The sequence below is a fragment of the Cupriavidus sp. Agwp_2 genome, from assembly GCF_040784895.1.
Taxonomy (GTDB): domain Bacteria; phylum Pseudomonadota; class Gammaproteobacteria; order Burkholderiales; family Burkholderiaceae; genus Cupriavidus.
The window spans coordinates 2090700-2145142 of sequence record NZ_CP088083.1; the positions used below are offsets into that span (position 1 = coordinate 2090700).

61 protein-coding genes and 1 pseudogene (2 of these 62 cut by a window edge) are annotated in these 54443 nt (G+C 65.6%); 17 read left to right on the forward strand and 45 right to left on the reverse strand.

Annotated features, from left to right (window positions below; genetic code table 11):
- The 5 genes in view from cyoB to LPA45_RS09685 are tightly spaced (at most 59 nt apart) and all read left to right on the forward strand, a layout consistent with a single transcriptional unit that may run on beyond the window.
- Positions 1-1006 carry the 3' portion of a cytochrome o ubiquinol oxidase subunit I gene (gene cyoB / locus LPA45_RS09665; RefSeq protein WP_317924539.1) on the forward strand. Its footprint begins 971 nt before the window's first position, so the window shows 1006 of its 1977 coding nt (coding positions 972-1977); its start codon lies beyond the left edge, outside the window; its stop codon occupies positions 1004-1006.
- 3 nt (positions 1007-1009) lie between these two features.
- The gene (gene cyoC / locus LPA45_RS09670; RefSeq protein WP_317924541.1) at positions 1010-1666 is read left to right on the forward strand and encodes a cytochrome o ubiquinol oxidase subunit III; all 657 of its coding nucleotides are present in this window, start codon (positions 1010-1012) and stop codon (positions 1664-1666) included.
- A complete protein-coding gene (gene cyoD, locus LPA45_RS09675; RefSeq protein WP_317924542.1) occupies positions 1663-2040 on the forward strand; it encodes a cytochrome o ubiquinol oxidase subunit IV in 378 nt (125 codons plus the stop codon). The genes cyoC and cyoD overlap by 4 nt, the downstream gene beginning before the upstream one ends.
- Positions 2041-2066: 26 nt before the next feature.
- A complete protein-coding gene (locus LPA45_RS09680) occupies positions 2067-3812 on the forward strand; it encodes a nitrite/sulfite reductase (protein ID WP_317924544.1) in 1746 nt (581 codons plus the stop codon).
- 59 nt (positions 3813-3871) lie between these two features.
- Positions 3872-4105: a hypothetical protein gene (locus tag LPA45_RS09685; RefSeq protein WP_116320519.1), complete on the forward strand. Its 234-nt coding sequence runs from the start codon at positions 3872-3874 to the stop codon at positions 4103-4105.
- Positions 4106-4180: 75 nt separating this feature from the next.
- Here LPA45_RS09685 and LPA45_RS09690 read toward each other — a convergent pair whose 3' ends face one another.
- The 6 genes from LPA45_RS09690 to LPA45_RS09715 form a co-directional block, all read right to left on the reverse strand.
- Entirely contained in the window at positions 4181-5683 is a 1503-nt protein-coding gene (locus LPA45_RS09690) for a tripartite tricarboxylate transporter permease (RefSeq protein ID WP_116320518.1), read from the reverse strand.
- Positions 5684-5693: 10 nt separating this feature from the next.
- The gene (locus tag LPA45_RS09695) at positions 5694-6200 is read right to left on the reverse strand and encodes a tripartite tricarboxylate transporter TctB family protein (protein WP_116320517.1); all 507 of its coding nucleotides are present in this window, start codon (positions 6198-6200) and stop codon (positions 5694-5696) included.
- 74 nt (positions 6201-6274) lie between these two features.
- A complete protein-coding gene (locus LPA45_RS09700; protein ID WP_116320516.1) occupies positions 6275-7276 on the reverse strand; it encodes a tripartite tricarboxylate transporter substrate binding protein in 1002 nt (333 codons plus the stop codon).
- A 94-nt stretch (positions 7277-7370) separates the two neighbouring features.
- Positions 7371-8525, reverse strand: coding sequence for a DSD1 family PLP-dependent enzyme (locus LPA45_RS09705; RefSeq protein WP_199414613.1), 1155 nt, complete (start codon positions 8523-8525; stop codon positions 7371-7373).
- Positions 8518-11577 (reverse strand): FAD-binding and (Fe-S)-binding domain-containing protein, encoded by a 3060-nt coding sequence (locus LPA45_RS09710; protein WP_367395015.1) that lies wholly within the window; start codon positions 11575-11577, stop codon positions 8518-8520. The genes LPA45_RS09705 and LPA45_RS09710 overlap by 8 nt, the downstream gene beginning before the upstream one ends.
- Before the next feature lie 180 nt (positions 11578-11757).
- Entirely contained in the window at positions 11758-12978 is a 1221-nt protein-coding gene (locus LPA45_RS09715) for an alanine--glyoxylate aminotransferase family protein (protein ID WP_317925631.1), read from the reverse strand.
- Between the two features lie 166 nt (positions 12979-13144).
- Here LPA45_RS09715 and LPA45_RS09720 point away from each other — a divergent pair, with 166 nt between their 5' ends.
- Positions 13145-13870: a GntR family transcriptional regulator gene (locus tag LPA45_RS09720; RefSeq protein WP_317925632.1), complete on the forward strand. Its 726-nt coding sequence runs from the start codon at positions 13145-13147 to the stop codon at positions 13868-13870.
- Positions 13871-13892: 22 nt separating this feature from the next.
- On the opposite strand, the gene LPA45_RS09725 is transcribed toward LPA45_RS09720, so the two are convergent.
- Positions 13893-14078: an SMP-30/gluconolactonase/LRE family protein gene (locus LPA45_RS09725; RefSeq protein ID WP_367395016.1), complete on the reverse strand. Its 186-nt coding sequence runs from the start codon at positions 14076-14078 to the stop codon at positions 13893-13895.
- Between the two features lie 343 nt (positions 14079-14421).
- Between LPA45_RS09725 and LPA45_RS09730 the strand changes: the two genes are divergently transcribed.
- A complete protein-coding gene (locus LPA45_RS09730) occupies positions 14422-15408 on the forward strand; it encodes a tripartite tricarboxylate transporter substrate binding protein (protein ID WP_116320512.1) in 987 nt (328 codons plus the stop codon).
- 60 nt (positions 15409-15468) lie between these two features.
- Here the strand turns inward: LPA45_RS09730 and LPA45_RS09735 are convergent, their stop codons facing one another.
- The 4 genes from LPA45_RS09735 to LPA45_RS09750 form a co-directional block, all read right to left on the reverse strand.
- Positions 15469-16836 carry a DUF3526 domain-containing protein gene (locus LPA45_RS09735; RefSeq protein WP_317925636.1) on the reverse strand — a complete coding sequence of 456 codons (1368 nt, stop codon included), beginning with the start codon at positions 16834-16836 and terminating at the stop codon, positions 15469-15471.
- Positions 16833-18275, reverse strand: coding sequence for a DUF3526 domain-containing protein (locus LPA45_RS09740; RefSeq protein ID WP_317925637.1), 1443 nt, complete (start codon positions 18273-18275; stop codon positions 16833-16835). The genes LPA45_RS09735 and LPA45_RS09740 overlap by 4 nt, the downstream gene beginning before the upstream one ends.
- The gene (locus tag LPA45_RS09745; RefSeq protein ID WP_116320510.1) at positions 18272-19027 is read right to left on the reverse strand and encodes an ABC transporter ATP-binding protein; all 756 of its coding nucleotides are present in this window, start codon (positions 19025-19027) and stop codon (positions 18272-18274) included. The genes LPA45_RS09740 and LPA45_RS09745 overlap by 4 nt, the downstream gene beginning before the upstream one ends.
- Before the next feature lie 105 nt (positions 19028-19132).
- Positions 19133-20050: a LysR family transcriptional regulator gene (locus tag LPA45_RS09750; RefSeq protein ID WP_317925638.1), complete on the reverse strand. Its 918-nt coding sequence runs from the start codon at positions 20048-20050 to the stop codon at positions 19133-19135.
- A 310-nt stretch (positions 20051-20360) separates the two neighbouring features.
- On the opposite strand from LPA45_RS09750, the gene LPA45_RS09755 reads away from it, so the two are divergent.
- Both LPA45_RS09755 and LPA45_RS09760 read left to right on the forward strand, forming a co-directional pair.
- Entirely contained in the window at positions 20361-22118 is a 1758-nt protein-coding gene (locus LPA45_RS09755) for an ABC transporter ATP-binding protein/permease (protein WP_116320508.1), read from the forward strand.
- 260 nt (positions 22119-22378) lie between these two features.
- Positions 22379-22804, forward strand: a pseudogene (locus LPA45_RS09760) (MmgE/PrpD family protein); the annotation flags it as partial.
- Here LPA45_RS09760 and LPA45_RS09765 read toward each other — a convergent pair.
- Entirely contained in the window at positions 22735-23004 is a 270-nt protein-coding gene (locus tag LPA45_RS09765; RefSeq protein WP_271815686.1) for a tripartite tricarboxylate transporter substrate-binding protein, read from the reverse strand. The pseudogene LPA45_RS09760 and the gene LPA45_RS09765 overlap by 70 nt on opposite strands.
- Between LPA45_RS09765 and LPA45_RS09770 the strand changes: the two genes are divergently transcribed.
- The gene (locus LPA45_RS09770; RefSeq protein ID WP_233528182.1) at positions 22931-23089 is read left to right on the forward strand and encodes a hypothetical protein; all 159 of its coding nucleotides are present in this window, start codon (positions 22931-22933) and stop codon (positions 23087-23089) included. The two genes, LPA45_RS09765 and LPA45_RS09770, sit on opposite strands and share 74 nt — an antisense overlap.
- Before the next feature lie 18 nt (positions 23090-23107).
- Here LPA45_RS09770 and LPA45_RS09775 read toward each other — a convergent pair whose 3' ends face one another.
- Positions 23108-23539 carry a universal stress protein gene (locus tag LPA45_RS09775; RefSeq protein WP_116320555.1) on the reverse strand — a complete coding sequence of 144 codons (432 nt, stop codon included), beginning with the start codon at positions 23537-23539 and terminating at the stop codon, positions 23108-23110.
- A gap of 124 nt (positions 23540-23663) precedes the next feature.
- Complete coding sequence (locus LPA45_RS09780) at positions 23664-24647, reverse strand: tripartite tricarboxylate transporter substrate binding protein (protein WP_116320506.1); 984 nt, start codon at positions 24645-24647, stop codon at positions 23664-23666.
- A gap of 240 nt (positions 24648-24887) precedes the next feature.
- Between LPA45_RS09780 and LPA45_RS09785 the strand changes: the two genes are divergently transcribed.
- On the forward strand, positions 24888-25211 hold the full coding sequence (locus tag LPA45_RS09785; RefSeq protein WP_317925640.1) for a hypothetical protein: 324 nt from the start codon (positions 24888-24890) through the stop codon (positions 25209-25211).
- A 73-nt stretch (positions 25212-25284) separates the two neighbouring features.
- Here LPA45_RS09785 and aceB read toward each other — a convergent pair whose 3' ends face one another.
- Entirely contained in the window at positions 25285-26871 is a 1587-nt protein-coding gene (gene aceB, locus LPA45_RS09790) for a malate synthase A (protein WP_116320504.1), read from the reverse strand.
- 49 nt (positions 26872-26920) lie between these two features.
- Positions 26921-27622, reverse strand: a complete 702-nt coding sequence (locus LPA45_RS09795; protein ID WP_116320503.1) for a haloacid dehalogenase type II — start codon at positions 27620-27622, stop codon at positions 26921-26923.
- Positions 27623-27905: 283 nt separating this feature from the next.
- Between LPA45_RS09795 and LPA45_RS09800 the strand changes: the two genes are divergently transcribed.
- Positions 27906-28856, forward strand: coding sequence for a LysR family transcriptional regulator (locus LPA45_RS09800; RefSeq protein ID WP_317925644.1), 951 nt, complete (start codon positions 27906-27908; stop codon positions 28854-28856).
- A gap of 175 nt (positions 28857-29031) precedes the next feature.
- Entirely contained in the window at positions 29032-29466 is a 435-nt protein-coding gene (locus LPA45_RS09805; protein ID WP_092308857.1) for a universal stress protein, read from the forward strand.
- Between the two features lie 81 nt (positions 29467-29547).
- Here the strand turns inward: LPA45_RS09805 and LPA45_RS09810 are convergent, their stop codons facing one another.
- A complete protein-coding gene (locus LPA45_RS09810) occupies positions 29548-30309 on the reverse strand; it encodes a M48 family metalloprotease (protein WP_317925647.1) in 762 nt (253 codons plus the stop codon).
- 273 nt (positions 30310-30582) lie between these two features.
- Here LPA45_RS09810 and LPA45_RS09815 point away from each other — a divergent pair, with 273 nt between their 5' ends.
- The 4 genes from LPA45_RS09815 to LPA45_RS09830 all read left to right on the forward strand — a co-directional run bounded on the left by LPA45_RS09815 (position 30583) and on the right by LPA45_RS09830 (position 32177).
- Complete coding sequence (locus tag LPA45_RS09815; RefSeq protein ID WP_233528176.1) at positions 30583-30921, forward strand: penicillin-binding protein; 339 nt, start codon at positions 30583-30585, stop codon at positions 30919-30921.
- 404 nt (positions 30922-31325) lie between these two features.
- Positions 31326-31616 (forward strand): DUF2471 family protein, encoded by a 291-nt coding sequence (locus tag LPA45_RS09820; protein ID WP_367394506.1) that lies wholly within the window; start codon positions 31326-31328, stop codon positions 31614-31616.
- A 13-nt stretch (positions 31617-31629) separates the two neighbouring features.
- Entirely contained in the window at positions 31630-31920 is a 291-nt protein-coding gene (locus LPA45_RS09825; RefSeq protein WP_367394507.1) for a hypothetical protein, read from the forward strand.
- Between the two features lie 5 nt (positions 31921-31925).
- A complete protein-coding gene (locus tag LPA45_RS09830) occupies positions 31926-32177 on the forward strand; it encodes a hypothetical protein (RefSeq protein WP_367394508.1) in 252 nt (83 codons plus the stop codon).
- Between the two features lie 1331 nt (positions 32178-33508).
- Here LPA45_RS09830 and LPA45_RS09835 read toward each other — a convergent pair.
- From LPA45_RS09835 to LPA45_RS09970, 28 genes are all read right to left on the reverse strand, one after another.
- Positions 33509-33886, reverse strand: a complete 378-nt coding sequence (locus tag LPA45_RS09835) for a hypothetical protein (RefSeq protein WP_367395017.1) — start codon at positions 33884-33886, stop codon at positions 33509-33511.
- The gene (locus tag LPA45_RS09840; protein WP_367394509.1) at positions 33886-34272 is read right to left on the reverse strand and encodes a DUF6527 family protein; all 387 of its coding nucleotides are present in this window, start codon (positions 34270-34272) and stop codon (positions 33886-33888) included. The genes LPA45_RS09835 and LPA45_RS09840 overlap by 1 nt, the downstream gene beginning before the upstream one ends.
- Positions 34269-34454 (reverse strand): hypothetical protein, encoded by a 186-nt coding sequence (locus LPA45_RS09845; RefSeq protein ID WP_367394510.1) that lies wholly within the window; start codon positions 34452-34454, stop codon positions 34269-34271. Before LPA45_RS09845 ends, LPA45_RS09840 begins: the two co-directional genes overlap by 4 nt.
- A complete protein-coding gene (locus tag LPA45_RS09850; RefSeq protein WP_367394511.1) occupies positions 34451-34891 on the reverse strand; it encodes a hypothetical protein in 441 nt (146 codons plus the stop codon). The genes LPA45_RS09845 and LPA45_RS09850 overlap by 4 nt, the downstream gene beginning before the upstream one ends.
- Positions 34875-35213, reverse strand: coding sequence for a hypothetical protein (locus LPA45_RS09855; RefSeq protein ID WP_367394512.1), 339 nt, complete (start codon positions 35211-35213; stop codon positions 34875-34877). The genes LPA45_RS09850 and LPA45_RS09855 overlap by 17 nt, the downstream gene beginning before the upstream one ends.
- Positions 35214-35248: 35 nt before the next feature.
- Entirely contained in the window at positions 35249-35482 is a 234-nt protein-coding gene (locus LPA45_RS09860; protein ID WP_367394513.1) for a hypothetical protein, read from the reverse strand.
- A 3-nt stretch (positions 35483-35485) separates the two neighbouring features.
- On the reverse strand, positions 35486-35995 hold the full coding sequence (locus LPA45_RS09865) for a glycoside hydrolase family 104 protein (RefSeq protein WP_367394514.1): 510 nt from the start codon (positions 35993-35995) through the stop codon (positions 35486-35488).
- Positions 35996-36057: 62 nt separating this feature from the next.
- Positions 36058-38100: a hypothetical protein gene (locus tag LPA45_RS09870; RefSeq protein ID WP_367394515.1), complete on the reverse strand. Its 2043-nt coding sequence runs from the start codon at positions 38098-38100 to the stop codon at positions 36058-36060.
- A 21-nt stretch (positions 38101-38121) separates the two neighbouring features.
- Positions 38122-38514, reverse strand: coding sequence for a hypothetical protein (locus LPA45_RS09875; RefSeq protein ID WP_367394516.1), 393 nt, complete (start codon positions 38512-38514; stop codon positions 38122-38124).
- Positions 38515-38575: 61 nt separating this feature from the next.
- Positions 38576-39178 (reverse strand): tail fiber assembly protein, encoded by a 603-nt coding sequence (locus LPA45_RS09880; protein WP_367394517.1) that lies wholly within the window; start codon positions 39176-39178, stop codon positions 38576-38578.
- A 13-nt stretch (positions 39179-39191) separates the two neighbouring features.
- Complete coding sequence (locus LPA45_RS09885) at positions 39192-39842, reverse strand: phage tail protein (RefSeq protein WP_367394518.1); 651 nt, start codon at positions 39840-39842, stop codon at positions 39192-39194.
- Positions 39843-39857: 15 nt separating this feature from the next.
- Positions 39858-43031 (reverse strand): phage tail protein, encoded by a 3174-nt coding sequence (locus LPA45_RS09890; RefSeq protein WP_367394519.1) that lies wholly within the window; start codon positions 43029-43031, stop codon positions 39858-39860.
- A gap of 10 nt (positions 43032-43041) precedes the next feature.
- Positions 43042-43443 (reverse strand): DUF6950 family protein, encoded by a 402-nt coding sequence (locus LPA45_RS09895; protein ID WP_367394520.1) that lies wholly within the window; start codon positions 43441-43443, stop codon positions 43042-43044.
- Positions 43443-43994 (reverse strand): hypothetical protein, encoded by a 552-nt coding sequence (locus tag LPA45_RS09900; RefSeq protein WP_367394521.1) that lies wholly within the window; start codon positions 43992-43994, stop codon positions 43443-43445. Before LPA45_RS09900 ends, LPA45_RS09895 begins: the two co-directional genes overlap by 1 nt.
- The gene (locus tag LPA45_RS09905; RefSeq protein WP_367394522.1) at positions 43994-44584 is read right to left on the reverse strand and encodes a hypothetical protein; all 591 of its coding nucleotides are present in this window, start codon (positions 44582-44584) and stop codon (positions 43994-43996) included. Before LPA45_RS09905 ends, LPA45_RS09900 begins: the two co-directional genes overlap by 1 nt.
- A gap of 2 nt (positions 44585-44586) precedes the next feature.
- Complete coding sequence (locus LPA45_RS09910) at positions 44587-47358, reverse strand: phage tail tape measure protein (protein ID WP_367394523.1); 2772 nt, start codon at positions 47356-47358, stop codon at positions 44587-44589.
- Positions 47348-47794 (reverse strand): HK97-gp10 family putative phage morphogenesis protein, encoded by a 447-nt coding sequence (locus LPA45_RS09915; protein ID WP_367394524.1) that lies wholly within the window; start codon positions 47792-47794, stop codon positions 47348-47350. The genes LPA45_RS09910 and LPA45_RS09915 overlap by 11 nt, the downstream gene beginning before the upstream one ends.
- Positions 47791-48036 (reverse strand): hypothetical protein, encoded by a 246-nt coding sequence (locus LPA45_RS09920; RefSeq protein WP_367394525.1) that lies wholly within the window; start codon positions 48034-48036, stop codon positions 47791-47793. Before LPA45_RS09920 ends, LPA45_RS09915 begins: the two co-directional genes overlap by 4 nt.
- Positions 48037-48080: 44 nt before the next feature.
- The gene (locus tag LPA45_RS09925) at positions 48081-48482 is read right to left on the reverse strand and encodes a hypothetical protein (RefSeq protein ID WP_317921059.1); all 402 of its coding nucleotides are present in this window, start codon (positions 48480-48482) and stop codon (positions 48081-48083) included.
- 3 nt (positions 48483-48485) lie between these two features.
- Positions 48486-49127, reverse strand: a complete 642-nt coding sequence (locus LPA45_RS09930) for a phage tail tube protein (protein WP_317921061.1) — start codon at positions 49125-49127, stop codon at positions 48486-48488.
- Between the two features lie 57 nt (positions 49128-49184).
- Positions 49185-49532 (reverse strand): DUF3168 domain-containing protein, encoded by a 348-nt coding sequence (locus LPA45_RS09935; RefSeq protein WP_317921063.1) that lies wholly within the window; start codon positions 49530-49532, stop codon positions 49185-49187.
- Positions 49525-49863, reverse strand: coding sequence for a phage head closure protein (locus LPA45_RS09940; protein ID WP_317921065.1), 339 nt, complete (start codon positions 49861-49863; stop codon positions 49525-49527). The genes LPA45_RS09935 and LPA45_RS09940 overlap by 8 nt, the downstream gene beginning before the upstream one ends.
- On the reverse strand, positions 49860-50186 hold the full coding sequence (locus LPA45_RS09945) for a head-tail connector protein (RefSeq protein WP_317921067.1): 327 nt from the start codon (positions 50184-50186) through the stop codon (positions 49860-49862). The genes LPA45_RS09940 and LPA45_RS09945 overlap by 4 nt, the downstream gene beginning before the upstream one ends.
- 1 nt (position 50187) lies before the next feature.
- Positions 50188-50607 (reverse strand): hypothetical protein, encoded by a 420-nt coding sequence (locus LPA45_RS09950; RefSeq protein ID WP_317921069.1) that lies wholly within the window; start codon positions 50605-50607, stop codon positions 50188-50190.
- 63 nt (positions 50608-50670) lie between these two features.
- A complete protein-coding gene (locus LPA45_RS09955) occupies positions 50671-51984 on the reverse strand; it encodes a phage major capsid protein (protein WP_317921071.1) in 1314 nt (437 codons plus the stop codon).
- Between the two features lie 32 nt (positions 51985-52016).
- Positions 52017-52883 carry a head maturation protease, ClpP-related gene (locus tag LPA45_RS09960; RefSeq protein ID WP_317921072.1) on the reverse strand — a complete coding sequence of 289 codons (867 nt, stop codon included), beginning with the start codon at positions 52881-52883 and terminating at the stop codon, positions 52017-52019.
- Positions 52880-54184 (reverse strand): phage portal protein, encoded by a 1305-nt coding sequence (locus LPA45_RS09965; RefSeq protein WP_317921074.1) that lies wholly within the window; start codon positions 54182-54184, stop codon positions 52880-52882. Before LPA45_RS09965 ends, LPA45_RS09960 begins: the two co-directional genes overlap by 4 nt.
- On the reverse strand, positions 54181-54443 hold the final stretch of the coding sequence (locus LPA45_RS09970) for a terminase large subunit (protein ID WP_367394526.1). It continues 1423 nt past the right edge of the window; 263 of the gene's 1686 nt are visible here — the last part of the coding sequence; its start codon lies off the right edge, out of view — the gene reads right to left on this strand; its stop codon occupies positions 54181-54183. Before LPA45_RS09970 ends, LPA45_RS09965 begins: the two co-directional genes overlap by 4 nt.

Sequence of the window (54443 nt, forward strand, 5' to 3'; positions counted from 1 at the left end):
CGTGCTGTCGTTCTTCGTCTGGCTGCACCACTTCTTCACCATGGGCTCGGGCGCCAACGTCAATGCCTTCTTCGGCATCATGACGTCGATCATCTCGATCCCCACCGGCGTGAAGCTGTTCAACTGGCTGTTCACCATGTACCGGGGGCGGATCCGCTTCCATACCTCGACCATGTGGACCATCGGCTTCATGGTGACGTTCGCGGTCGGCGGCATGACCGGCGTGCTGCTGGCGGTGCCGGGCGCCGACTTCGTGCTGCACAACAGCCTGTTCCTGGTTGCCCACTTCCATAACGTGATCATCGGCGGCGTGCTGTTCGGCTGCCTGGCGGCAATCAGCTTCTGGTTCCCGAAGGTGTTCGGCTTCAAGCTCGACGAGTTCTGGGGCAAGGTGTCGTTCTGGTGCTGGCTGACCGGCTTCTTCCTGGCCTTCATGCCGCTCTACGTGCTGGGCTTCAAGGGCATGACCCGCCGGATGAACCACTACGCCAATGTCGACTGGCATCCCTACCTGGTGGTGGCGATGATCGGCGCCTTCGTCATCGGCGCCGGCATCCTGGCCATGATCGTGCAACTGGCCGTCAGCATCCGCGACCGCAAGCAGAACCAGGACCTGACCGGCGACCCGTGGGACGGCCGCAGCCTGGAATGGTCGACGGCATCGCCGGCGCCGTTCTACAACTTCGCCAGGGTGCCGCACATCACCTCGCTGGAACAGCACTGGGACGACAAGGAAGCCGGACGGGCATGGCGCCAGCCGGCCCACTACGAGGACATCCACATGCCACGTCCCACCGCGGCCGGCTTCCTCGTGTCCGTATTCGGGCTGGTGTCCTGCTTCGCGCTGGTCTGGCACATGTGGCTGGTCGCCGTCGCCGGGCTGGTTGGCGCGATCGCAACCTTCGTTCTGCGCAGCTACGACCGCAACGTGGACTACTACGTCCCGGCCGCCGAAGTCGAGCGCATCGAGCGCGCCCGCTACGCCCAACTGCAGCAAGCTGCCTGAACCATGAACCCGACGCTATCCCCTACCCTGCACCACCCGGGCAACGACGCCACACACGCGGCGGCACATACTGCGGCACACGCCGCCGACCACGGCCATCACGAAACCGGCGCGCATACCACGCTGGGCTTCTGGCTCTACCTGATGAGCGACTGCCTGATCTTCGCGGTGCTGTTCGCCACCTTTGGCGTCCTGTCCGGCAATACCGCGGGCGGGCCTGGCGGGCGGCAACTGTTCGAGCTGCCGTTCGTGTTCGCCGAAACCATGGTGCTGCTGCTCAGCAGCTACACCTTCGGCCTGGCCATGCTGCGGCAGGATGCGAATGCCGCGCCGCGCATGATCCGCTGGCTCGCGGCCACCTTCGTGCTGGGCGCAGTGTTTGTCGCCATGGAGGTCTACGAGTTCGCCCACCTGCTGCACCAGGGCGCCGGCCCCGGCGTAAGCGCCTACCTGTCGGCCTTCTTCACGCTGGTCGGCACCCACGGCCTGCACGTCACCTCGGGCCTGTGCTGGCTGGCGGTGATGATCCACCAGATCCGGCGTTTCGGCCTCGACGACATCGTGCGCCGCCGGCTGGCGTGCCTGAGCCTGTTCTGGCACTTCCTGGACCTGGTCTGGATCTGCGTCTTCACCTTCGTCTACCTGCGGGAGTTCGCATGAAGCCGTCCCATCTTCATTCCGTCCATCCGGGCGAGCACGCCGCCCACGGCAGCGTGCGCAGCTACACCATCGGCCTGCTGCTGTCGGTCGCGCTTACCGTGGCATCGTTTGCCGCGGTCATGAACGGCGCATTGTCAAGCCACGCCGCGATCGCGCTGGTCGTGGGCCTCTGCGTCGCGCAGCTGCTGGTGCAGCTGGTGTATTTCCTGCACCTGGGCACCGGTCCCGGCCAGCGCGGCAATACCGCCATCTTCGCCTGCACCGGCTTCCTGATCGTCATCGTCGTCGCCGGCTCGTTGTGGGTGATGCACAACGCCGACCTCAACATGATGCCGACCGACATGTCCATCGAACGGGCACGGGCAAAAGACTAGCGCGCGGGCGCGAGGAGACCTTCACCATGTATGTCTATGACGAGATCGACCAGAGGCTGGTCGACGAACGGGTCGTGCAGTTCACCGGCCAGACCCGCCGCTTCCTGGACGGCGAGCTCGACGAGGAAGAGTTCCGCGTGCTGCGGCTGCAGAACGGCCTGTATATCCAGCGCCATGCGCCGATGCTGCGCGTGGCCATCCCCTACGGCATGCTGGCGTCGCGGCAGTTGCGCAAGCTGGCGGAGATCGCGCGCCGCTGGGATCGCGGCTACGGGCACTTCAGCACGCGGCAGAACCTGCAGTTCAACTGGCCGCGACTGGAAGACGCCCCTGCCATCCTCGCGGAACTCGCCACCGTGCAGATGCACGCCATCCAGACCAGCGGCAACTGCATCCGCAATACCACCACCGACCACTTTGCCGGCATCGCGCCCGACGAACTGGTGAACCCGCTGGTGTGGTGCGAGATCGTGCGGCAATGGTCGATGCTGCATCCCGAGTTCGCCTACCTGCCGCGCAAGTTCAAGATCGCGATCAGCGGCGCCACCACCGACCGGGCCGCGGTCGGCGTCCACGACATCGGGCTGCAGGCGGTCGAGGAAGGCGGCCAGGTCGGCTTTCGCGTGTGGGTCGGCGGCGGCATGGGGCGCACGCCCATGGTCGGCAAGCTGATCAATCCCTTCGTGGCCTGGCAGGACCTGCTGACCTACCTGCAGGCCACGCTGCGCGTCTACAACCTGCATGGCCGGCGCGACAACAAGTACAAGGCGCGCATCAAGATCCTGGTGAAGGACCTCACGCCGGAGGCCTTCCGCGAACAGGTCGCGGAGCAGTGGCAGCGCATCCGGGGTGGCCCGGATACCGTCACCGAAGATTTTGTCGCGTCGGTGACGGCGCGCTTCACGGTGCCGCCTTATGACCCCGCCGCGGCGCAGGATGCCGATGAATGCGCCGATGAAAGCGCCGAACTCGCCCGCACCGACCGCGCGTTCCGGCTCTGGCTGCGCAGCAACGTCCATTCGCACCGCGTTCCGGGCTACGCCGCGGTGACCGCATCGCTCAAGGCAACCGGCCCCGCGCCGGGCGACATTACCGCCGACCAGATGGAGCTGATGGCCGACCTCGCCGAACGCCACGGCTTTGGCGAGTTGCGTGTCTCGCACGAGCAGAACCTGATCCTGGCCGACGTGCGGCGCAGCAGCCTGCCCGCGCTGTGGCGCGCGCTGGATGCGGCGGGCCTCGCCACGCCCAACGTCGGCAGGATCACCAACATCATCGCCTGCCCCGGCGGCGACTTCTGCTCGCTCGCCAACGCGGTATCGATTCCGCTGGCGCAGGCGATCCAGGAACGGTTCGAAGACCTCGACCACGTGCACGACATCGGCGAGCTAGACCTGAACATCTCGGGCTGCATCAACTCGTGCGGGCACCACCATGTCGGCCATATCGGCATCCTCGGCGTCGACAAGGCCGGAGAAGCCTGGTACCAGGTCACCATCGGCGGGCGCCAGAACGGCGCGGACAGCCGGGACGGCCACGCCGGCGGCGGCGCGGCGATCGGCCGCATCATCGGCCCGTCGTTCGCGCAGGAGCAGGTTCCGGACGTGGTCGAGCGGCTGATCGGCACCTACCTCGCGCACCGCGACAGCGACGCCGAGCGCTTCGTCGACGTGGTCGCGCGGATCGGGCTAGAACCGTTCCAGGCGGCCGTGTACCCGGACGGAAACAAGCGCAGCGCGGTGAACCGTCAGCCATCCATTGATGCACGTTGATCCACGTTGATTCACGCAGATCCACGCACATCCACGCAGATCCACGATTAGGACGCCCGATGTACGCCCTGTCCTGCGCCAGCCCTGACGACCTGTGGTCCGCGATTGCCGGCCTCTCCGCCGAGCAACTGCATACGATCATCGATATCGCAAGTGCCTCGCCTGAACCGACGACCGACCTCGATGCCTTCAGGCGCCGCATTGTCGGGATGTTCGGCAACGTCGCAGGCTTTGCATCGGCGCCACCGCCGGAGTCGATCCTGCGTCAGCTGTGGGAACGGTATCGGGCCTGAAAGGAAAAAAAAACCGCGCATCGTGACGATGCGCGGTCTGCTGCAACAGCACCGATGCTCACGGCGTGCCGAATGTCAGGCGATTCCCTTGGCCCGTGCCCTGGTACGCAGGTCGCTCACCAGCGGCCACACCAGCACGAAAACCGCCAGGCCCATGATCGTGCCGACCAGCCCGTTCGACCAGAACACATCCAGTTCGCCGGACGACACCAGCATGGTCTGCCGGAAGGCGTCTTCCGCGCGGTCGCCCAGCACCAGCGCCAGCACCATCGGCGCCAGCGGATAGTCCAGCTTCTTCAGCACGTAGCCGATCACGCCAAAGATCAGCATCAGCCAGACATCGAACAGCGCACCGTTCACCGTGTAGGCGCCGATCGCGCAGATCACCAGGATCAGCGGCGCGATGATCGAGAACGGGATGCGCAGGATCGCGGCAAAGAGCGGCACGGTCGACAGCACCACGATCAGGCCGACGATATTGCCCAGGTACATGCTGGCGATCAGCCCCCAGACGAACGGCCCCTGCTCGGCGAACAGCAGCGGTCCCGGCTGCAGGCCCCAGATCATCAGGCCGCCCAGCAGCACCGCGGCGGTCGCCGAACCCGGGATGCCTAGCGCCAGCATCGGCAGCAACGCGCTGGTGCCGGCGGCGTGCGCGGCGGTTTCCGGAGCCACCACGCCTTCGACATTGCCCTTGCCGAACGAGTCCGGATCCTTGGCCATGCGCTTGGCGACACCGTAGCCCATGAACGAGGCCGCGGTGGCGCCGCCCGGGGTGATGCCAAGCCAGCAGCCGATCACGGATGAACGGACTACGGTCATCCAGTAGCGCGGCAGCTCGGCCCAGGTCTTGAGGACCACCTTCAGGTCGATGCGCGCCTGCTTGCCGCGGAACGCCACGCCCTCCTCCATCGTCATCAGGATCTCGCTGATGCCGAACAGGCCGATCACGGCGACCAGGAAGTCAAAGCCGCGCAGCAGCTCGTGCGAGCCGAAGGTCATGCGCAGCGTGCCCGAGACCGTGTCCATGCCGACCGCCGCCAAGATAAAGCCCAGGCACATCGCGATCAGGATCTTCGGCTTGGATTCCTTGCCCATGCCGACGAAACTGCAGAACGTCAGCAGGTACACCGCGAAGAACTCCGGCGGGCCGAAGCGCAGCGCGAACTTCGCCACCATCGGCGCCAGGAAGGTGATCAGCAGCACCCCGGCCAGCGCGCCAAGGCAGGAGCCGGTGAAGGCGGAGGTCAGCGCCTTGCCGGCCTCGCCCCGCTGGGCCATCGGATAGCCGTCGAAGGTCGTCGCCACCGACCACGCCTCGCCCGGGATGTTGAACAGGATCGAGGTGATCGCGCCGCCGAACAAGGCTCCCCAGTAGATGCAGGACAGCATGATGATGGCGGATACCGGATCCATCGAAAACGTCAGCGGCAGCAGGATCGCCACGCCGTTCGGGCCGCCCAGGCCCGGCAGCACGCCGACCACGATACCCAGCAGGATGCCGGCGAACATCAGGCCGACGTTCTGCCAGGACAGGGCGACCGCGAAGCCGCCCATCAATGCGTTCATTTCTTCCATTGCCACCTCCTCAGTAGCCCAGCGCAGCTTCCAGCGGCCCCTTGGGCAGCGGCACACGGAACTGGATCTCGAAGATCCAGAAGAGCATCAGGTTGATGCCGACGCCAATCAGCATCGCCTTGGGCCAGCCCGACTTGCCGACCCACACCATGAAGCCGACGATAAAGACCGTCGACGCCACGTAGATGCCCAGCACGCCGATCAGGCCGACATACACCGTCAGCGGCAGCACGATCACGCTGACCTGCCGCAGTTGCTGCCAGGTCGCAAAGACCGCCTTGCCGTCGCTGCGCAGCGCCTGCATTGCCACCAGCGCGGCGCAGGCCAGCACGATGATGCCGACGCGCATCGGGAAATAGCCAGCTTCGGGCCCGTCCGGCGCCCAGCCCGCGCCAATGCTGTAGTTGCTCCAGATCACGACGAGCGCGCCTGCCAGCAGGCATAGCGCGACCATCAGCTCCACTGTCTTGACCGAGAGCCCGGCGCCCGCCGGCTCTCCCCCGTGATGTGAATCCATGTCTGCCCCCAGATATCCTTCAGCCATCGGCCCCGGCGCATGCACCGGAGCCTCGCGAATGCGGCCCGCCTGCGTCAGCGCGCGGCGACGAAGCCGGCCTCCTTGATGATGTCGCGATGCGCGGCCTCGTCCTTCGCCAGGAAGTCGGTCAGCGCCCTGGCGGTCAGGAACTCGTTCTTGAGCGCGTTCTTTTCCAGGTATTCCTTCCACTCGGGCGTGGCCACGATCTTCTGCATCAGGTCGACGTAGTACTTCTGCTGGTCGGGCGTGACGCCGCCGGGCAGCATGAAGACACGCAGCATCTGGTATTGCACGTCCAGGCCCTGCTCCTTGCAGGTCGGCACGTCGTTCCAGCTCTGGGCTTGCGTGACCCTGGCCTTGTAGCTCATACGCTCCGGCGCGAACACGCACAGCGCCTTGTGCTCGCCGGCGCGCCACTGGCCGATCGACTCGGAGGGATTGTTGACGTTGGCGTCGATATGCTGGCCCGACAGCTGCGTGGCCGCCTCGCCGCCGCCCTTGTACGGCACGTAGATAAACTTCGTGCCGGTCTTCTTCTGGACCAGCGAGGTGATGATCTGGTCTTCGCGCTTGGAACTGGTGCCGCCGATCTTGACCTTGCCGGCACTCGCTTTCGAGCCGTCGATAAACTCCGTCACCGACTTGTATGGCCCGGCGGCATTGGTCCACAGCACGAACTCGTCCTGGGCGATCATGGCCACCGGGGTCAGGTCGCGCCAGCTGAACGGCAGGTGGCTGACCATCGGCACGGTATAGAGCGCCGACGACGCGACCAGCAGCTTGTGCGGATTGCCCTGCGACGCCTTGGTGTCCATCAGCCCCTCGGCCCCGCTGGCGCCGGCCTTGTTCAGCACGATGACCGGCTGGCTCATCAGCTTGTGCCTGGCGATGATGCCCTGGATGGCGCGCGCCATCTGGTCCGACGCACCACCGGCGCTGAACGGCACGACGATCTCGACCGGCTTTGCCGGCTCCCAGGCCCATGCATTGGCGCCGAGGCAGGCGGTGGCGCAGGCCACGGCCGTGAGGGTGCTCCTGACGATCTTGCGTTGCATCTCTTGTCTCCTTTGGCTTTGGTATTCAGATCCGCCTTGATTGCGGCTTGTTTTGTTTATCCGCGCCGGCGATGCGCCGGCCGTCCTCCGCGCGTCATCGGCTCAGGCCGCGCGCTTCCACCTCCCATACATCGACGACGCGCTCGCCGCGGAAGCACACGAACTGCGCGTGCAAGTTCGCCGTGGGGTCGCAATGGCCCGGCACCAGCAGCAGCTTGTCGCCGAGCAGTTCCTGGCTGTCCGCGTTCAGCACTTCGAGCACGCCGTGTTCGTCGTTGGCCGCCACGTAGCGCAGCCAGCCGCTGCGGTCGCGGGACCACAGGTGCGGCAGGCCGGAATCGACCGCGACCGATTTCAGCCCGGCATCGCAGACCGCCACGCCCGGCCTTGCCGTGCTCATGACCGTGGCCGACAGGAACAGGCTGTGCCGCGGGTCAAACGCGCCGTGCCATTCGTTGGCGCCGTAGTGGCCGTCCAGGAACAGGTAGGTGCCCGGCTGGACTTCGGTATAGACACCGCTCTGGCAGTCGAACTCGGCCGTGCCGGTGCCACCGCCGGTGACGACCGGGCAGGCAATGCCCCGCGCTTCCAGGTGGCGGACATAGCCGGCGGCGGCTTGCGCCGCGCGCTGCGCAGCCTGCCGGCGTTGCACCCAGACCGGGATGTGCTGCGCGCCGCCGTGGTAAGCCTGCAGGCCGCCAAAGCGCAACGACGGCGCTTCGCCGATGGCATCGGCCAGCCGGCTCAAGGCATCGTGGGTGTTGACGCCGCAGCGCCCGTGCCCCACGTCCACCTCCGGCAGCACGCTGATGCGCACGCCGCCCGCCTCGGCCGCGGCGCCAATCGCGCTGACCTGGCGCACGTCGTCCACGCACAGGCTCAGCGCCGTGTGCCGCGCCAGCTCCACCGCCATGGCAAGCTTGTCCGCGCCGACGATCTCGTTGCTGATGTGGATGCTTGCGATCCCCGCGGCGGCGAACGGATAGGCTTCGCTCAGCTTCTGGCAGCAGACGCCGTTCGCCCCGGCAGCGATCTGGCGCCGGGCGACGGCGACCGACTTGTGCGCCTTGGCGTGCGGCCTCAAGGCCACGCCACCCGCATCGGCAAGGGCCTGCATCTGCGCAAGGTTGTGGTCGAAGGCCTCCAGGTCGACCAGCAGCGCCGGCGAGCCCACGTCCTCCACGCGATCGCCGATCCTGGCCGCTGCCGGGGGCCGCAGCGGCAGGCTGCCGCGCCGCGCCTCAGCCATGGCGGCTTCCTGCCAGCGCCATTTCCAGCACGCGTGCCACGTGGAGGGCCTGCGCATCGGCGCCGTCCAGGATCTGGTGCCGGCAACTGGTGCCGTCGGCGACCACGATGGCATCGGCGGCGCGCTTGCGCACCGCGGGCAGCAGCGACAGCTCGGCCATGGCTTTCGATGCCTCGAAGTGCTCGGCTTCGTAGCCAAAGCTGCCGGCCATGCCGCAGCACGACGATTCCACCGGCGCGACCTTCAGCCCGGGGATCCAGCCCAGCACGGTCTGCACCGGCGTGAAGGCATCGAACGCCTTCTGGTGGCAATGTCCGTGCACCACCGCTTCCGCTGCCTGCAGGGGCTGCAACGGCAATGCCAGCCGGCCTTCGCGCTGCTCGCGGACCAGGAACTCCTCGAACAGGAACGACAGGCTCGCAAGCTGCCTGGCCTCGTCGCCATAGCCGTAGCCGAGGAATTCGTCGCGCAGCGACAGCAGGCAGGACGGCTCCAGCCCCACCACCGGGACACCGCGCGCCACATAGGGACGGAATGCGTCCAGCATGCGCCGGGCCTCTTCCTTCGCCTGGTCGACCAGCCCCGCGGCGAGGAAGGTCCGGCCGCAGCACAGCGGACGCTCGCCCGCGCGGGTGTTGAAATGCACGGTATAGCCGGCCGCTTCGAGCACTGCCCGCGCGGCGCGCGCGTTTTCGGGCTCCAGGTAGTTGCTGAAGGTGTCGACGAACAGCAGCACCTCGCGGGTGCCAGCCGGCTCGCCGGCGTCCATGCCCGCTGTGCCCGCTGTGCCCGTTGTGCCCGTTGTCAGGAATGGCTTGCGGAAGCGGGGCAGCGACCGTTCCGGCGCAAACCCCAGCGCGCGCTTCACCCAGCCCGAGACCAGCGGGATGCTGTCCGCCAGCGCCAGCAGTCCCGACACCCGGCTTGCCACCGGCGCATAGCGCGGCATGTACGCCACCATGCGCTCGCGCAGGCTGGTGCCGTGCCGCCGGGTCCACGCATGGCGCGCCTCGATCTTCAGCCGGGCCATGTCGACGCCGGTCGGGCAGTCACGCTTGCAGCCCTTGCACGACACGCACAGGTCCAGCACTTCCTTCACCTCGGGACTCGCCAGCCCTTCGCTGCCGAGCTGGCCGGAGACGGCCAGCCGCAGCGTATTGGCGCGGCCGCGCGTGGCGTGCTGCTCATCCTTGGTCACGCGATAGCTCGGGCACATGGTGCCGGCGTCGAACTTGCGGCAGTGGCCGTTGTTGTTGCACATCTCCACCGCCGAGGCCAGCCCGTGCGTGGCCGTGTCGGCGCCGGTGCCGGGCGCGGTCTCCTCGCCGGTCATCGGGTCGCGGCGCACGTTCCAGGCCGACCAGTCGAGCGCGGGCGTCAGCGGCAGCGCCGCGTAGCCGGGCGCGAAGCGGAAGTTCTCGCGCGCGTCCATCCTGGGCGGCCGCACGATCTTGTCGGGATTGAAGCGGTTGTCGGGGTCGAACAGCGCCTTGATCTCGCCGAACGCGGCATTGATGCGCGGGCCATACTGCCATGCCACCCATTCACCCCGGCACAGCCCGTCGCCATGCTCGCCGGAATAGGCGCCCTTGTACTCGCGCACCAGCTCGGCCGCTTCCCCGGCGATCTCGCGCATGCGCACCGCGCCGTCGCGGCGCATGTCCAGGATCGGGCGCACGTGCAGCGTGCCGACACTGGCGTGCGCGTACCACGTGCCCTCGGTCTCGTGCTTGTGGAAGACCTCGGTCAGCCGGCGCGTGTACTCGGCCAGGTGCTCCAGCGGTACGGCGCAATCTTCGATGAAGGACACCGGCTTGCCATCGCCCTTCATGCTCATCATGATGTTGAGCCCGGCCTTGCGCACGTCCCACAGCGCCTTCTGCGCCTTCTCTTCAGGCATCTGCACCACGGAACCCGGCAGGCCCAGGTCGCCCATCAGCTCGACCAGCTGTTCCAGTTGCGCCAGCAGCGCCTGGCGGTCTTCCCCGGCGAACTCGACCAGCAGGATGGCCTGCGGGTCGCCGGTCAGCGCGCGCTCGACGACCGGGCGGAAAGCCGGGTTCTCCATCGACAGGTCGATCATGGTCCGGTCGACCAGTTCCACCGCGACCGGGCGCAGCCTGACGATATGCTGCGTCATGTCCATGGCCTGGTAGAAGGTGGGAAAGTTCACCACGCCCAGCACCTTGTGCGCGGGCAGCGGCGAAAGCTTCAGCGTGACCTGCCTGCTGTAGGCCAGCGTTCCCTCGGACCCCACCAGGATGTGCGCCAGGTTGGCGTGGCCATCGTCGGTATAGGCCATCGGGTTCTGGCAATCGAACAGGTCGATGTTGTAGCCGGCCACGCGGCGCAGCACCTTCGGCATGCGTTCGGCGATCTCGCCGCGCTCGCGCGTGGCGATGCGCTCCAGCCCGCGCAGGATGCCTTCGGCGCGCCCCGCCGCCAGCGGGTTGGCCAGCGAGCCGAAATGGCATTCGCTGCCGTCGGCCAGCACGGCGTCGATGGCCAGCACGTTATGCACCATGTTGCCGTAGGCAATCGAGCGCGAACCGCACGAGTTGTTGCCGGTCATGCCGCCGATGGTGCATTGCGCGCCGGTCGACACGTCCACCGGGAACCAGAGCCCGTGGGGCTTGAGCCAGGCATTGAGATGGTCGAGCACAATGCCCGGCTCCACCGTCACCGTGCGCGCCGCCGCGTCGAAGGCCACCACGTTGTTGAGCCACTTGCTGTTGTCGATCACCAGCGCCTCGCCCACGGTCTGCCCGCACTGGCTGGTACCGGCGCCGCGCGCCAGCACCGGCACCCGCTGGTCGCGGGCGATGTCGAGCGCGCGCAGCAGGTCGGCCTGGTCGCGCGGCACGACCACGCCGATCGGCATGATCTGGTAGATCGACGCATCGGTCGCATAGCGCCCACGGCCGGCCCGGTCGAACAGCACGTCGCCGCGCAGTTCCTTGCGCAGCAGCGCGGACAGCGGCGAAACGGCGCGATGCTGCGACGGCACCAGGTGGATCGGCTTGACCAGCGTGGGGGAAGTAAGGGTATTCATGGCAATCGGCAGGCTTGTGTTCGGCTGGACGAACATCGGTGGATGCATGCGGAAATCCGCAGGCAACAGGCAACAGGCGCCCCTGCCGATCACCCCGACGTGACGGCATGGACTTGAGACGCGTGGAGACGACCTTCAGGCCGGTCCGGACCTTTCCGGCGCCGGCCTATGCCGCAGGGTTCAGGCGGCCACCTTCAGCACCGGCGTATCCGCGTGCGCGGCCAGGTATTCCATGGCCGCCGCGACACCGCTCGCGGCGACGGGGACGCCGGCCAGCTTCAGCCCCATTTCGCAGCCAGCCAGCGTAGCCATCAGCGTCAGGTCATTGCAGTCGCCCAGATGGCCGATGCGGAACATGCGGCCGCGCATCTTGCCGAGCGCCTGGCCCAGCGACATGTTGAAGCGCTCATAGATGAGCTTGCGCACGGCGTCGGCGTCCACGCCCTCCGGCATCATCACGCCCGTCAGCACGGGGCTGTACACGGCCGGATCGGCACACTGGATTTCCAGGCCCCAGGCGCGCACGGCGCGGCGCGTGGCTTCCGCCAGGCGCTGGTGGCGGGCGAAGACGTTGTCCAGCCCCTCGCCCAGGATCATGTCGAGCGCCTCGGACAGGCCGTAGAGCAGGTTGGTGTTCGGGGTGTACGGCCAGTAGCCGTTCTGGTTGGCTTCGATGATTTCCGTCCAGCCCCAGAACGCGCGCGGCAGCCTGGCCTTCTGGCTGGCCGCGATCGCCTTCGGCGAGACCGCGTTGAAGCTGATGCCGGGCGGCAGCATCAAACCCTTCTGCGAACCCGACACCGTGACATCGACGCCCCACTCGTCATGCCGGTAGTCGGCCGAGGCCAGCCCCGAGATCGTGTCCACCAGCAGCAAGGCCGGGTGGCCGGCCGCGTCGATGGCCTTGCGCACCGCGGCGATGTTCGAGGTCACGCCGGTCGACGTCTCGTTATGCACCACGCATACCGCCTTGATCGAGTGCGCCGTGTCCTGGCGCAGCCGCGCCTCGATCATGTCGGCCTGCACCCCGCGACGCCATCCTTCGATGCCCTGCAGGCCCAGGAACTCCGGCTTGAGGCCCAGCGCTTCGGCCATCTTCTTCCACAACGTGGCGAAGTGACCCGTCTCAAACATCAGCACATGGTCGCCCGGGCTCAGCGTGTTGGTCAGCGCGGCCTCCCAGGCGCCGGTACCCGACGCCGGGTAAATGATCACGGGTTGTTCGGTCTTGAAGATCTTCCTGATATCGGCCAGCACATTGCGCCCCAGCGCGCCGAACTCGGGGCCGCGGTGGTCGATGGTCGGGTAGCTCATGGCGCGCAGGATGCGATCAGGCACCGGGCTCGGGCCGGGGATCTGCAGGAAATGGCGGCCAGCCGGATGGAAATCGAGGTGGATCATGGGAGGTCGTCTCCTTGGTTGAATTTTGAATTTTGAATGCAATCTACTGTAGCACCAGCTGCGGCGGCGCTTCAAGGCGAACTTTTTCCGCGTAAACCCTTAGCAACACTGGAGTTTTCGGCCTTGAGATACAATCGAGGCAAGTTTCCGAAGATGGGAAAATTGAATGCAAAATCCTCTGGACGACGAGAACAGACAATCCGAAGGGCTCATGCCCAAGGTCGAGCGCAAGCGCCTGCACGACATCGTGGTCGAGCACCTGCGCCGGTTCATCGTTGAAGGCGTGCTGTCGCCGGGCATGAAGCTGAACGAGCGCGAACTGTGCGAGACACTTGGCATCTCCCGCACGCCGCTGCGCGAGGCGCTCAAGGTGCTGGCCGCGGAAGGCCTGATCGACATCTGGCCGAACCGTGGCGCGAGCGTGTCGCGCATGAGCGAGACCGAAGTGTGGGAAATGTTCGAACTGATGAGCGGCCTGGAGGCCTTCGCGGGCGAGCTGGCATGCGAGCGCATCACGCCGGCGGAGCTCTCCGAGATCAAGGCGCTGCACTACTCCATGCTCGCCTGCCGCGTACAGAAGGACTTGCCCGGCTACTACGCCCGCAACCAGGAGATCCACAACCTGATCGTGGCCTCTGCGCGCAACTCGGCGCTAAGCCAGACCTACCTGGCGCTGAACCGCCGCATCCAGGCGCTGCGTTTCCGCTCCAACTACCTGTCGGACAAGTGGGACCGTGCCGTCGACGAGCACGAAGGCATGATGAGCGCCCTCGAGGCGCGCGATGGCAAGAAGCTGGCCGGCATCCTGCGGCACCACTTGCTGGACAAGCGGGATGCGGTCATGCAGATTCATCCCGATCCGGTGAAGGACAAGCCTGCGCAGAACGCGTGACGCCAGCGCGGCGTCCGGCGCCTCAGATCGATAGCTCGAAAAGCCTGCCCGAAAGGCCTGCCTTCGCCAGCACCTCCAGCGAAACCTGCTGGCGCGATGAGGTAATGAACAGGCTGCCAGAACCGGCCCCTCCGATGCAGACATCGGAGGGGCACGGCACCGGCATGCCCACGACCCGGTCCAGGGTCCCGTCCGCCAGGAAGCGCATCACGCTCCATCCCTCGCACATCGCGGTCCAGATGCCACCGCTGGCATCCAGCGCAACGCCTGCACGGTCTCGCCGAGGCTCCACTGCGTCACCAGTGCGCCGCCCGGCTTCAGCAGGCCGATATTGCAGCCCTCGCCTGCCGCCGGCACCGCCACCCACAAATCGCGGTCCGCGCCTTCACAGTGCCCCGACCGCTTATCGCACACTGACTTCACGGAATGCGTTCCGGGGCAGCCTCATGGCAAGTACCCGCTTCGTCCGCTCCGGCATAATCGATCGGCGGATTCACCGCTGGAACCCGCCGCAAAGGCGGGGACAAAAATTGCCAAAGCAGGAGACGTAGTTGAGTATTTCGAATCACGCTGCGCGCAGCGCACGACTGGTAACGCTCGCCATCACGAGCCTGGTGATCGGTCATACCGCCTTCGCGGCCGACGCCTGGCCCACCAGGCCGATCAAGGTCATCGTTCCCTATACCCCCGGCGGGTCCACCGACACGGTAGCCCGGGTCGTGTTCGAAAGGGTCTCGCAAAGCCTCGGCCAGCCCATCATCATCGAGAACAAGCCTGGCGCGAACAGTACGCTTGGCGTTGGCGTTGCCGCACGCTCGGCGCCGGACGGCTATACCTTTGTCTCGGTGCTCGCGGCCTACAGCGCCAACATGTCGCTGTATTCCAAGCTGAGCTACAAGCCTTCGGACCTCGTGCCGGTGGCGCAGATGGCGGAACTGCCGCTGTTCCTGTTCGCCAGCAAGAAGGTACCGGCAAAGACCGTTGCCGAACTGGTCGACTATGGCAAGAAGCATCCCGATACGCTGACATTCGGCTCTAGCGGCGTGGGCAGCTCGGCGCATTTGACGGGCGAACGGCTGGCCATGGAGTCCAAGGTCAGGATGACCCATGTGCCGTACAACGGCAGCGCACCGATCCTGCCGGCACTTGTTTCCGGCGAGGTGTCGGTGGCATTCGATCCCCTGCTGGTGCCGATGCCGCACGTGAAGTCGGGCAAGATCAATGTGCTGGCCGTGGCCTCGGCCAAGCGCTGGCCGGGCGAGCCGAATATCCCGACCATGGAAGAATCGGGCTTCCCGGGCTTCGTGATGAGTTCCTGGACCGGCCTGCTGGCGCCTGCCGGCACGCCCGCGCCCGTGGTTGAGCGCATGGCCAAGGAGATCGCCGCGGCGACGCGCAGCCCGGACGTGGCAAAGAAGCTGACCGAACTGGGATTCGTGCCGGTAGGCAGCTCCTCCGAAGAGTTCCGCAAGGTGATCGAGCGCGACATCACTCGATACGGTCAGATCGTCAAGGCGGGAAAGATCACCCTCGACTGAGACAGGCGCTGCGGCCCCAATACGCGATAGGCGATAGGCGATAAGCGACCACGCCCTGCCTCAAGGCCGCAGCCGCACCGTACACATCGCCCACAGGCCCAGCGCGCCCAGCAGCCATGGCAGCCCGATTGCCGCCAGCAGGTAAGCGCTGGCGACATGTGGCCGCGGTGTGGTCGCGGCAAAGGCCGGCCTGCCGGCGAAGTCCTCCGCACCGAAGGCAAGCCGGCCGAACAGGTAGGGATAGTGGAAGGTCCTGACCGACTGGTGGAATGCGCCAATACGGTCCTGGAAGGCCAGCTGGGCTTCCAGGTCGGTGTGCGCCAGCCGGTGCAGGAAGGCCTGCGCGGCCACGCCGGGCAGCAGCCAGCCGAGCCGGCCGGTCCACTGTTGCCGCGCATCGAGCCCGTCACGGTAGGCCTGCACCTGGCCCGCCACGCTGTCGTCGCCGACCTGGTGCAGCGCGTAGTACCAGGCCCAGTTGAATCCCGTGCGCGGCGGCGCGATGCCGGCCCATTGCGGGTGGCTGCGCACGAACTGGCGCATGGTGACTTCGCGCGGCACTTCCCAGCCCGCGTGGACGGCCTGCCGCTGCGCCAGCATCAGGTCGATACCCTGGTTGACGGGGATGGCGCGGGCCAGCCCGATATTGGCGACCACCGGCAACACCACGGTCAGCCCCACCCAGGTCCCCATCAGCACCGTGGCGTTGGTGCGCGAGCGCCAGCCGCGCGTGACCACCAGCAGCGCGGCGCCGAACCAGAAAGCGAGGTAGCTGGCCACCACCGCCACGGCGGCCGCGATCGCGGGCCATGGCATGCCGGCAACGGCTGCGCCCGCCAGCATCGGCAGCGCGACGCAAGCCAGCACCAGGCCATAGCGCAGCGCCACGCGCCGCAGCCACAGTTGCCGCAGCGACCCCGGCATCGACAATAGCAGCCGCAGCCGCCCGGCCTGGCGCTCGCCCGAGACCAGGTCATGCAACAAGGCAATGACGAACAGCGGCGCCAGGTAGACCAGCACGAAGGCAAAGTCGAAGCGCCCCGGCAGCGCCAGCTCGGGATTGAAATGCTCGCCGTCATAGGCCTGCGACTGCAGGCCGAGCATGCGCACGCGCTGGATGAACGGCGCCACGTCGCGCAGCCCCAGCGCCAGGAACGCCGCGTCGGAAGGCGGATCCGCAGTGAAGTAGAAGCTGTAGTAGGCCACCATGCCGACGTCACCCACATGGCGTTCGTACACGTCCGCGGCGCGCTGTTCGTGCAATGCCGCCGCGCGCGCGATGGTGTGCTGCTGCCGCGACACTTCGTGCAGCCCCGCCCCGACCGCCAGACAGGTCAGCAGGCACAGCAGCACCAGTGCGGCCACGGTCAGCCGCGCGCGCACGATCAGGCGCCATTCCTCGCGCATGCCCATTCGCCATCCGCTCATCGCGCCATGCCCTCCAGCCGGCGCGCCGCCACGCGCGCCAGCCACAGCCACGCCGCCAGCCATGCCAGCAGCACCAGTGCCGGCGCCAGCGCGCGCTGCACGGTGCCGGCAAGGGACGGCGGCACGTAGGCAAACGCCGGCAGGTCCTGCCAATGGTGATGGTCGATGCGGTTCTCCCTGGCCGGATCGACCGCATCGGCATAGCGGATCTGCTCGGCTTCCAGCCGGTTCAGAGCCTGCACCAGGCCGTAGCGATAGCGTTCGCCCTGCTGCAGGAAGTCGCGATAGCCATGCAGGTCGGTAGCGGCAACGGTCATCGACAGCCGGCGCAGCGCAAAGGCAGGACTGAGCCATCCGAGCATATCGGTGAGCCGGCCTTGCCGGAACTGCAGCGCGAAGGCCGCCTCGGCGTGCCGGTCGAACAAGGCGCTGGTAAGGCGTTCGCCTTCGGTCTTGAGCAGGCCCTTGTAGTTCACCGGCAGGTCCTCGACGCGGCGCACGCCGTACTGTGCCAGGACCTGCTGCCGGAAGCCGTTGTAGTAGGGATCGTCGGGGTCATGGCTGTCGCCGATCGCCGCAAGCTCGCGCTCCACCGCGATGGTGCTTTCCAGCCGCGTCGGCAGCGCCACCACGGCGTTGACCAGGTCCGGCACCGCGCGCGGCAGCATGACCACCAGCACGGCCCACAGCGCCAGCAGCACCAGCAGCGCATCGCGGCTGCGCCGGCACCACGCCGACACCACGGTGACGAGCAGCGACCACAGCAGCAGCCAGCCGGCATATGCCGCCACCAGCAGCGCCGCCAGCAGCGCGGACAGCGGCGCATCGCCCGGCCGCGCCAGCGCCATCCAGGCCAGCACCGCCGCTGCAGGCAGCAGCACGGCCAGCGCCACGCCGGCGACGGCCAGCACCTTGCCCCGCACCAGTTCGCCGCCCCGCACGCCCTGCGCCAGCAACACGCGCAGCACGCCGCTCTCGCGCTCGCGCGCCAGCACGCCGTGGCCGGCAAAGATCAGCAGCAGTGGCGCCAGCACCTGCAGCACGAAGGCCGGCGACAACTGCCCGAAGCGCACCAGCAGCGACGACTGCCGCACCTCGCCGAAGTTGGCGCTGTTTTGCCGGTGCGCTTCGAGGTAGAGCGAGCGGCCGGTATAGAGATCGATGCCCGGATCGAACACCGCCAGCGGGCCCAGCGGCCGGAACAGGTAGTGGCCGTAGTGCGCCATCCGGTGCGGGTGCCGGTCGGGCTGGCTGGCGAATTCCCGGTCGGCCTGCTGCTGGTAGCGCGCCTGCTGCGCGCTGACATCGCGATGGTGCTCCCATGCGCTCAGGATGGCGGCGAAGGCAAGCAACAGCACCAGTGCCAGGCTGGCCACCGCCACTTTGTCGCGCCGCATCAGGCGCCATTCCTCGCGCGCGATCAGCCAGGATCTGCTCATGCCGCACCTTGCGCGTAGCGCTGGTGCAAGGCGCGCACGTCGAAGCCTTCCGGCCCCTGCGCGGCATACTCCACGGCGAGTCGGCCGGACTGGATAAAGCCAATGCGGTCGGCGATGCCGGCCGCGGACAGCAGGTCGTGCGTCACCATCAGCGTGGCCACGCCCCGCCCGCGCAGCAGGCCAAGCAAGCGGTTGAACTCGGCGGTCGCCTGCGGATCCAGGCCCGAGGTGGGCTCGTCCAGCAGCAGCGCCGCGACCTCGCGCCGCAGCGCCAGCGCGATCGCCACCTTCTGCCGCATGCCCTTGGAGAAGCCTGCCACGCGCCGCCCGAACGCAGCGGGGTCCAGTCCCGCGGCCTGCAACGCCTCGTCGATGGCCTGCGGGGTTTCCTTCTGCCCTGCCAGGCTCAGCAGGTAGGCGACGTTCTCGCGCGCGCTCAGGTGCTCGTAAAGGGCTACGTTTTCCGGGATATAGGCGATCTGCCGGCGCGCGCCGGCCGGGTCCCGCACCGGGTCGACGCGGTTGACCCGCACCTGCCCGCCACTGGGCCCGATGAAGCCCAGGAACAGGCTCAGCGTGGTGGTCTTGCCGGCGCCGTTGGCGCCCAGCAGCGCATAGATCTCGCCGGGCCAGACGCGCAACGTCAGCGCGGTCAGCACAGGCGCGGCGCCATAGCCGGCCTGGACGCCGTCGGCCTCGAGGATGGGAGCCGGGTGCGGCGAGGTTTCGATGAATGGCTGCGTGAGCGTCATGCCAGGTCGCCCGTGGGCGGGAAAGTGTCGTTGGCGATGTCCGGCGATGCTACGCGAGCTTTAATGATAATGCAATATCATTAGCAAGAGCCGCCGGCACGCCCTTCACGAGGCGCCACGCAGCGGCCCGAAGCGCTCGGCATAGACGGACGCCACCCAGTCGACGAAGACCCGCACGCGCGGCGCCAGCTGCCGGTGGAACGGATACAGGACCGACACCGGCAGCGTCGGGCATGGCCAGGCTTCCAGCACCGGCACCAGCCGCCCCGCGCGCAGGTGCTCTTCAACGCGGAAGCGCGGCACCTGGATCAGGCCGCAGCCGGCGAGCGCGGCACTGGTATAGCACTCGGCGTCGCTGACCGCGATCCATCCGCGCGCCTTGACCTCCACCACCTCGCCATCGACCGTCAGCGTGAACGGGTAGCGGTAGTCATGGTTGCGCGAGAAAAAGCCCACGGCGGCATGGCCTTCGAGTTCGGACGGGTGTTGCGGCGTGCCATGCACAGCGAGGTAGGCGGGACTGGCGCACAGCACTTCCGGCATGTCGGCCAGCCGCCGCGCCACCAGCGACGAGTCGCGCGGACGGCCGGCGCGCACGACGCAGTCGATGCCCTCGCCCACCAGGTCGACCAGGCGGTCGCCGCTGCTGATCGCCAGTTCGATATTGGGGTAGCGGGCGCGGAACTCGCCGATGCGCGGCAGGATGACCTGCGTCGCGTGGGTGCCGTGCAGGTCCAGCCGCAGCGTCCCGCGCGGATTGGCCGCCTGCGTGCTGAGCGAGGTCTCGGCGTCTTCCAGCTCCAGCAACACGCGTTTGCTGCGCTCGTAAAACGCCTGGCCGTCCAGTGTCGGGCGCACCTGGCGCGTGGTGCGCTCGAGCAGCCGCGCGCCGACGCGGGCCTCCAGTTCCTTAATGGCGTGCGTGGCGGTAGCGCGCGGCATGTCGAGCGCACTGGCGGCGCCGGTGAACGAGCCGAGCTCCACGATCCGGGTGAAAAGTTGCAGCGCGTCGAAGCGGTCCATGGCGGTACGGTTGGAAGGCGGTTGCAGCGGTTGTAGCAGTTGCAGCGGTTGGAGGGTTCGTTTGTAGCCTTGGCTGCTTGTGCCAGCTTGTAGCGGGTTGGTCACCCCGCATTGAAAGCAGGTTCGGCGTTGCCGTCAACTCCGCACACCGCGCGCCGGCGCGAAAAAATTCGCGTGCCAGGGGAATGAAATCTGGACGGGCGTGGATTTTGCTGTCCTATATTTCATCCAGATTCTCCTGCTGGTCCGCTTTCGTTGCGGCGTCACGGATGCGCGCGGCAGCAGGGAATCCGTCAGCGCGGAGAATCAGATGAGCGTTGTTCCCGAGCCGAGGGTCGCCGGCACCACTTCGGGCCGCAGGAAACGTCCGGGCGCCCCCACCCGCCATGTGTGGACCCGTTACTGGGCCATTGCCCGACCCTACTGGTTCTCGCAGGAGCGATGGAAGGCGTCCGGCCTGCTGCTCCTTTTGATCCTGCTGCTGCTCGGACAGACGCAGGCCGAGGTCTGGATCAACGAACAAACCGGCGAATTCACGTCGGCCCTGGCGGCGCAAGATGCCGACCGCTTCTGGGACTCGATCCAAAAGTGCCTCTACATCCTGCTCGCCGCCGTTCCCATCTACTCCTCCTACTACTACCTGCGCAACAAACTCAGCCTGCTGTGGCGACGATGGCTCACCCGTCACTACCTCGACGGGTACTTCAAGGACCGGACTTACTACAAGCTCAACGCCAACGCGGCGATCGACAATCCGGACCAGCGGATCACCGAAGACATCAACACCTTCACCAAGCAATCGCTGTACTTCCTGTCTATCGGCATCGGCGCGCTGCTGCAGCTGATCGCCTTCAGCGCCGTCCTGTGGTCGATTTCCCAGATGCTGGTCTACTTCCTGGTGGTCTATGCCATCGCCGGCAGCTTTATCTCCATCTACTGCTTCGGGCGCGTGCTGATCGGGCTGAACTTCTTCCAGCTCAAGCGCGAGGCGGACTTCCGCTTCAGCCTGATCCGGGTGCGCGAGAACGCCGAATCGATCGCCTTCTACCGCGGCGAGGCGCTGGAGTCGTCGCACGTCAGCGGCCGCTTCGAGCATGCCTTCCGCAACTTCGACAAGCTCATCAAGTGGCAGTTGAGCCTGAATACGTTCCAGTACGGCTACGGCTTCCTCACCATCATGCTGCCAAGCGCCATCGTCGCCTCGCATGTGCTGTCCGGGGAAATGGAAGTCGGGCGCGCGATCCAGGCCGCGGGGGCGTTTGCCGCGGTGCTGAATGCGCTGACGGTAATCGTCGACAACTTCGAAGACCTGGCCCGCTTCGTCGCCGGGCTGGACCGGCTCGATACCTTCGCCGGCACGCTCGCGGCCACGCCGGCGAAAACCGCCGAACCGGCGCCGACGATCGAGTCGGTGCAGGATTCGCGCCTGTCCCTGCTGCACGTGACGCTGCGCACGCCCAACCTGGAACGCACGCTGGTGCGTGACCTGACGGTGTCGGCCAATCCCGGCGAAGGGCTGCTGATCGTCGGTGCCAGCGGCGGCGGCAAGAGCTCGCTGATGCGCGCCATGGCCGGCTTGTGGACCAGCGGCAGCGGCTGCATCGTGCGGCCCAGGCCGCAGGACATGCTGTTCCTGCCGCAGCACCCGTACATGGTGGTCGGCAGCCTGCGCGGCCAGTTGCTGTATCCCAATCACATCGGGCAGCACATCCCCGACGACGAACTGATCCGGTTGCTTGAGCTTGTCAATCTGGGCAGCATCGTCGAGCGCTTCGGCGGGCTCGATACCGAAGTGGACTGGGGCAAGGTACTGTCGCTGGGCGAGCAGCAGCGGCTGACGATGGGGCGCGTGCTGCTGTCGCGGCCGCGCTATGTGATGCTCGACGAGGCCACCAGCGCGCTCGATATCGGCAACGAGGAAGGCATGTACCAGTTGCTGGCCGGCATGGATGCGACGCTGGTCAGCGTCAGCCACCGTCCCTCGCTGCTCAAGTACCACCACCAGGTGCTGGAGCTCGATGGCACTGGCGGCTGGAAGGTGCATCCGAGCCAGGGCTTCCGCTTCTGACGGCCCGGCGTGGGCGTGTTCGGCATTCCGGCAACCGCCGGCTCGCGAATCGGCATTTGAGCCGCACGGCGGCTGCCCCAACCATCAGACCCGGTGGTATGGAAAACGCAGCGCACGCCCACGAGCTCCGATGACAAGTCCCGCGCTGACCTTGGAACGCGTCCTGCACGTGCTGCGGGCCTTCCGTTCCGAACGCACGTCTCAACGTGTCGGTCTCGCTGTCGGTGCCCGACCAGCTCGATATCCTTCGGAGAACTCGGCCAGTTCGCGGCGCCACGGTCTGGCTCAAGGCGTACTGCGCCTGTTATTGCACGCATGCGTATATCGACGCTGTGCGCCCGTTCGCGGCGCGCCGCGCCGAGATCGCCGGCATCCAGGCACGCATCCATCCGGCCTTCAACGTGGTGGTCGGCACCGCCAATGCCAATGCGTACGAGCCGAAGAACATCGAGCATGTCCAGTTCAGCCTGCCGACGCAGATGGCCTTCGCCGTGCTTGGCATGGGCAATGGCTGCAAGGTGCATCGCGACTACCTCGACGGCAAGCTCGACATGGCCCCGGTGCTGGACGTCGCGCGCGGCATCGCCATCACCGAGGCGCCCGAACTGGAGGCGCGCTATCCGGGCAAGTTCGTCGCCGACGTGACCGTGACCTTCCGCGATGGCAGCACCGAGCATGTGTTAGTGGAGGCTGGCGCGGCATGCCAGGTTCGTGCGTTCCTGACCAGTTCGTCGGACAAGCGTTCGACCACCGGCGCGGGCGTTGACACCGGTGCCAGCGCGCCGATCCACGAGGCCACCAGGTAGTCGGCGATGCCCGCCTGCGCCGTGGTCGGAACGTCCGGGATCTCGCCCCAGCGCCCGGCGCTGGCGATGTACGTCGATATCGCCGACCGCCGCCAGTTCCTCAGCCAGTTGCCGAAAGAAGATGCGCACTGGAAGCGCATCGCGCAACTGTCGAAGGAATCCTGACTGGCGGATTGCGCAAGCTCAGCGGTAGACGAGCACGGGGATCCTGCAGTGCGTCAGCACCTTCTGCGTTTCGCTGCCGACCAGCAGCCCCTCCAGCCCGCGCCGGCCGTGCGACGCCATGAAGATCACGTCACAGCCGTGCTTGGCGGCGGCATCGATGATGCCCTTGTACGGCACCGACACGCTCATGTCGGTCTGGCAGGTCACGCCCGCCGCGGTGGCCGCCGCGACAACCTCGGCGAGTAGCGCGTTGGCCCGCTCGGCCTCATGTTCCTCATACGCCTTTCGCCGCGGATGACCGGCATCGCCCGAGGACAGGTAGGGATACTCCTCCATGCACGTATACGCCGTCAGCTTCGCATCGCCCGCCTTGACGAAATTGAGCGCCGCCGCCATGGCGACCTTGGAAAGCTCCGAGCCATCGGTGGCCAGCAAGATGTGCTTGAACACGATTCCCTCCATAGGCTGCTGATTCTTGCTTGCCGCGGCAGGGGCACCGCGGCAAGGTTCAGTATGGACAATAAATCGCCCCGCGGCAGAGCCCGTCGCTGGAGATCGGATGTCCGTGGCGGTTTCAATTCTCGATCTTGAACCCGATGTCCTTGATGAACTGGCCCCAACGCGCATGATCGGTCCGGATCTGCGCGGCAAACGCCTCGGGCGTGACCGCCTGCGCCGGCAGCACGCCAATGCCGGCCAGCCGCTTCTGGTACGCCGGATCCGCCAACACCTTGCGCACGGCCTCCGAGACGGTATCGACAGTGGCCTTGGACATGCCCTTCGGCCCGAACAGCGCGAAATAGCCGCTAAGTTGCTCCATCTCCTGGAAACCCAGCTCGCGGAATGTCGGCGCACCGGGCGCCATGTCCGAGCGTTCCGGCATGGTGGTCGCCAGCACCTTGGTCTTGCCGGCCTGGTACAGCGGCACGCCGGTGGTCAGGCCGTCGATCATCAGCGGCACCACGCCACCCACCAGGTCTTGCGTGGCAGGCGCCGAGCCCTTGTACAGCACCGGCTCCAGGTTGGTGCCTGCCAGCCGGTTGAACAGCAGCGGGCCAAAGTGCGACGACGTGCCCGGGCCGTATGAGGCCGAGTGGATCGGCTTGCCCGGGTTGGCCCTGGAATACGCGATCAGTTCCTTCAGCGTGGAATATGGTGCGTCCTTGTTGGCGGCAAGCAGCACCGGGGCACGGCCGAGTTCGGCGAGCGCGGTGAGGTCGGTCAGCGGATCGTAGGGCACGCGGTTGATATGCGCGCCCGAGGTGGCGGACGAACCCAGCGTCACCAGCAGCGTCTGGCCGTCGTTCCTGGCACGGATGACGTCCTGGGTGGCGGGAATGGTAGCGCCGCCCGGCTTGTTCTCCACCACCACGGACTGGCCCGTCACGCGGGCCAGATAGTCGGCAAACAGCCGCGCCACCACGTCAGTACCGCCGCCGGGCGGATATGCCACCACCAGCCGGATCGGCCGCGCTGGCCACTGCTGCGCCATGGCGCAGGGCGCGATGCCGGCGGTTGCGGCAAGCACTGCGGTGCCCAGGAACTGTCGACGGTCCATGTCTGAAGTCTCCGCTTTGATGTTGTCGGGCCGCGCTGGCGGCGGGTACTACATATTAGGAAGTGTTGGGGCGCGGGACATGAGGGGTTTTCCATCATGCCGCGGACCGGGATTGCGCCCGCGCTGGGCTGTCCCCGTGACTTCTTGCTACGCTGCTATGTAAGCCGGCTGTCGTCCTCGCATGCGTGCGCGCGTGTGAACTCTGCGCACCACCGGCTCGGCGCGGCCAAAGGAGTGATCATGCAAGAGCTGGCTTTTCGCACCCTGCTGTACCGCTACTTTTTCTTCAACTGGCTGTTCCGTGACGCCAGCCAGGGTAGCCGGGCCGAACGAGCCCACGCCTGGCATTTCAACAAGGCGCGTGCGCACTGGCTGCCGACGTATATGCGGCGCTGGCTGTGGTGCGGGGTCTTTTTCTATGCGCTGGGCAGCGTGGTGGAAGGCGTGCTGTGCGCGCCGGTGCTGTCGGCGCTGTTCTACGTGCCGGGCGCGCTCAGCGTGCCGGTCAATGTGATCATCATGGTGCTCTGGGTCGGGCTGAAGACGCTGCCCGGGCCGCTGTGAAGCGAGGCCGGAAACAAAAAAACCGCAGCCATCAGGCTGCGGTTCCTGGTCATGCCGGAGCAGTGCGGCCCGCTCAGACTTCTTCGTACAGCGGCAGCGTCAGGAACTCGGCGAAATCCTCCGAGGTCGACATCTGCTCGAAGATCTCGGCAGCGCGGTCATAGGTCTTGGTGTCGCCACCAACCAGTTCCTTCACCTTGGCCAGTTCTTCCGGAATCAGCTTGCGCACCAGCTCGGCCGTGACCTTGGTGCCGTCTTCCAGCTTGCCCTTCGGCGAACGGATCCACTGCCACACCTGCGAGCGCGAGATCTCGGCGGTGGCGGCGTCTTCCATCAGGTTGTGGATCGGCACGCAGCCGTTGCCATCCAGCCAGGCGCCCAGGTAGTGGATGCCGACGTTGATGTTCATGCGCAGGCCGTGCTCGGTGATCGGCGTTTCCGGCTTGAAGTCCAGCAGGTCGGCGCCCTTCACTTGCACGTCCGGACGTTGCTTCTCGAACTGGTTCGGCTTGTCGCCCAGCACCGCGACGAATTCCTTCATCGCCGGCTCGACCAGGCCCGGGTGCGCCACCCAGCCGCCGTCGTAGCCGTCGGTGGCATCGCGGCGCTTGTCGCTGATGATGCCTTCCATGGCGATGGCGTTCTTCTCCGGATCGTTCTTGATCGGGATCAGCGCGCTCATGCCGCCGATGGCGGGGGCGCCGCGGGAGTGGCAGGTCTTGAGCAGCAGCAGGGCGTAGGCGCGCATGAACGGCGCGGTCATGGTGACCTTGGCGCGGTCGGCCAGGCAGAAGTCCTTGTCGTTCTTGAACTTCTTGATGCACGAGAAGATGTAGTCCCAGCGGCCGGCGTTCAGGCCGGCGCTGTGCTCGCGCAGCTCATACAGGATCTCTTCCATCTCGAACGCGGCGAGGATGGTCTCGATCAGCACGGTGGCCTTGATGGTGCCTTGCGGCAGGCCGACTTCCTTCTGCGCCATCACGAAGATGTCGTTCCACAGGCGCGCTTCCAGATGGCTTTCCATCTTGGGCAGGTAGAAGAACGGGCCGGCGCCGCGGGCGATCTGCTCCTTCGCGTTGTGGAACAGGAACAGCGCGAAGTCGAAGATGCCGCCCGAGACGCGCTTGCCGTCGATGGTGACGTGCTTTTCGTCCAGGTGCCAGCCGCGCGGACGCACCTGCAGCGTGGCGATCTTGTCGTTCAGCTTGTATTGCTTGCCCTTCGACTCCAGGGTCAGCGTGCGGCGCACGGCGGCCTTCAGGTTGACCTGGCCCTGCAGCTGGTTGTGCCAGTTGGGGGTGTTGGAGTCCTCGAAGTCGGTCATATAGCTGTCAGCGCCCGAGTTGAAGGCGTTGATCACCATCTTGGCTTCGACCGGGCCGGTGATTTCCACGCGGCGCAGTTCCAGTGCCTTGGGCACCGGGGCAACCTTCCAGTCGCCTTCGCGGATGTTCTTGGTTTCCGGCAGGAAATCGGGGACTTCGCCGGCGTCCAGGCGCTTGGCGCGCTCGACGCGCGCGGCCAGCAGTTCCTGACGGCGCGGCTCGAAGGCGCGGTGCAGCTTGTCTACCAGGGCCAGGGCTTCCGGCGTGAGGATATCTTCGTAGGCCGGCAGGATTTCGCCGGTAATCTTCATGCCCGCGGGCAGCGTGATAGCCATCAGTGTTCTCCTGTAAACGATAGCGATAGCTTGGTTATTGGGACGCCTGCTACACGGCCACGCCATGGGCGCGGACGAATTCGAGCAGGTCGTTCATGTCGTGCCCGGTGCCGGAGGGGGCTACATCGAGCCGCTCCGCCGGGTGGCCGGCACGGTTGATCCAGAAGGTGGTGTAGCCAAACCAGGTGGCGCCGCAGGCGTCCCAGCCGTTGGACGAGACGAACAGCATCTCCTGCGCGTCCAGCCCGAAGGCCAGCGGCCCCAATGCATAGGCAGCCGGCGCGGTCTTGTACTGGCGCACCGCGTCGACCGACAGCACATGGTCGAACAGGCCGTTCATGCCGGCGCTCTTGACCGAGATGTCAAGCATCTCGGCATTGCCGTTGGACAGGATGCCCAGCGGCAGCCCCGCCTTGCGCAGGCGCTTGAGCGCGCCCAGGTTTTCCGGGAAGGCCGACAGGCAGGCGTATTCCTTGAGCAGCTGGGCTTCGGTGGCCTCGTCCAGCGGCAGGCCCAGGCGCTCGGCGGCGTATCGCAGCGCGTCCACGGTGATGGCCCAGAACGGCTTGTAGTGCGCGCCGTCGTGCCCGGCCATGGTGCGGATGCGCGTGTAGTCGATCTGGCGGTCGCGCCACAGCAGCGCCAACGCCTCGCCGCGGCCCGGGAACAATTGTTCCGCGCGCGCGGTGACGGAATACACGTCGAACAGCGTGCCGTAGGCATCGAAGACGACTGCGCGGATCTTGTTCATGGGGCGCTGGCAACCTGTATCTAGCAACGTGTGCCGGTGTCGGACCACAACTGCGTGGCCGTGTACACCGATGAATGCATCGCATTGTAGGGAGACGCTGCACTGCGGCAAAGGTGCCCCGGGTCACTTGATCTTTTACTTTTAGACCACTAATCTTGGCTGACTAAAACGATACTCCGCACTAAATCCTCGCGCATTGGACGCCAAGCAGCACGCCACCACGCATCGGGCGTGACCGCGCCGGCACAAAACGCGCGGGCTGGGCGTTACTCGGCGAACATTTGTGGACCATTTCAAACAGTTGGAGACTTTTGTATCCGTCGCGTCGCGCGGCAGCCTGTCGGCGGCAGCAGCGGCGGAGGGCGTGGCGCCGGCCATCATCGGGCGCCGCATCGATGCGCTGGAAGAGCGGCTGGGCGTGAAGTTACTGGTACGCACCACGCGCAAGATCAGCCTGACCTTCGAAGGCTCGGCCTTCCTGGAGGATTGCCAGCGCATCCTGAACGACCTGCACAACGCCGAGGCCAGCGTCTCGGCCGGCGGCGTCAAGGCCAGCGGCCACCTGCGCGTGACTGCGCCGGCCGGCTATGGCCGCAAGCACGTGGCGCCGCTGGTGCCGCTGTTCACTGAATCGCACCCGGACGTATCGATCACGCTCGACCTGTCCGATCGCGTGGTCGACCTGGTCAACGAAGGCTTCGACTGCGCGATCCGGCTGGGCGACCTGCCCGACTCCAGCCTGGTCTCGATCCGGCTGGCCGAGACCCGGCGCGTGGTGGTGGCCTCGCCTGACTACCTGGCCCGCGCCGGCCGCCCCAACACGCCGGAAGACCTGCAGCGGCACAACTGCCTGGCTTTCGGCGCCAGCGCCAACGTACAGCGCGGCTGGGTATTCACGGAAGACGGCCGCTCGGTGACGGTCAAGGTCGGCGGCACCATGGAATGCACCGACGGCGCGGTGCTGCATGAGTGGTGCCTGCAGGGCCACGGACTGGCGTGGCGCTCGTGGTGGGAGGTCGGCAACGAAATCGCCAGCGGCCGGCTGGTCACGGTGCTGGACGACTTCCAGGCGCCGCCGATCGGCATCCATGCGGTGTTCCCGCAGCGCAAGCACCTGCCGCTGCGGGTGCGGCTGTTTATCGACCACCTGAAGAACACCTACGGCAACCCGGCCTACTGGCGCCGGGCAGAGCAGGCTGCCGCCATGCCGGCGGCAGCGGCGCTGGCGGGCTGACGGCCAGCGCAAGGGCTCCGGCTGAGACGGTTTTGTTGCATTTGATTTTGCACAATGCCGTACTCGGCACACTGACTACAATGGATTCAGACAGACGCTTTCCACCGCCCCGGCATCGCCCCACCGGCGCAGGGCGGCCGCCCTGCCCCTTCCCTAGTCAGCAAAGGAGCCCCGCATGTTCCAACATATCCTGCTACCCACCGACGGCTCGGAACTCTCCAAGAAGGCCATCAACGGCGGGCTGGAACTCGCCAAGGCCATCGGCGCGCGCGTCACGGCCTATGTCTGCCTGGAGGAGTATCCCTACACCCCGTTCAGCGAAATCGTGGTCGAGGCGCCGCAGGCCTTCAAGGACCGCATCGAGAACCAGGCCAAGCTCTACCTGAAGGAAATCGAGAACCTGGCGACCGCGGCCGGCGTCACCTTCGACGCCGACATGTCGACCTTCGCCGTGCCCTACCTCGGCATCATCGACGCCGCCGAGCGCCATGGGTGCGACGTGATCTTCATGGCGTCGCATGGCCGGCGCGGGCTGTCCGGCCTGCTGCTCGGCAGCGAAACGCAGAAGGTGCTGACGCATACCGATATCCCGGTCATCGTGTATCGCTGACCCCCGGCCTGCTTCGGCAGAAAGCACAACGCCCGCACCGGGCTGTCCGGTGCGGGCGTTGTCATGGGTGCGCCCGGTAGCTTACGAAGCCTTGCGAATCCGCTCCTCCATATGCCTGGCGCGGTCATCCGACCCCGGGTGCGACGAGAACATGCCCGACTTGCCGCCATCGAGCTTGGCCAGCTTCTGGAACGCCGTCACCAGGCCGCGCGTGTTGGCCTTGTTTTTGGTCAGCAGGTCAAACGAGTAGTCATCGGCCGCGCTTTCCTGCGACTGCGAGAACTGCGCGTTGATCAGCTTCTCGCCCAGCTCGCCCAGTTGCGACGACGACAGCGCGGCAACCGCGTTGTTGCCTGCCGCCGCGGCCGCGCCACGCGCGGCCGTCGCCGTGTAGGCGACCTGCATGGCCTTCCTGGTGTGGCCCAGCGCCACATGACCCAGCTCGTGGCCCAGCACGCCACGCACTTCATCGTCGGTCATCATGTCCATCAGGCCGCTGTAGACACGCACGCAGCCGTTGGCCATGGCCCAGGCGTTGACGTCCTTGGTCATGTACACCTTGGCGTTGACGTTGGGCACGTTGCTGCCATTCAGGCCGCTCATGATCTTGGCCAGGCGCTTGCCGTAGGTGGTATTAGCGCCGGCGATCTTGTTGGTCTTGTCCGACTCGGCGCAGGCCTGGTCGGACAGGCTCTTGATGTCCGCGTCGCTCAGCGTCGCGGCCTTGGCCAGCGAGGAGCCGGCGGACACCATGCCGTCGATATTGGTGGGCATGCCGCCGGAGCAGCCGGCCAGCAGTGCGGCCACGACGGCGCAGGTAGCGAGAGAGAGTGATGCTTTCATGATGTTGTTCTTGGGAGTGGCTCGGAAGGTGCCGACAAAGGCCGGGGCACTTTATGGCATCCACTTGCCGCCTGCATCACCCAAATGCAATAAATCGTCAGATATGACAATTTATTGCATTTCGCACTTCCGGCATGCCCTAACGCTCCGCTGCGCTTCGCATGGAATCTTCGTCAATGTCGCCTAATCTTGTGGCAGGGCGATCAGCGAGTGGAAATTCGCACAAAGTCGCAACGCGTACATGTTCGGCCGGGGCTGACGGAAGGTGTCATCATGATGCGACTTTCACTACTAGCCAGCGGCGGCATCCTGGCGCTTTCGGCATGCACGACCCCGGCCGGAACAGGCGCCTTTACGGTCATGACGCCGGCCAGCTTCGATCGCACCTTCACCGCGGCAGCAGGGGCAATGCAGGACCAGGGACTGGCGATCAGCGTCGCGGACCCGGTTAGTGGCGTAGTGGTCGGCAGCCTGGAAAGCAGCACGGTGATGGCCGGTGTGGATCAGATGGCAGACGGCCACGTGCAGGTGTCGTTCGACAGCATGGGTGCAAGCGACCCAGCGTTGATGGCGCGCATTTCGCGCAGCTACAACCGCCGCATGGGGCGTTAAACGCATGGGGCAACACCTCTGTTTAGAGGGATGCAAGACCCGGGCGCGTGTACGACCATGGTTATGGGCGGTTTCGTCGACTCGCCCACTCTTCAAGCCCTTCATGCCCTCGCCCCCCCCGGCCGAGGGCTTTTCTCTTTTTGTACGCCAACATCTCTGCCCGGAGCCGATCAAGGTGAGCATCGCATTGGAAACAAAAAAAGCGCGCCGTCCCTGAGAGAGCAGGCAACGCTCACAGGGATTTTTCTCAATCGATTCAAGGCTTTAAATCGCGTTTCGCCCCCGAAATGACGGGGCAAAAACCCGCCAATACGTCCTATTAGAATCAAGAACTTACCGGACGTTTTGAACAATGTGGGCAGTCGCAGCTATACTGTATATCCATACAGTAACCCGACCCCACCATGCACTCGCTCGCAGCCACAGAATCGTCCATCGTCGAGGCCACCCCGGCCATCGTCGCTAAGCACCGCGCCGCCGGAATCCTCACATGGAAGCTCATTCACCAGATCGAGGACGAGGTCATGCATGAGCTGGCCCAGTCCGGCAAGCATTCGTCCAACATGCTCCGCATGCTCAAGTCGTCGCCGTATCTGGGCTACCCGAAGGACGACACGCCTGCCGACTTCACGGGTAGCGACGTTATACCGGTGGCCTTCAGCGCGATCCGCGACGCCTGGAATCGCGTCAACTGAACCGCTGACGACCATGGGCAACAGCAAGCTTGCCGCCGGCTGCCACCTCTCATCCGATCCTTCGGACACCGTGCCAGCCGGCGCTGAGAACGGCATTCTCGGGCAGATCCACGGCCAGTACATTGCGGCCGCCATCGGGACGCTCGGCAGAGCCACACGCGAGGCGCCAGAGCGCCACGAGGTGGTGGTCGAGGCCGGGCACGCTGGAACGATCCGCTTGTTCATCGAGAAGAAGCGAGCCCGGCACGGTCGGTATTCCCACTACTACTGGTCGGCCTACCGCGCCGAGCAAGCGAACGACTAGCGCCCATGTCGTCTACCACCATTTTTCTCGAAGCCCACTACTTCGGCGGGGACAGCGAAGAACTGCGGCTGCCGTGCGATGCGATCGCGGCCACGGCCGGCGGCCTGGTCATTACCGGGTTGGAAGCCAGGCATCTGCAGGCGCTGACCTGGCGGCCGGACTATGTCTCCTACTGGTCAGACGGCCTACTGGTGCGACTCGCCGTTCGCGGCTGGGCGGCGCTGGGCGACACCACCGTTCGGTTCTCGCTCCGCTGACGCTATGCCAAGCAAAGAACTGCCCCGGGATCTGCCAGCACTCACAGACGAGGAACTGCGCGACATCGGCCTGCGCGTTCGCAACCAGGACGTGAAGGACCTGCTCTGGGAAATTGCTCGCCTGCGGAGGCAAGTCCTTCAGTCGTACCAGCTGGCCTTGCAGTTGCCCCCCAGCCATGAGGGGCACTTGCACACTTGGCTCCAACCTTGGAAAGCGAGCCTTGCGTGATCGAGGCGCTCGAGGGCGACTATGGCAGCAAGACGCCTGGAACACGCGGCTGGCGCGGGGACGTTCGGACGCCTGAGCATGAGGTGCAGCTGGGCAAAATGAAGGCAGAGGCCAAAGGCCGCATTGCGAAGCGACGGGAACGCGCGCGGTAGCAAGGTGCCTCGCCGTCACCCCACCATTCGGGGGTGCAAATGTCTCTACATTTACCGGAGAATGCGCCCCGATCGTGAGATGTGACCCCTCTCGACTTCTTACCCGTGGCCCGCCGTTGTGCGGGCTTTTTTTGTCGGACGGAGGCTCTGATACCCACACACTACCATTTGACGACTCTCGTCTTAAAATGGCGCAACTCAGCTCACTCGTTCCCAACCCAAATGTCATTCTGGCCAAAAACCCTTGTTGATTGGGCACAAATTTTCTCCGCCTTTGGGACAATGGCTGCCGTTGTTGTATCCCTGTATCTCGCCATTCGCAACGGACCGCGGCTCGTCTTACACAGTTATAGGGCTATAAGTCTAGGGGGCAATGAGCCGTACGAGGTCACGCTCGTGGCAGAGCTCACAAATGTCGGCGCGTCCCCAATCTCCTTAAAGAACATCTGGCACACGGCGCACGGAACCTTTTTCGACATCGCGTTCTACTCAGACAGCGGCAAAATGAACGTTAGCCTACCGATAAAGCTTCGCCCCGGCGAGTCGGTAGAGCTGCGGGCGCCTGTCACAGAATGGCACCGAGTCAATGGTCCGTGGTCCATGTGGAGAAAGCAATATTGGGAAGTACATTCTAGCGTTGGAACCATAAGGCGCTTTCGGGTGAAAAGGAAAGCAGCATGGAACCTATGGGACGACATCAAGGCAATTCGTGCGGGTGGCCCAGCATTGAAGGCGCGAGCCGAGGACCTTGCAATGTGATCGTTCCTCAGCCTGTTCCTGACGTTCAAGATTGGCCCCATGTAAGTTATATCGGCCACGCTGCCACCGTCTTCCGATGCCGCGCGGCACAATCCCCCAGCGCCCCGAGCACCGTCACCATCCAGTCCTGCCACACGTCATAGTCGGCCACGGTCGGCGCGTCTGGCACCTCGCACGGCGCCGCCAGTGCGCTATCGAGCGGCGGCGGCTTGCTTGGCCGCGTCGACGGCGTCGGACAGGCCGCGCACGCGCTGAGCGTCAGGGCGGCAATCGACAGGCAAAGGCTTCCTCGCATTTTTCATGTCCTTGCGAATGGCGTCCATCTTGGCGCCGAGGTCGGACTGGACGGCCAGATAGTAGTCCGCGTGCTGCCGGATGGCGGCGCCGGTCGCCTGGATGTCGGAGAGCGCCTGGTTGGCACTGGTCAGGTCGGCTTGGGCGCGCGCCGCGGTCAGTTCAGCGATCTCGGCATCCTTGCGCCAGCCGTTGACGGCCCAGCCGGCGGCAAAGAGGCAGGCGCCCAAGGCAGCGGCACCGATGAGGCGCCAGGGCAATGTTTTCAGCAACATCAACACGCCCAGCCCTCCGGAAACTCGACCATCGGTACCGTTTGGCCGGCCAGCGCGTGCGTGCAGTCGCTCAGGTACTGGATCTGCCCGTCGGTCACGAACGTGTGGCAAACCTCGCAGTTGAAGCCGCAGGGCTCTTCGCCCTTGGCCTTCAACTCGGTATTGAAATCGCACCAACATCCGCCACCGTCGTACCCTTGCACGTGGTGACCAGATCGCACCAGCACAGACGGCGTGAACGTCGGACGTTCAGCGATGCCGTTCCAGCCCCAGCGCGGACCCTCACCGGCTCCGTATCGGATTTCATGCGATTGGCGGCAGCCTGGGCACCAGAATGACAGCGTGCCTGGCGCCGGCTCTCTCAAGATCTTGGACAAATTGGTCATGGCGTCGCCGCGCAGCGCGCGTAGAGATCCGCCGTCACGCGGATATGGGTGAGCATGTCAGCCTGGCCGGCGCCAGGCTTCAGGGTGGGCAGCGTCGGGCAGTCGCGCGGCGGCGCGGATGCAGCGGGCGGCTCCGGGACAGCGCACCCGGCCAGCAGCAGGAACAGCAGGATCAATTTCACTTTCGGGCCTCCCTCACCTTCCGGTTTGCCGCCTCGATGTCCCGATTCACCTGACTCCGCTCGGCCTCGGTAAGCGGCCGGCCATTGGTGGGCCCCGCTGGCGCCAGCGCAGGGACGGCGCGCGCGGCACGCTTCACCGACTTGGCCGCTTCCGCTGACGCCTCTGCCGCCTCAGCCGCGGCGCCTGCCGCCTGCGAGACCTTAGGCGTCAGCGCCTCCAGCGTGCGGGTATAGGCGTCCTGCAGGCGGGTGATCTCGGCCTGGTGGTCGTCCCGCTGCTGCGCCATCAGGTCGCGGTACTGCCAGACGCAGAAAAGGTAGCCTGTCCCCATCCCGCCGCCGAGCAGCAGAATAAGCACCGTCACCGCCTCCATCCTGTGCCCAACCAGGACGAACGTCGCCCGGTACCGCGCCAGCCAGTCACGTAGCCTTGCCATCGAGCCTCTCCTTCAGCAGGCGGACCTCGGTCGTCAGGGCCGCGATCGTGCCTTTCAGTTCGCCGATTTCGCGATATGCCTCGTTGCGCTCTTTGTATGCAAGGTCAGCCCGTTGCTCGGCGACGTCGGCGCGCGCGTTCGCTTTCTCGAGCTGCACTTCGAGTCGCGCAATGATGTCGATCTCGGCCTGGCTCTGGGCACCCTCGACCCGGTCCTTGCGCCATGCGCTTCGGATGAACCAGATTGCGCCCCCAATGGCGGCCACGATGAAGCCGAGCGCACCACCAGTGCCCCCCGGCACGTTCATCACATTCAGGTCCATCGCCGCTCCGTTGTGCGTGCTGCTCTGTAGGCAGCTCACGGTTGATCAGTCGGTTGCTGTTCGTCCGGCTTGATGGACTCTTGGGCGACGTATCGCAACACCCCGATCAGCACTGCAATTGCCAGCGTGATCTGGGCGAACTGCTTCGGCTCGAGCGCGGCCTGCAGAGATGGCAGGACGACCTGCGCAGCTGACAGCGCGGCGAGCAATAGCGACAGCAGCACCGTCGTGCTCCTCCACAGCTTGTTCCAGTTCTCGACGATCTTCATCTCTCAGCTCCCTGGCGCGTTGCGCTCGACATCGACACCCCCGTGCAGCAGGAATTGCGCACGCAAGGTCTCAAACTTGTGTTCGTGCTGGCCGTAGCCGGCGCCGGGCAGGCTGGCCCAGATGTTCCGGCACTTGGCAATTGCCTCTCGCAGCCGCCCGGCCTCAATGTCCGGGATGGCGCGGCGCTCGCGGATCTGCTGCACGGCGATCGCATCTTGTGCGGCGGGCCCGAAGTCACGCAGGCCCAACTGGCGCTTATAGGCGTCGTAGTACCGCGACAGCAGCTGGTACCGGCCGGCTGCCGTCGACTTGATGCCGAGGCGCGGCAGGCTGATCAGTTGGCGCGGATGGTCGGCGTAGCTGGTGAACAGCCCCCCACCCACCAGCACGTCGTAGCCGTGGTTGTTCGTGCGCTGGCGGCCGTTGTCGGTGCCTTCGCTGAAAGCCAGCACGTCGAGGAAGGCGGCCATGTTCTCGCCGCCGGGCAGGTTTTCGGGTTTCGTGAAAGGCATGCTGGCTCCAGAAACAGAAAGGCCCGCGCGCGGCGGGCCTGTAAGCGGGCGGTTGGCGGCGTCTATCGTTGGGTGATCGGCAGCCGTATCGACCTCTGATCAATGCGGCCTTGGCTAGTGGTGATCTTGCAAGCGACGGTATAGGTTCGGCCCGCCGTGCCGCCGGCCAGCCAGAACGTGACCTCGCCGCCGGCAGACGTGGTGCTCTTGCCGGCCGGGTTGAGCGTCAGCCCGGTGTCGGTGGTGATGGCAGGCGCCGGGTCGGCCAGGATCGTCTCCCCCTCGGCCAGCCATGCCGACCAGTCGAATTCGTAGTCCAAGGTGGCGTCCGGGTCTTTGGCCGGAATCGTCATGGTTTGACCCTCCAATAGTCTGAGTTCCGGGTCGATCTGCGACCCCGTGGGAATGATTACCAGCCGCCGCGACTCGGCCGGCACCACCAGCCGGCGCGACTCCGACTGGATCTCCAGCCGCCGCGATTCTGCCGGCACCGCTAATCGGCGCGACTCAGCCGATACCACCAACCGGCGCACCTCAGCCGGAACCACAATGCGGATTGGATCATGCGGAATCGAGCCGTCCGGAACATGCCCGACGATCTGCGCAGTAGCGCCGCCGAGCGTCGCCGCGATGCTGCCAGCGAACGTCTGCCCGCCGACGATGCCCGCCACCGCGCCGCCCATCACCGCGGCCAGGATGCCGACAGCGCCGCCAGTCGTGCCAGTCAGAGCGGCGCTGGCCGGCGCCAAGGCAGCGGTCACCGACCCCGCAAAGGTCTGCTGGCCGGACGCAGCCGCCGACGGGCCGCCCACCGCTCCAGCTAGCGTGCCGGTAAACGCCAGGCTGCCTGCGAACGCCGCGGTCGCCGGTCCGAGCGTCGCAGCGATGGCGCCGCCGACGCCGTCCAGCGCCAGGCCGGAGAGCGCCGCCACCACCGGCTGCAAGGTGCCAGATATGGCGCCGCTGAACGTCTGCCCGCCGGTGGCTGCCGCGACAGCCGGGCCCAGCGTTGCCGACAGCGCACCGCTGAAGGTCTGCGCCCCGGCCAGCGCTGCCGATACCGCCCCAAGGGAGGCAGTCACGGTCCCGGACAGCGCTTGGCCGCCGGATGCCGCCATTGTGGCGGCGCCCAGCGTCGCAGCAACAGTGCCAGCGAAAGTCTGCGTGCCAGAGAGCGCCCCAGACGCAGCAGCAAGCGATGCAGCCAAGCTGCCGGCCATGGTTTGCACGGCGCTGGCCGATGCGGTGACCGCACCCAAGGTGGACGCCAGCGTGCCGCTGAACTGCTCCGTGCCCGTGAATGCTGCCGTCGCGTTGCCCAGCGTCGCTGCGATCGTGCCTGTATTCCCCGCCGCTAACGGCGTGTAGGTGATGCGGATCTGGCCACCTGCACCAGCGCCGCCGGCAGTGCCCGTGGCACCATTGCCGCCGCCACCGCCACCACCAGGCGAGCCGCCCGGTCCGCCGGCGCCACCGGCGTTGTCGCCATCGCCACCACCACCACCGCCGCCGCCCGTGACATTGGAACCGCCAGTGCCGCCGCCCGTCGCGCCGCCGGTACCGCCAGTGCCGCCGGAACTGCCGTTGCCCGCCCCCCCCGCACCGCCGCTGGCGCCAGACCCAGCCGAGCCGGCCACACCATTGCCAGCCGGTCCCCCAGCACCCCCGCCGCCGCCCGCTGCAGTGCTGGATCCGCTATTGCCGCCCGCGCCGCCAGAGAACTTCACGCTCCCGACGCCAGACCCTGCCGCGCCGCCAGCACCGCCAGCCCAGGTACTGCTGCCGTGAATGCCGCCGACACCGCCCTTCGCCAGCACCGTGCCGGTTGAGCCGAACCAGGTGTCGCCACCGGTGCCGCCGCTGGTGGGCGTCGTCGAGCCAGCATTGCCGCCAGCGCCGATGCTGATCGAGACGGAACCCGAGCCAGACCAATTCGCGATCCGCGAGTAAGCCCCGCCGCCACCGCCGCCACCGGAGCCTGACGATGAGCCACCAGCACCACCGCCACCGCCACCACCGCCCCAGACCTCGATCGTGTTGTCGGAGGGGTTCCAGTCACCCGGTACCGTCCAGCTCGTGCCAGATGTGAGGACAATCGTCGTCACGGCCGTCCTCCGTTCTGGTGGTTATGCGTTCGCTTCGGTGAGAGTGGCCGAGGTGATGCTCACGGCGGCACCGGCCGAGATGGCCACCGAGTTCATGTTCAGGTCCGCGCCGCTGGTGCCGACGTCCATGTCCATGACGAACGTGCCGCCGGACGTGAACAGCCGCGCCCAGGTGGCCGTGCCGGTGGCATCCGCCGCGGAGTCCGACGTGATCGCGTTGAGCGTCAGCACACCGGCAGACGCCGCAGCGGCAAAGGTCGAGCCGCAGGTAAGCTCGGCCAGCAGCGTGGTCGCAGTGCCGCCAGTAGCCGGGCGCGAGCCGTTGTACAGCCGCAGCTTCGCGTTCGCGCCGGCGGCAGTGGTGATTGCATCGAGGCGCGCATTGCGCAGCGCGGTGGACATGCCAATGGTCATGGTCTGCTCCAGAAATGACGAAGCCGCCCGAAGGCGGCCGGTGTTGATCGACGAGAAGCGCTTACGCCGGTTTCACCGGCCAGTTGATCGTCCGCGGGAAACCTACCTGGCTTGTCACGGCACGCAGTGCCTTGCGGTACTGACTGAGCGCGCGCAGGCGGGTCTCGTCTTCCTCGGTTAGCTCGCCGAGCACGAATCCATCCATCAGCGGCGCGATCAGCTTGTCCGCCTCGGCCAGCAGCGCATCACGTTGCGCGCGAGCCGCGGCGGCAAGCTGCTCGGTCTCCAGCGCTTCGTCGAGCACCCATTCATCCACCGTCCAGACATGCGCCGGCGAAGGGCGCGGCTCGTCAGTCAGGAACGGCGGAAGATCACCCAGCCCACTGTATTCCTCGCCCAGATCGAAGGCGGAGCCGTCAGCCGTGCGGAACACCAGAACGCCCCGATAGTCGGGGACCAGCGTCCATTCACCTTCCGGCCAGTTCTGCGGAGCCGACCCATCGGAGCGGCGGTACACGCGCACGCGTCCAGCGGCCGCTTCAGGCAACTCCTTTGGCGTGGCGAAGCCTGGCACGATGGGATCTTCCGGCTCAAGTGGATTGTCGTCGGCAACGCCGGCACTCAGGAACTCGCCGGTGATCGGGTGGTAGTTGAAGATTTCCATGAGGCTGGCCCCTTTAGATTTTGATGATGCCGAGCAAGGCAATGTTGCGCGGGCGCGTTTCAGCGCCGCCCGTTGGCTCGGTCGTCGGCGACGAGGAGGTGCCGGTGTTTGCCGAGTTCAAGGCAGCACCACCAGCGCCGGCGCCGTTCGGGAACGCCAGGTAGTTGTGGATGTGGGTCTTAAGCAGGTCGGCCTGCCAGCTACCGAAGCTGCGGCCACTGTCGATGCCGCGGCTGTCATCCCACCCGCGCAGGAATTCTCCACGCAGCTCGGGAAGGTTGAACGTCGTCGATCCATCGCCGGCGCCGAATGTCGTGCTGATTTCCGCGAACAGGTCCGCGTAGGTGGCGCGCGACACTGCGGCGCCGTTGGCCTTGAGCCAGCCCGACGGCGCCGTGTTCTTGGCGTGGAAGACAATACTTCCGGGCAGGATGTGCCCGAAGTTGGGTACGCCCAGCAGGCCGATGGTGATCCACGCCGTGTTTGCCGCATTACGCATCCGCAGCAAGCCGGCGCTGGTGTCGGCCCAGAACTGGTATGCGTAGGTCGTAGCCGGGCCGCTTGATCCGGATTGATTCGTTGCGATGGCCTGCAGCGCGTTGTTCAGGTCCGCGCGAAACGAGGCACCCGACTGGTTGTCGAGCACCATGTCATGTTGAGACATGCTTTCTTCTCCGAATTAGTAGGCGACGGCGTCCCAGTCGAACTTGCGGGACACCGGCGCGCTGGAGGCGTTGTAGAAGGTGATGGTGAAGCCGGTTTCCGACTTCGAAGTGATGACGTGGTAATCGCCCTGTGCCAGATCCTGGGCGGTGATGCCAAGCACCGGCAGAACACGGAAGGCCTTGTCGAAGGTGATCACCTTTGCGCCAGCACCAGACAGGATGTCTCGGCCTGACTCGCGCCGATCCGGCATGTCGACGTCGACCGTCAGGCCGGTGACCACCACGTTGTGCGTCGCGGAAGCGCTCTCCAGCACCACCTTCCACTGGAAAGCTCGCGCTTCGTAGTCGCCCATCGAAAACCGCTGCCATGCGGACCACGTCGGCGACCCGATTGGGTTGTCCTCAGTCGTCCTCACGTACAGCGACACCGCGGTATCGTTGATTCGGGTGCCGTCGACCGATTCCCAGGTGTCGATGAAGTCGTACCGGAAATCGATCATGTCGCCGGTATCAAACGACACCGCATCGATGGTCGCCGTCAGGCGCGACCTCTCGACTACACCGAGATCAAGCGACCCAGAAAAGACGTACTCGCCGCTGGCAACCACACCGCCGAGTGAGTCGATCAGCCCCCATCCGCCGGAGCCGACCACCGTATCGATCGGGCCCAGGCTATCGATCGAGCCCTGTGCATCCCAAAGCCCGCTGGCATCAATCAGCCCCTGATCGTCGATCAGCCCAGCACCGACCAGCTTGATACCGTTCAACGCCGGGTCGAACACGATGTTTGTCTTCGTGCCGGCAAAGTTCGGCTGCTCCGCGATCGTGGCCACCACATTGAGGCTGTCCAGCGATGGTGCGGTGGTGATCACCATCGCCGCGGCTGGAGACTCGTTCCCGGTCGAGTCGATCCACTTCGCCAGGTAGACGCCCTCCAGCAACGGCAACTGCGCGGAGTTGGCAGCACCGGAGATATAGCCACCAATGTCGATGGCGCTGCCCCAACTCGGCTGCACCAGGTCCGTCGTGTGCCGGATTCGAGCCTGCCCGCCGTTCCTGACGTCGAGGTCGGTGGCCGCATTCCACGTCAGGTTCGCGAAGCCGTTCAGCACCGTCAGCGATAGCCCGGTGAGATTCGATGGCGGCGCCAGCTTGCCCGTCACCACATGAACCGGTGAATACGTCCAGGACGGGCTGCGGACCCCGATAGCAGACACATAGCGCCCGCGCACCGAATAGGCCGCGCCATCTTCGACCGGCGACAGGTAGAAACTGGTCGTTGAGGCCGTCAACGTGGGCAGCGCGGTCCAGTCCACATCCGTCGCGCGCCGGTACTGAAGCTCGACCCGGCCGCCCAACTGCAGGGCCGCCTCACTCGCCAGCGCCCACGAGATCAGCAGGCGGGAGATCACCGCGCCGCTCTGACTCAGGATCAGTTGATCCTCGCCCGACTCCAGGCGGATTTGGCCGAGCGACTCCACCACATAGGGATTGGGCAGGTTCGTATCGGGCGCAGGGTCCACGACGGTGGCGTTGCCCATGCTCCAGTCATACACCGCGGCCGCTTCCTCGTTGAGCACCAGGTCGACACCGCCGTCCGCGCTCATCTTCCACGACATGACCCGAAAGACTTTGTCCGTCCACCCGAACTTGGCCAGCGTCAGCTTCACAGTACTGTAGGCGGTCAGTTGGAAGGCGGTCAGCTTGGCAGGGAACTCCACCACGATGCCTTGCCGCGAGCGCTCCAGGATGATCTTCGCCAGCCGCTGCGCCACGATGGCGTCGGTGGTGAACGGCAATTCGATGTCGCGCTCGATCACCTCGCCATCGTCAGCCGCATAGGCCGAGTTGCGCACCGCGGGGAAGTCGCCGGGTTGCCAGTACTTTGCACGGTCGACGAACGTGCCCTTCACCACGTTGAACAGGTCCTTGCGCGACATGCGCGGCTGCACCTTGACCGGGCCACGAAGGTCCGATTCCGTCAGCGTGACCGTGGGGACGTCATAAGCGCCGGCGAATACTCGGAACATGCCGCCGGACAGCACCACCGCGGCGCCGCCGGCAGAGACCATCTCCGCCAGGTTGTCGCGCGGCGACTTGTCGCTCATCACCACGCCTTGCAGCTCGTAGCGGCTCTGCACGCCACCGCTCACCGGCACCAGCTCGTCGGAGATGTTCGCCGCCGCGATCACCGAGCCGACGTCGATGTCAGCATCCGTGCAGCCAAAGCCGCGCTCGTCTCGCAGATAGTCGTAGACGCAAAGCGCCCAGTTGTAAGTCCAGTAGGTGTTGCCATTGCGCGGGTCATAGACACGCTTGCCCCGCACCACCGCCTTCACATTGGGAATGCCGTTCGGGAAGATGTCCGGATCGTATTCCAGCCGCACATAGAGGTAGCAGACACCGCGCAGCCGATGATCGACCGTCCACTGCGGCACCTCGGAATACAGGTTGCTGTCAGCGAGTTGATCCGGGCTTCCCAGATGCTTGTTGATGCGCACCAACGACTTGGTGGTGTGCATCTCGTACATCAGGATCACCTGCCCCGCGCCGGCTGGAATCGACGGAAACTGAACAATTGGAGATCCGGAGTTCCAGACTGCTGAGATCGGCACCTGTTGATCCCCGAAGCCCTCCCCGCCCGACACCATGGCAACGCAGCCAGTTACCTGGCTAGGAGCCACACCGATGTTCACCGTCGCGCTGGCCTGTCCGCCGACCACGTTGTACGTGTACGTCTTGGCTTCTGCTGTGACCTTTACAAACTTGCCGCCGATTGGCATGGCATCTCGGAGAGGGCCTACCGGATCCTCTCCGAGATATACCTCCTCGATGTCATCGCACTCGTGATCGGCCAGCGCGATGACCAGGTGCATGAACTGGTTCTTCTTACCGTTTCCGTCCGTGCTGGCAGCGAAGATCAGCGGCCCGGATGTCATGGCGCGGCCGTAGATCATGTTGCGCGGCTGGACATTGGATCGGACGACCTGGCTTCGGGCTTGCGCCTCTGCAGTAAAGCCGTTCTGAGTGCGCGGCTTGAAGATCGCGCCCATGAGGGAGCCAACTGCAAACGAGATGGCCAGGGCCGTGACGGCATACACGACCGCCCCAATGAGATTCGCAACCAGCACCGTTGAGCCGGCACCCAGGATAAATGCCCCTACAGCGGCTGCGGCGGCTGCTGGCATACGTCCCCTCCTATACCTTCCAGGCGGCCTTCGCCCGGTTCGGTTCCATGAACTCGATGCCGTCACATCCTTGTGCGGCGACAAGGCTGCCGGCGCACACCGCGAGCGCCTCGCCATGAGGCGTGTCGATCAGCACGACGTCACCGCGTCCGGCAAGCGCCGTCGGAACTGGCGGCCCCAATACCAGCGTGGCAATGCCACGCACGCCATCGTTATCACGCAGCACGCGCCGCGCTCCCTTCTCGCTGCTGTACAGCCCGCGCCAGCGCGCGCCGGGGTCGGTGCCCGTCATCGCCTCGATCGCATCGCAGACGAAAAGGCAGCAATCTGATTCGCCCCATGAAAAAGCCCGATCGCGGCGGGCTTCGATGAACTCGGCAAGCCGAATAGGCCAGTTTTCCAATCGCTGCATCAACGCCCCCAAACTAATTCCTTGGACACCATCTGCGGCACGAACTCAAAACCACGGTCGCCCGGGTACCGGCTCTGCTGGTCTTCATTGTTGAAGCGGCGGGATCTTGCCTTGTCCCACGACACCATCCGCGACTCGGCCGACACGGTAATGGTGGCGGTCTCTCCGACCTCCGTATCCATCGTGTCCATGCGGCCTGAGAAAATGCGCACCGGTTGCCCAGCAAGCTGCAGATCTTCTCGCAGGGGAACAAACCAGATTTGGCATGGCCTGCCCTGATACTGTTCCCCCAAAGTGATCGCTATCAGATCTGTCGGAACACCTGACAGCGTCAGACGAACGCCGATAGCTTCAAGGCTCGCCTGCTCCTGAATCGGCTCGATGCTGCCAAGCGTGCCAAGTCCCACCCACGTTGCACCATTCCAATCGATGTCATAGCCTGCGCTGCACACCCGCAGAGGTTGTGAGAAGTCCATCTGCACGAAGAACAGATATGGGACATGGCCGGCGGTGACCGCGGCGAGCGTGCTGCCATCTAGAGCGCGCGTCATCAGAACATCTCCACAGCACTGATCACCACGGAATCGGAGATCCTTCCAGGCATCACCGCTACCGAGTACTCGTCCGACACAAGCATCATGGTCGCCTTCGGCTTATCCAGCGTGATCGCGGAATTATTGGCCGGGGCTTTGCGGAATGCCGGTGCCACGGGTACCGAGGCCAGTCCACTGCCATTGCTGGTCACGTTCGCCGTCACCATCTTCAACTCCCCGCCAGCGGACAGGTAATCCCCTGCTCGCAGCACCAAGGTGTTGGCCGGCCAGCTCTTCGTCGGCAGCACCTTGAAATCGGACATCGCCCCATTCACCAGCGGGCTGTACAGCGACGATCCTGGGCGCGCATGTGGCCACAACGTGAAGCGCCCTGCCATGCCGCCTAACGACGCCAGGAATGCCTCCAGCTTTCCCCGATCGAGATCGTTCTTCGGCGGGAACTCTAGTGTCACCTTCCACCGCGCGCCAGGCCGCTCAACCGTCTGGACGGCCCGGTTAAGCGGCGAGGTGAAAGCCTCGGTGTTGGATTGCAGGCCCCATGTCGCCTTGGCCGGCACCAGATCCAGCGGCCAGTCGAGTGTTGCCATCCTTACCTCCCGGCGAGTTGCCGCATGTCACCACCGCGCGCGAGGTTCTGCTTCACCTCGGCGACTGCGGCGTTCTTCGCCTGCACCATCGCCTGGACAATTACCGCCTGATCCGCGCGGCTGTCGACGTTGATGTGCTGCACAATCGTCACATTGCCGCCGCCCGCCGCTGTCGCGGTCAGCGCATCGTTCGGCACAACGTATCCGGAGCCTGTCGGCACCACCAGTTCTGGCCCGACCTCGCCCACCAGGTACGGCTCGCCAGCATTGATGTTGCCGCCCTTCGCGCGCGCGGAGACATTGGCGATCAACGAATCCAACCCCGCCTGCGTCTGCGGCCCGTACACACCGCCTACCGACGTCCCGGTCATGTCGCCATACGCGCCGATCATCATCGACCCGAGTTGGCTGAATAGCCCGGACAGCGCCGCCCGTGCCTGAATCCGGATCAGGTCAGAGATCACCGACTGCGCGAAGTCGCGGAAATTGCCCTTGCCCGTCATGGAGAACGTCACGATGCCGTCTTCCATCCGCTTGAATGCATTGGTCGCCGCGGTGCTGGTCATGGCCATGACGTTGCGCGATTCCTCGGCATAGTTGGCCATGGCCTCGGTCGCGCCATTGACCCAGCTGTCCTGCTTCTCCCGCAGCGATGCGTAGTAGGCGTCATAGGCCAGCAGCGACTGATCGAGGCCGTCCCGGAGTTTCTGCTGCGAATCCAGGTAGGCCTGCGACGTGCGCGCGGCCTCCGGCGTAGCCTTCTCCTGCTGCAGAGCCAGATCTTCGTACGCCTTGTAGATCGAGCGCACCGCCTCGGCCTGCTTCTGCGCCTCAGTACCGCGGCCGACAGCGTCCAACTGGCGCTGGTACTGCTCGGCCGCCGACTTCTGCATGTTGCCGATCTGCGCGCTGATAGCTGCGGACCGCTCTTCCACCTTCTGGATGTCGGTCTTCAGCTTCAGCGCGCGCTCGTTCTCGACGTTCTGCGACAGCTGGGCCTTGATCTGGTCCTGGTTGGCCAGCAGGCTCTTCTGCTCGGCCGTCAGGATCGATTTGCCCTTGATGTCCGCGATCTTCTGCAGGAATTCGGCTTGGATCTTCTCGGCGCCGGTGAGCTTTTCGGACGACTCCAGCGCGGCGCGCGTGGCGGCATCCTGCTCGCGCAGCTGCTGCAGGAACCGGGTCGCGGCATCGTCCTGGTACGCCTTGGGCTGCGGCGCCTTGGCCCCCTTCGGATCCTTGTACTTGTCCTCGATGGCCGCCAGCCGATTGGCATACTCGTCGGCGGCCATGCCGACCAACTTGGCGTCCTTGTTCAGCTGGTCGATTTCTTCCTTGCGGAGATCGGCGCGGGACCGGGTGGCCTTCTCCTGATCACGCAGGCGGGCCTGCGCGGCGACCACGGCATCCTGCCGGCGCTGTTCCGCCGCCTTGGCCTCGGCTGCGGCGTTGGCGGCCTCCAGCGGCTTCGCCTGCGCCTGCAACTGCTCCAGATTCATCCGCGCGCGAGCCAGCGCAGCACGGTTGACGCCGCCAGGCTGCGCGCCGGGCGAAGACTCCAGCTTGGCGATTTCCGCCTTCGTGCGCTCGATCGCGCCGCGCACGTCCGCCAGCGTGGTATCCCGGCCGACACCAAGCATCGCATCCCACGCGCCCTTGGCGAGGCTCGTGAGCCCGGCCCAGGCGCGCTGCATGTAGCCGACGTTGGCCACCACCTGATCAGCGCGGTCCTTCATCGCCGAGGCGTAGGTGCGCTGCGCCAGCGCCGCTGCCTCTTCCTTGCGGCCCTGGTCTTCCAGCGCGGCGATTTGCTCGAAGACTGCGGCGGTCAGGTAGTGGTACTGCTCGTTGAGCTTCAGCGACGCCTTGACCGGCTCTTCGCCCAACTTGACGAACTCCTCGACCGTCTTCTCGACGGCTGCGCCGGTGGCTTTTTCCCACGCCTGCGCGGCGTTGCCGAGTTCCACGAAGGTGCTGCCGGCGATCTTGCCCGTCGCGGCCAGCGCCGTGAGCGTCTCGGCGGCCTTGCCCTGCGTGCCGGCCGTGTCGCCCATGACCTTGGCCATGGTCGCCATCTGGTCGGCAGACACCCCGGCAATGCCTCCGGTGATCGTCAGCGCATCATTGAATCCTCGCGTCTCACTGGCGCCCTTCTCGAAGGCAAACGCAATAGCTGCGGCGGCGGCAGCGGTCAGCGTGAAGGGATTGATAAGGCCAGCCACAGTGCTGCCCACAGCGCGCACAGCAGGCCCGATGCCGCCGAACATGTCCCGCAACTGCCCGCCTTGCTGCGTCAGGATCAGAAGCGGCGACTGGCCACCAGCCAGCTGTGTCACGATGTCGGTCATCTGCGCCGGCACCATGCGCATGGCCGCCGCGGTCTGCCGGGCGGACATGCCAACGTCATCTAGCGAACCGCTCACGCGGCGCATGCCGCCTGCCGCCGCCTCGGCCGCCTTCAACTGGTTGATGTAGGGGGCGACGGACTCGGAAACGCCCATCAGCGCGGCTTTCTGCTCGAGCAACTGGATCCGCGTCTTGCCCGACGCCTCCGCCATGCGCGCGGTCTGGCTAACGAACTGGTTGATCGCCCGCGCGTGCGCATCTGATCCGTTCCGGGCCGCCTCGGCAATGGCATTTTCAGCCGCCAGCGTGCGCCGCGCCTTGGCCTCTTGCGTGGCAATGAAGGCGTCGGCGCTGCGGCGCGCCCGGTCCATTTCGGCCGTATAGCCGGTAGCATCGGCTGTGACGCGAACGACGGTTTCATCGGCCACTTGTGAACTCCCTTGCTTTTTCCTGAATCACCGCGCCCACCGCTGCGGCAGCAGCCTTCTTCTTCGCCTCGAACCCGGGTCGCAGGAATGGCTGCGCGGCCATCTTCGACGTACCGTATTCGAGGAACCGGCCGTAGAACGCTTCCTTCGACCAGGTCACGATGTAGGAAGCAAGGCGACCAGGAACGGATTTCTCTTCCTCGTAGGCGATGATGATGTGGCTACGCAGGAAGCCGGGCGGGTGACGACCCTGCTTGACCTCATAGATGTCCAGATTGACCGGTGCGCGCAGCTTCACCTCTCTATGAATCACGCGCGCGCCGGCCACCGCCGCCTGTCGCAGTACCGACTCGCTGGCGATCTGGTCGAGCGCGTCAATGGCAGAAGTAAGCGCCGATGCGTTTTCGACCGTCACACGTCGCGGCTTGGCCATCATTCCCTCCGTGGAAACATCACCCGCTCGATCAGCTTGGCCTGCTCTTCCGGGTCATCCAGCAAGATCGGCTCGGCTTCGTTCGCCGCCGGGTGATGCTCGCTCCACGGCGTCATGTCGAAGCAGCTGAACGGCTCGCTGCGGGCCCGGCGATCGCGATGGATATTGGCGATCGTCGAGGCGATCGCGCCAGCCCGAAGATCGTCATACTGGCCGCCACGCTGGTCGATCTGGTAAGACGCCATGTACTCGACAAACTCGGCGCTGGTGATGCGCTCCTGCAGCTCCCTTACGGGGATTCCGAGGTCGATGCTGAGTCGGAGCCAGTGCCGCCGCTCGGGGCGGCGTCGGAGTTTTTTGCCTCTTCCTCCACCGACTCCACGCCGAGCTTGTTCAGCCGCATGGCAACGTCGACCACGCGGTCGAGCGCTTCCTTGCTGCGTCCACGCAGCGCCTCGACGTCGTTTTCGGAGAACAGCAATTCGCCGTTCTCGTCGACCACGCAGCAGACCAGCACGCGAGCCTGAAAGACGCTATACGGCGTCTTGCCTTCGCCCTGCAGCGCCATGAAGCGGTCGCGCGCGGCGCCAGACATCACCGCCACGCGCACTTCGCCGCCCCATTCCGGCACCGGAACGTCTTCGTGCGCCAGCGCGGCGCCCAGGATGGATGCTTTCGAGAGAATCGGCATAGGTTATGCGTCCACCACGTCGCCGGTGATGCGCAGCGTGATACCCGTGGTCTTCAGGAGTTGATCGACACCGCCTTCCAGCGGGCTGTTCTTGCAGTACGCGTCGAACGTCTTGGTCTTGCCGTTCGGCAGCGTCAGCTTGTAGGTCTTCTTGGTGCCCGCGCGCTTGGCTGCATCGACGGCTTGCTGGCCCGCGTCGTTGAAATCGCGGTTGACGTCGAAGGTGAACGAACCCCAATCCTGCAGGCCCAGCAGGAATTCCTTCGCGGTGGAGTCCATATCGGTGGCGTCCAGTTCGCTGGCCTGACCGTCGAAGCCTTTGAAGTTCACCAGGTTCTCGATCTTCGTCCAGGTGACAGGCGTTGCCGTGCCGGCTGCGGTGATGGTCCGGCCGGTCGTGTTGATGTCGAAGGCGAACGTGTTGGTGGTGACGTTCTTGATCACCACGGTCTGCCCGTTCAGGTCCGAGGCGTGCGTGCCGGTCAGGCCGGCCAGCGTGACCACGTCGCCGTTGACCAGCGCGTGCGCAGCCGACGTCAGGATGGTGGGAAAGCCGAGCGCGATAGCGGTGATCGTCTTGGCCGAGCCGGTGGTGCCGGACACTTCGACTTTCGATCCCTGCGCGGAGATTGCGGTAGATGGCATGTTGACCTCTTCAATGGAAAAATGCCCGCGCAGGGCGGGCGAGGGAAAAACGGTGGATCAGGGCTTGAACCAGATACTGAAGTCAAGCCTTGACCCGTATAGCTTCGTATCAGGTTCGTTCTCGCTCACCGGCGCCCCGATCGGGAGAGCACCGGCTGCAACCAAGGCGGAGCGCGCAGCTCGCATCGTTGCAACCGTGGCAGCCCGAGTTTCGGACCATGCGTTGATCTGCATGCGCTGGTTCTCCAGGTCCGCCGGGCCGCTCAGGTCGTTTGCGTCCTGCCCGCCGACAGCCTGGTAGGTGACATACGGCTTCGGCGCCCCGAGCGGCGCCACGTCCGGATAGGCCTTCGCGCCGATGCCGGCCAGCGCCGCCACGACCACAGCCTCAGCAGAATTAGGCATTGACCGCTCCCGTCTCGCACACCAGGTCGACGTACGTGCGTTTCACTCGATCCGGCAGGACACCCTTGATGTTGTAGGCCGTGCCGTCCTCGCACAGCACGCGCATGGCCGCGGTGACGCCGTCGGCCGCCAGGAACGGAATGCGTATGCTGGCCTGGACGATGGACGTCGGCGCGTCGGCCCGGATCACCTCCAGACCGGTGCGATGCAGGATATTGGCCCAGACGTCTATGACCTTGACCCAACCGATGACGGGCTGCCCGAAGTCATCATATCCATCGGCAGGCTTCTGGATCTGCACCAGTTCGCTGCGTTGGCCGATAGTCGTCATACACCGAGCCCCACGCGTTGCGGCCACAGCAGATCGCGCGCGCCTTGCGGGATTTCCGCATTTGTGTCGCGGTTGCTGTAAATGTTGCCGAGGATCAACAGCATTCCAGCCTGAATCACCATGTTCGCGACAACCGGATTGTCCCCGGCGGTCTCCGCCTCCACCGCGTCAGCCATTTCCTGCTGGGTGGCGTAGACCTGGCGGTTCAGGAAATCTGCGACAGCGCCCTCGGCAGCCGACAGATATAGCTCGATCAGCTGATCCTCGCTCCCCCACGTGACGCGCAGATGCGCCTTGGCCATGTCCAGAGCGATGATCGACATATCAAGCCCCCTTGCCCTTTTTGCTGCCCTTGGCCTGCTGCTCAGACGGCTCCGGCTGGTCGGCCGGCTGATCAGCCATCACCAGGACGGTTTCGACCTCGGTTGGCTTGTCCGCCTCGGCCGGCTTCACCAGTTCGCGCACGCGCGTTTCGTCGGCATCCGTGAAGGTGTCGCCGAAATAGCGTCGCATGGCACGCACCACATAGTCCGGATCGGTGTTCTCTCCCGGCAGGCCGGCAATTTCCCGGTCCAGTACTTCGCGCGTCGGCGCCATGTCCGCTTTCTCGGCCTCAGTTGAGGCGTCCTCGTTTTCCTTCAGCAGCACAGCACAGCCGATGTCGATGAAATGCTGCCCGCGGCTGCTGTCCATCCGCGCGATGGTGCCGGCCCGCGGATCCGGCTTCTTGAACTTGATCTTCATGGATGCCTCCATCAAAGCAAACGGCCCGCTGAAGCGCGCCGCCCATCAGTCGACGCCTGCCGATCAGGCCACGTTGCCGAAGTCGCCGTAGATGAACGCCTCGGGGCGGTACACCGCCAGCGCCAGGCGCTCTTCGGCCAGGATCGTGACCAGGTTCTTCACGAAGTCGTCTTCGTTCTCGGTGGCGACTTCCACCCGGGCTTGCCAGCGGTCGAAGACCTGCGCGCCCAACTTGAAGGCGCCGGTCAGGAACTTGTCGACCGCGATCGCCTGCGTAGCCACCACGGGCTGGCCCCACAGCGTCGGTTGTGCCGTGCCCTGCGGGTTGCCGATGATGTAGCGGCCGGTAGTGTCCTTCAGCAGCTCGATCCGCGCCCAGTCGCTGGGGTGCATCACGATGCCGGTGGCCGGATACTCGGCCAGCACGGCTTGCAGCATGGCCAGGCGGATCATGTCGATACTGGTTTCGGTACCAGCCGGGTCGAAAGGCGCCACGTACGCCGATGCCTGCGGGATGATTCCCAGCAGGTTCTGGCCGGTGCCATCACCGTTCAGCAATTGCTGCTCTTCCTTGAACGCCAGTCCATAGCGCAGGCGGCCGTCGATGTAGCTGGCCAGCTGCGAAGCGTCGCTCAGGATCTGGCGCGAGGCCTTCACGAAATGCGCGATCACCTTCGCAGATGTGGTCACCAGGTCGAACTTCATGGTCGACTCGGGCTTCTTGACCGTTTCCGCGACCGGCGCAGCGTTGTTCGTGAAGCCGGTTTCCTTCACGTACTCCAGGACGCTACCGTCCATACGCCCAGGGGTGATGAGGTCGCGCACGGTCAGGCGGCGATTCGGCGGCGCGATGATGCCGGGCAGACGGGTTGCGGTAACCAGATCGCCCGCGGCGCCGTCGGTGTCAGTGGTCACCGTGGTGATTGCGGCATTGAACGTCATGTCGACGCGGCCGCGCGGAAGGGTCTTGCCGGAGAAGGCCTTGAATTCCTCGCTGCCGACGAACTTCTGCCCGAACGACTCGTGCTGCACATCGCCACCGGCGCCGTTGGCTTCGAGCTTGGCCAGCGCCTGCTGCGCGGTTTGCAGGTTGGCCTGCATTTCGCCCTGCCTGACGAGCATTTGGTCGATCTTGGCCTTGGTTTCCTCGGACAGCTTGCCGGCGGCCGCTTGCGCTTCCTTGAGCGCCTTCTCGGCGGACGCCTTGACGTCGCCGCTGATCTTGTCGAGGGATGCCTTGATTTCCTTGACGTCGTCTTCGCCGAAGGCCAGCACCATGCCCGACCGCTTCATGTGGCGGAACAGCAAGGCATGCACGGCATCGCCAAAGGCCATCAGCGCGGCGACGGCGGTCTTCTTCAGGTGATTCTTCTTCATGGTGGATTGCCTCTTTCGATGGTGTGAGTGATCTACAGGGAGAACGCCTTCAGCGACTCCAATACCGACTTTGCTGCTGCAGCAGGCGGGTCCCCCGCGCTGCGTCCGGTGGGATCACCCGCACCGCCGCCGGCAGGATCACCCTGGCCGGACTTGAATTCACTGATGAGGCGCATGGCATCATTTTTCGGCATGCCGCTCGATCGCAGCGCGGCCTCGATGCGGCGCACCGCAGAAGCCTGCGCTTTGGCGTCGCCCTTCTTGACCTGGTCGGACGGCAGGAACTCGTCGGCAAAGCCATCGTCGATCGCTGTCTGGCCGCTGATCCACGTTTCCGCGTCCATCAGCTTGGCGACCGCTTTCGTGTCTTTGCCGGTGCGCGCCGAATAGATGCTGCCCATGGCATCGTCGAACGGCTTCAGCGTCGCGGCTATCTCGGTCAGATCGTGCCGGTTGCCGACGGCCAGCACCCAGGCGTTGTGGATCATCAGGAAGCCGGCGCGCGAGATCTGCACCTTGTCCCCGGCCATGGCGATGATCGACGCGGCGGAGGCGGCCAGGCCCAGCACCTTGACCGTGACCTCGCCGTCGTGCTCGCGCAGCAGGTTGTAGATCGACAGGCCTTCGAACATGTCGCCGCCAGGCGAATTGACGTTCACCGTCACCGGGCCGGCACCCATGCTGCGCAGCGCGCCAGCAATGCGCTTGGCCGTCACGCCATCGCCCGACCAGTAGTCGTAGCCGATCACGTCATAGACGCTGATGGTGCGATCTGCGTCCGACTCGGCCGCGGCCCGGACCCCGGTGTCCCAGCGGTCCAGCGCGCGTGGCTGCAGATGGCTGGACACGCTGGCGCTGGGCCGCCCGGCCGGAATGCCCGGAAGGGTCTTGATGCTCATGATTCCCTCTTTTCTGGTTGGTCATCCAGGCCGAGAAACGCGCGGATACTCGCCCGCGCCTGGTTGGCGTCGCCGGCCGTCGCGGTGCCGATTGCCTCAAGCGTCGTCATGGCCGATTGCACGGTCAGCACAGCGGCGTTGCCGCCCATGGCCGGTCGTTCCTCGAGTTCGCGCACCTCGTCGCGCGTCAGGATGCCCTTGTCGACCATGACGCCATAGAACGCGGCCCGGCCGGCGCTGTCCGCGCGCAGCAGGCCCTCGACAGCGAACTTGGGGTAGTACCGCGCCCGCTCGGCAGGTCGCAGCAGGTCCTTGCTGATGGCCTGCTCGATGCGTTTCAGCCACGGCGCGAGCGTGAAGGTCAGGAAGGCGATCATCTGCTGCTCGATGCCGGTGCCCCAGCTGGTCGACTTCTCGGTGTGACCGACCATCCACGGCGGCACCCGGAACCACCGGCAGATCGCTTCCACCGAGTAGCCGCGCGACTCCAGCAACTGCGCATCGGATGGCTTGATCCCGACCGATTCGACGGAGGATCCGCCTTCCAAAACCGGCGTTTCGCCGCGCTCGACCGCGCCTTTCAGGTTCGCCCTGAATTCCTCGCGGTGCTTCGGCGTCAGGAAATTCGCAAACTTGTAATAGACCGTCTGCAGCAGGCCGGTGCTAAACGTCGACGCTGCGGCTTTGTCCGCTGCCATCGCGTTGCCAAACACTTTGGCGCCGTACTCGATCACCGACACCCCATTGATGCCATCCAGCGTGAAGCCGGGAATGGTCCAGATCCGCGACTCGGGGATTTCTCGCAGCGTGCCGTTTGGTCGCGGGTAGGTGAATTTCTTGCGCCCGGTGTTGTAGTCCCGCGTGCAGACCAGCTTATCCGGGTCCAGGAAAGCCAGCCCGACCACTTGGTCGCTGCCGCTCACGTAAAGCTTTTCCGCCCTCCCCGCTCCGCGCAGCAGCATCGCCGCAATCATTGCCTCCCAGAACACCGAAGCAGTCGAATCGGTGTTTGGCTGGTCATGGATGATGAAGTGCAGCGGATGCTGCGGCGCGACCCGCTTACCGGCGCTGGTGCGCTCGTACATGGCAAGCGGCAGCGTGGCGATCGTCTCCGAAATCAGCCGGACGCAACTCCACGCCGCGTCCAGCTGCATCACAGCGCTTGGCGTGACCAGCACGCCAGCTTCTGGGATCCCGGTGCGTGCGTACAGATCCGAATCCGTCAGCGAGAACGACCGCACGAAGCCATCAATGGCCGCCCGGACGCCACGCGCGACACGTGTAAGGGGAAATTTCATCATGCGTGGCCCGCCACAATGGGATTGCTCAGCCAGTCATCCAGGCCGCCCTTCCCTTCAGGATTCAGTGACAACAGCGCCACAGCATTGAACAGCGCCATCAACGGGTCGATCTTCGCTGTGCCGCTGGCCTGCTTTGTGATCAAGATCGCGTTGCCGCGCGGCTCGACCTTGGCATTTCCGACGCACCAGTCCATCAGCGCGGTACCACCGTGCCACAAGGCGCCTTCGGCGAGCTTCCGCTCGGTGGTCTTGATCGTCC

Bases quoted from the DNA above. Each gene is read 5' to 3' on its own strand.
- cyoC (WP_317924541.1), top strand. From the start codon at position 1,010: ATGAACCCGACGCTATCCCCTACCCTGCACCACCCGGGCAACGACGCC.
- cyoD (WP_317924542.1), top strand. From the start codon at position 1,663: ATGAAGCCGTCCCATCTTCATTCCGTCCATCCGGGCGAGCACGCCGCC.
- LPA45_RS09680 (WP_317924544.1), top strand. From the start codon at position 2,067: ATGTATGTCTATGACGAGATCGACCAGAGGCTGGTCGACGAACGGGTC.
- LPA45_RS09685 (WP_116320519.1), top strand. From the start codon at position 3,872: ATGTACGCCCTGTCCTGCGCCAGCCCTGACGACCTGTGGTCCGCGATT.
- LPA45_RS09690 (WP_116320518.1), bottom strand. From the start codon at position 5,683: ATGGAAGAAATGAACGCATTGATGGGCGGCTTCGCGGTCGCCCTGTCC.
- LPA45_RS09695 (WP_116320517.1), bottom strand. From the start codon at position 6,200: ATGGATTCACATCACGGGGGAGAGCCGGCGGGCGCCGGGCTCTCGGTC.
- LPA45_RS09700 (WP_116320516.1), bottom strand. From the start codon at position 7,276: ATGCAACGCAAGATCGTCAGGAGCACCCTCACGGCCGTGGCCTGCGCC.
- LPA45_RS09705 (WP_199414613.1), bottom strand. From the start codon at position 8,525: ATGGCTGAGGCGCGGCGCGGCAGCCTGCCGCTGCGGCCCCCGGCAGCG.
- LPA45_RS09710 (WP_367395015.1), bottom strand. From the start codon at position 11,577: ATGAATACCCTTACTTCCCCCACGCTGGTCAAGCCGATCCACCTGGTG.
- LPA45_RS09715 (WP_317925631.1), bottom strand. From the start codon at position 12,978: ATGATCCACCTCGATTTCCATCCGGCTGGCCGCCATTTCCTGCAGATC.
- LPA45_RS09720 (WP_317925632.1), top strand. From the start codon at position 13,145: ATGCAAAATCCTCTGGACGACGAGAACAGACAATCCGAAGGGCTCATG.
- LPA45_RS09725 (WP_367395016.1), bottom strand. From the start codon at position 14,078: ATGCGCTTCCTGGCGGACGGGACCCTGGACCGGGTCGTGGGCATGCCG.
- LPA45_RS09735 (WP_317925636.1), bottom strand. From the start codon at position 16,836: ATGAGCGGATGGCGAATGGGCATGCGCGAGGAATGGCGCCTGATCGTG.
- LPA45_RS09740 (WP_317925637.1), bottom strand. From the start codon at position 18,275: ATGAGCAGATCCTGGCTGATCGCGCGCGAGGAATGGCGCCTGATGCGG.
- LPA45_RS09745 (WP_116320510.1), bottom strand. From the start codon at position 19,027: ATGACGCTCACGCAGCCATTCATCGAAACCTCGCCGCACCCGGCTCCC.
- LPA45_RS09750 (WP_317925638.1), bottom strand. From the start codon at position 20,050: ATGGACCGCTTCGACGCGCTGCAACTTTTCACCCGGATCGTGGAGCTC.
- LPA45_RS09755 (WP_116320508.1), top strand. From the start codon at position 20,361: ATGAGCGTTGTTCCCGAGCCGAGGGTCGCCGGCACCACTTCGGGCCGC.
- LPA45_RS09770 (WP_233528182.1), top strand. From the start codon at position 22,931: ATGCCCGCCTGCGCCGTGGTCGGAACGTCCGGGATCTCGCCCCAGCGC.
- LPA45_RS09780 (WP_116320506.1), bottom strand. From the start codon at position 24,647: ATGGACCGTCGACAGTTCCTGGGCACCGCAGTGCTTGCCGCAACCGCC.
- LPA45_RS09785 (WP_317925640.1), top strand. From the start codon at position 24,888: ATGCAAGAGCTGGCTTTTCGCACCCTGCTGTACCGCTACTTTTTCTTC.
- aceB (WP_116320504.1), bottom strand. From the start codon at position 26,871: ATGGCTATCACGCTGCCCGCGGGCATGAAGATTACCGGCGAAATCCTG.
- LPA45_RS09795 (WP_116320503.1), bottom strand. From the start codon at position 27,622: ATGAACAAGATCCGCGCAGTCGTCTTCGATGCCTACGGCACGCTGTTC.
- LPA45_RS09805 (WP_092308857.1), top strand. From the start codon at position 29,032: ATGTTCCAACATATCCTGCTACCCACCGACGGCTCGGAACTCTCCAAG.
- LPA45_RS09810 (WP_317925647.1), bottom strand. From the start codon at position 30,309: ATGAAAGCATCACTCTCTCTCGCTACCTGCGCCGTCGTGGCCGCACTG.
- LPA45_RS09815 (WP_233528176.1), top strand. From the start codon at position 30,583: ATGATGCGACTTTCACTACTAGCCAGCGGCGGCATCCTGGCGCTTTCG.
- LPA45_RS09820 (WP_367394506.1), top strand. From the start codon at position 31,326: ATGCACTCGCTCGCAGCCACAGAATCGTCCATCGTCGAGGCCACCCCG.
- LPA45_RS09825 (WP_367394507.1), top strand. From the start codon at position 31,630: ATGGGCAACAGCAAGCTTGCCGCCGGCTGCCACCTCTCATCCGATCCT.
- LPA45_RS09830 (WP_367394508.1), top strand. From the start codon at position 31,926: ATGTCGTCTACCACCATTTTTCTCGAAGCCCACTACTTCGGCGGGGAC.
- LPA45_RS09835 (WP_367395017.1), bottom strand. From the start codon at position 33,886: ATGTTGCTGAAAACATTGCCCTGGCGCCTCATCGGTGCCGCTGCCTTG.
- LPA45_RS09840 (WP_367394509.1), bottom strand. From the start codon at position 34,272: ATGACCAATTTGTCCAAGATCTTGAGAGAGCCGGCGCCAGGCACGCTG.
- LPA45_RS09850 (WP_367394511.1), bottom strand. From the start codon at position 34,891: ATGGCAAGGCTACGTGACTGGCTGGCGCGGTACCGGGCGACGTTCGTC.
- LPA45_RS09855 (WP_367394512.1), bottom strand. From the start codon at position 35,213: ATGGACCTGAATGTGATGAACGTGCCGGGGGGCACTGGTGGTGCGCTC.
- LPA45_RS09860 (WP_367394513.1), bottom strand. From the start codon at position 35,482: ATGAAGATCGTCGAGAACTGGAACAAGCTGTGGAGGAGCACGACGGTG.
- LPA45_RS09865 (WP_367394514.1), bottom strand. From the start codon at position 35,995: ATGCCTTTCACGAAACCCGAAAACCTGCCCGGCGGCGAGAACATGGCC.
- LPA45_RS09875 (WP_367394516.1), bottom strand. From the start codon at position 38,514: ATGACCATTGGCATGTCCACCGCGCTGCGCAATGCGCGCCTCGATGCA.
- LPA45_RS09880 (WP_367394517.1), bottom strand. From the start codon at position 39,178: ATGGAAATCTTCAACTACCACCCGATCACCGGCGAGTTCCTGAGTGCC.
- LPA45_RS09885 (WP_367394518.1), bottom strand. From the start codon at position 39,842: ATGTCTCAACATGACATGGTGCTCGACAACCAGTCGGGTGCCTCGTTT.
- LPA45_RS09890 (WP_367394519.1), bottom strand. From the start codon at position 43,031: ATGCCAGCAGCCGCCGCAGCCGCTGTAGGGGCATTTATCCTGGGTGCC.
- LPA45_RS09895 (WP_367394520.1), bottom strand. From the start codon at position 43,443: ATGCAGCGATTGGAAAACTGGCCTATTCGGCTTGCCGAGTTCATCGAA.
- LPA45_RS09900 (WP_367394521.1), bottom strand. From the start codon at position 43,994: ATGACGCGCGCTCTAGATGGCAGCACGCTCGCCGCGGTCACCGCCGGC.
- LPA45_RS09905 (WP_367394522.1), bottom strand. From the start codon at position 44,584: ATGGCAACACTCGACTGGCCGCTGGATCTGGTGCCGGCCAAGGCGACA.
- LPA45_RS09915 (WP_367394524.1), bottom strand. From the start codon at position 47,794: ATGATGGCCAAGCCGCGACGTGTGACGGTCGAAAACGCATCGGCGCTT.
- LPA45_RS09920 (WP_367394525.1), bottom strand. From the start codon at position 48,036: ATGGCGTCTTACCAGATCGACCAGCGTGGCGGCCAGTATGACGATCTT.
- LPA45_RS09925 (WP_317921059.1), bottom strand. From the start codon at position 48,482: ATGCCGATTCTCTCGAAAGCATCCATCCTGGGCGCCGCGCTGGCGCAC.
- LPA45_RS09930 (WP_317921061.1), bottom strand. From the start codon at position 49,127: ATGCCATCTACCGCAATCTCCGCGCAGGGATCGAAAGTCGAAGTGTCC.
- LPA45_RS09935 (WP_317921063.1), bottom strand. From the start codon at position 49,532: ATGCCTAATTCTGCTGAGGCTGTGGTCGTGGCGGCGCTGGCCGGCATC.
- LPA45_RS09940 (WP_317921065.1), bottom strand. From the start codon at position 49,863: ATGACGACTATCGGCCAACGCAGCGAACTGGTGCAGATCCAGAAGCCT.
- LPA45_RS09945 (WP_317921067.1), bottom strand. From the start codon at position 50,186: ATGTCGATCATCGCTCTGGACATGGCCAAGGCGCATCTGCGCGTCACG.
- LPA45_RS09950 (WP_317921069.1), bottom strand. From the start codon at position 50,607: ATGAAGATCAAGTTCAAGAAGCCGGATCCGCGGGCCGGCACCATCGCG.
- LPA45_RS09955 (WP_317921071.1), bottom strand. From the start codon at position 51,984: ATGAAGAAGAATCACCTGAAGAAGACCGCCGTCGCCGCGCTGATGGCC.
- LPA45_RS09960 (WP_317921072.1), bottom strand. From the start codon at position 52,883: ATGAGCATCAAGACCCTTCCGGGCATTCCGGCCGGGCGGCCCAGCGCC.
- LPA45_RS09965 (WP_317921074.1), bottom strand. From the start codon at position 54,184: ATGATGAAATTTCCCCTTACACGTGTCGCGCGTGGCGTCCGGGCGGCC.